The organism is Flammeovirga sp. SJP92 (assembly GCF_001583495.1).
Taxonomy (GTDB): Bacteria; Bacteroidota; Bacteroidia; order Cytophagales; family Flammeovirgaceae; genus Flammeovirga.
Map to the genome: position 1 here is coordinate 288,357 of NZ_LQAQ01000018.1, position 57,671 is coordinate 346,027.

Here is a 57,671-nt window from a genome sequence, read left to right on the forward strand (position 1 = left end):
TTCGAGAAAATGAGTACTACTGAGGAAAATTACAAAGCCAAAATTGAAAACCTTACAGGAGTTGTTACCGAAAAAGAGGATAAAATTGCTTCATTAGAAAGAGAAATCGAGCTAAAAAATGAAGAAATCCAAAAATTAAGGGGACAACTTTAATATAAATTCTAAACAAAACATAGGTTATTGCAAGAACTTGCAATAACCTATTATTTTTGCCGTGGAAAATTGTATTTTTGCAATTCCATAATTTTTAGTGAAAGTAAACAAATAAAAAGGTGGCGTTTTTAACGCTTCCGGCAAAAATAGCGATATATGAAAATCTCCTTAAATTGGCTAAAAGGCCTAATTGATATAGAAGACAAAACGCCACAGGAAATTGATGAGCTTTTAACCAGTTCTGGTTTAGAGGTAGAAGGAATCGGTGAAGTTGAAGAAGTGAAAGGTGGACTGAAAGGTTTAGTTATTGGCGAGGTTTTAGAATGTGAACAACATTCAAACGCAGATAAATTAAGAGTTACAAAAGTTGATATCGGTGGGGAAGAACCTGTACAGATTGTATGTGGTGCTCCTAATGTCGCTAAGGGACAAAAAGTTGTAGTTGCTACTGTAGGCGCTGAGCTTTATCCTTCTCCAACAGAAAGTTTTAAAATTAAAAAAGGTAAGATCCGTGGTGAGGTTTCACTAGGTATGATCTGTGCTGAAGATGAAATCGGATTGGGTACTTCTCATGACGGTATCATGGTTTTAGATACTGATTTAGCCAACGGCACTCCTGCTGCTAAATATTTCGGTTTAGAAAATGATCAGGTTTTTGAGATCGGTCTTACTCCAAACCGTGTAGATGGTTCGTCGCATTATGGTGCTGCTCGTGATTTGAAAGTATTATTGGATCGTGAAATCAAGCAGGCTACTAAAGCAGAATTAATCGAAAACTTTAAAGTAGATAATACTTCTACTCCTGTAAAAGTTAATGTTCAAGCAGAAGAGGCTTGTCCAAGATATACTGGTTTGACAATTTCTGGAATTACAATCAAAGAATCTCCGAAATGGATCAAACAACGTTTAAATTCTATTGGTTTAGCTCCTATCAACAACGTAGTGGATATTACCAACTTCGTTTTACATGAATTAGGACAACCACTTCACGCTTTTGATCTAGCAAAAGTAACGGGCAACGAGGTGAACGTAAAGTTCGCTACTGAAGGTGCTAAGTTTACTACTTTAGACGAAGCAGAAAGAGAATTAAAAGGTAACGACTTGATGATTGCTAATACTTCTGAAGATATGTGTATCGCAGGTGTATTCGGTGGGTTAGATTCAGGTGTTACTGAAGGAACAACGAGCATCTTCTTAGAAAGTGCTTACTTCCACCCTGACTTTGTTCGTAAAACATCACAGCAACACAGTATCAAAACAGATTCTTCATTCCGTTTTGAGAGAGGTTGTGATCCGAACATGTGTATCACTGCATTGAAATATGCGGCAATGTTGATCAAAGAGTACGCCGGTGGTGAAATCTCTTCTGAGATTGTAGACATCTACCCTACTCCTATTGAGAATTTCATTATTGATGTGAAATTCAAAAATGTAGATCGTTTAATTGGTCAGCATATTCCACAAGACAGAATCATCTCAATTCTTGAAGGTTTAGAAATCTCTATTTTAGAGCGTACTGAAGAGACAATCAAAGTTTCAGTTCCTCCTTATAGAGTTGACGTTCAAAGAGAAGCAGATATCATTGAAGAGATCTTAAGAATTTACGGTTTCAACAGTGTAGCATTAGACGAGTCATTATCAACTGATTTCTTAGCGAGTTTCCCTAAGAAAGACAAGCAAATTCTTCAGACAAAAGTGACTGAAATGCTTGCAGGAAGCGGTTGTTTCGAAATCATGACTAACTCTTTGACTACAAGCAAGTATTCAACAAGTTTAGCGGATATCGATGAGTCAAAAGATGTAAAAATCTTGAACATCTTATCTGCAGATTTAGATGTAATGCGTCAGTCAATGTTATTCTCTGGCCTTGAAGTAATCGATAGAAATATCAGACGTCAGCAGAAGAATATCAAAGCATTTGAATTTGGTAAAACATACCATAAAGGAGAAGAAGGTTACACAGAAAAAGAACACCTAACATTATTTGTTTCTGGTACTTCTTCTGATGAATCTTGGATCAGAAAAGCTGTAAATGCTGATTTCCATACGATCTCTTCTATTGTAGAAAGAATCTTTGAAAGATTAAATATTCAAGGTATTTCTAAAGAATATGTGAAGAATGATACTTTCTCTTATGGCTTAACTTACACTGCTAGAAAGCAAGTAATTGCTACAGTGGGTATGGTCAACCCTAAGACAGCTAAATTAGCAGGTGTAAAAACGGAAGTATTCTTTGCGGATATCGACTGGTCAGCATTAGTGAAAATGTACAGTGCAGATTATAAATTCAAAGAATTGCCTAAATTCCCTGAAGTACGTAGAGATTTATCTTTAGTATTGAACAACAAAGCTACCTTTGCTTCAATTCAGGAAATTGCAAAGAAAACAGAAAGAAAATTATTGAAGGGTGTCAATGTATTTGATGTTTATGAAGGTAAGCACCTTGCTCAAGGTTTAAAATCTTACTCAGTGAGCTTCATCCTTCAAGATGAAAATAAAACTTTAAACGATAAGACTATTGATAAATGTATGACAGCATTAATCAAAGCTTTTGAAAATCAGCTTGGTGCTGTAATCCGTAAGTAGTCCTATCAAACCACTCTCTTTTTATGATGAAAAGGGAGTGGTTTCATTTTTTAATTCCGATCAATTATGTCAACTGTCATCCCCAATTTAAGCGACGAACTTAAACTATTAGTTGAAAAAATCAACACCCTGCAAGCACTTTATAGAGACGCACAAACTACGATTCATCAATTAAATGAAAATCGTATAAAAACTGAAAAACAGTTAGATGCTACAATAGATATACAAGAACATAGTGATCGTTTACAGGAATTGATCAACAAAGGAGATGAACAGATTGATCAATTAATGCATGAGAAAAATGTCTTGCAGCAAGAAAGAGATGAAGCACAACAGCTTTCTGAGGGGCAACAGAGTGTCATTCAATTTCTGAATCAGGACATTGATCAATTAAGGAAAGAGATCGAAGAAAAAAATGAAACAATTGATGTTTTTAATGAACAAAAAAGAGCATCGATTATGGAGGTTCAAAAATTGAAAATGGAAATCAGAGACCTTAAACCAAAGGCTGAGGCTCTTGAAAAACTTCAATTAGAAAATCAACAACTTTTAAAGGAACAAGAGGAAAATAAGACAGAAATTGAGCTATTGAATGAGGAAATCGAGAGACTTTCCTAAGGCAGGCTACATTTTTGACTGAAAAGGATATAAAATTCCAATAATTAAAGTACATTTATTCTTTAAAAGGGAATTTTACTTAGATCGAAGAAAATTTCGGTTTAATATTCATATTCACATAGATTACAATAACTACCCTAATGGGGTGATAACCAAAAAAACTTGTAGTACTAAACATGGGATTAAGATCCACCAAAGAGAGCATACAACTGAACATTTGTGGCAAATTATACAACGTTAAAGCCAGTAAATCTGAAGAGCATCTGCTAAAAAAAGCAGCAGAGCGTTTAAATCAGATTGTGGATGAAAAACGTCAAAATCTCTCTGGTGTAGATATGAAAGATCTACTTGTTATTACTGCATTTGATTTTGTTGTTGAAGCTTTGAAAGAACAAGAGGAGTTACAAAATATCGCTAGTCGTGTGAATGATATCAATAAACAATTAGACGAAATTTTACCTTAATATTTCTTCTTTTTTGATCTTGTAGTTCCTGAATATATATATTAATCAACTGTAGTCACCGAACTACGCACAGACATCTGTACGTACAACATGGAACAAATAATTTTAGCTGCCGTTGTCAGTCTACTTATTGGAGTAGCAATTGGCAGATTTTTATTGGTGAAGGTCTTAAAAGGCATGGAAACAGCCGCTAAAGACAAAGCTCAAGACATTGTAAAAGATGCAAAGAAGGAAGCGGAGAGCATCAAAAGATCAAAACTTGTTGAGTCGAAAGAGAAATTCTTAAAAATGAAACAAGATTTTGATTCTGAAACGGCAAAAAGAAAGAATCAACTAAACGTCAACGAGAACAAGTTAAAACAGTTCGAAAACCGTTTAAAACAACAGGAAGCAAAGCACAAGCAGAAAGAAGCAGTTATTGCAAAGCAGATTGAATCTTTCAAAAAGAAAGATCAGGAAATGGAGCAACGCTTTGAAGAATTAGCACATCAAAAACAACTTACTTTTAAGGCAAAAGAAGAAGCAGAACAACTTCGTTTGAAGCAAGTAGAGCAACTTGAAAAAGTAGCGAACTTAAAAGCGGAAGAAGCTAGAGAGCAACTTGTGGAAGCATTAAAAGATGAGGCACGCACTAAGGCTTCTATGCATATCAAGAATATCATGGAAGAAGCGAAGATGACTGCAACTAAAGAGGCTCGTAAAACTGTTATCACTGCAATTCAAAGAACTGCTGCTGAACAGGCAATCGAGAACTGTGTCTCTATTTTCAACCTAGAAAGTGACGAACTGAAAGGTAAAATCATTGGTAGAGAAGGTAGAAACATACGTGCTTTAGAAGCAAGTACTGGGGTTGAGATCATTGTTGATGACACTCCTGAAGCTATTATCATCTCAGGTTTCGATCCTGTAAGAAGAGAGATTGCAAGAGTTTCGTTACACCGATTGGTAGCTGATGGCCGTATTCACCCTGCTCGCATCGAAGAAGTTGTTTCTAAAACAAAGAAAAACATTGAAGACGAGATCGTAGAAATCGGTGAGCGTACTGTTATCGATTTGGGTATTCATGGTTTACACCCTGAATTGATCAAATTGGTTGGTAGAATGCGTTTCCGTTCTTCTTATGGTCAAAACTTATTACAGCACTCTAGAGAGGTTTCTAACTTAGCAAGCACAATGGCTTCTGAGCTTGGCTTAAACTCTAAAGTAGCAAAACGTGCCGGTCTTCTTCACGATATTGGTAAAGTTTGGCCAGAAGAGCCAGAACTACCTCACGCAATCTTAGGTATGAACCTAGCGAAGAAATATGGTGAAAGTCCTGAGGTTTGCAACGCAATTGGTGCTCACCACGACGAGATCGAAATGACTACGCTTATTTCTCCTATCGTTCAAGCATGTGATGCTGTAAGTGGTTCTAGACCTGGTGCTAGACGTGAAATGATGGAATCGTACATCCAACGTCTGAAAGAATTAGAAGGTTTAGCAATGAGCTTCAAAGGGGTTCACAAATGCTATGCAATCCAAGCAGGTAGAGAATTACGTGTAATGGTAGATGCAGATAAAGTTCCTGATCAAGATGCTGGACAATTATCATTTGATATTGCCAACAAGATCGAAACAGAAATGCAATACCCTGGACAGATCAAAGTAACTGTAATTCGTGAAACTCGTTCAGTACACTTTGCGAAGTAATTACAGATAAAATTATATTTTTGAAGGTCGGTTTTTTATTAAGCCGACCTTTTTTTATTTTTCAAACCTAAAAAACAAGAAGTGTCAAAGTATGAAAAGTTAGAATATAATGGATCTCACCATGAACCTATCTTTTCAAAAAAGTACTATTAACTCTTCTCTAAAAGATTTATATATGAGTGATAACAAAACTAGATGTGAATGGTCTAAACAGCATCAAATAGACCAAGACTATCATGATACAGAATGGGGAGTTCCTGTATATGATGATCGTAAACTTTTTGAAATGCTATGTCTTGAGGGGCAACAGTCCGGCATGAGTTGGCATATTATATTACTCAAAAGGAAAAACTACCAAGAACTTTTTGAGAATTTTGAAGCTGAAGCCATCGTTGAATTTAGTGATGACTATTTGGAAGCCTTAATGCAAGAGAAAGGGATTATCAGAAATAAGCTGAAAATTAAAGCGATTGTCACGAATGCAAAAGCTTATTTAAAAGTGAAGGAAGAGTTCGGGACTTTTAAAGATTATATCTGGCAGTTTACAGACCATAAAGTCATTCAAAACAACTGGAAAACGATGGAAGAGGTTCCTACGAAAACGGAAATCAGCGATAGAATGAGTAAAGATCTAAAGAAAAGAGGTTTTAAGTTTGTGGGAAGCATTACATGCTATGCTTACATGCAAGGTGTCGGGATGGTCAATGACCATACAGTGGATTGTTTTAGACACAAAGAAGTGCAACAACTCGCAAGACCTAGAGCTTAAATCAATATTCTACCGTAAAAGGTAAAACCATTTTCTGTTGTACAGGTTTACCATTCTGCTGAGCAATCATCCATTTTGGTGAACTTTGTAAAACAGTGATAACCTGTCTATCAATCTCAGACTCTATACCTTTGAGAATTTTTATTCCTTCTAACTTACCATACTTATTCACTATAAACTCTACAAATACTTTCCCTTTTTGGTTGGCGTCATTGGCTTCAAAGGTAGCGTGAAACCAGCTGTAAAACTCTCCCATACCTCCAGGATAAGATGCAGAAGTCTCTGGCATAGAATAAATAATATCTGAATCTTCAGCAGAAGCTGTTTTCATTTCATGATCCAGCAACATAGATAACTCATTGGCGTGCATCCTCAACTCTTCTGTCATGGGATAATTGTACATTTCCATCACTTCATTCTTTGCTATGTCATTTAAATTTAAATGATGGTGTGCCAAAGATCTGATGTATTGGATCTCGGAAGTAGTTCTTGGTAAAAGAGCTATAATTTCGTCAGTTTTAATTAATGCCTTGTCAAATTCTTCTTGTTCTAATAACTCATATGCATAGCGAATATAGTCTTTAGATATTTCTTCAGGTGTTAATTGAGCCGAAGCATTGAACGGCATATTAATGACGATCAGTAGTAATAGTAGTAGAAATTTCATATTAACGAGTGTCTTTGTACGGCTTGTAGATATATAACGTATTGTTTGTAGTTTTATTATTTGTAGGTACACATACGTATATATAAGCTCAGTGAAAATATATTATATTTCTGGCGAAGACTTTAAATTAAAGCCACTACTCCTAGTTTTAAACGAAATAACATTCAAAATGTTAGCAATGAGCTGATAGAGTAGTTATTGTAAATTAAGGAAGAAGATATGCATTTTGCAAATTTAATCTTCTCTCCATTTAATTCTATAAGACAATCCCCCTTCCATAAACCATGTCTTTTCTCCAAAACCTCCATAAAGGTCCAGCATAAAATCATCGGTCACTAAAAAAGAGAATCCTCCATCCACATTAGGTTCAAAGTCATTCAAATTACCATAGAGTTCTATAAAAGCACCCCATTTATTACTGATTGATGCTGAGAAATTAAAAGTAGCTGGAATGATATATTTAGAGATACCTCTCCTTGGAAAAGTTACTCCTACATTCATATTGTAAGCAAGCCAACTATTAATTTGATTTTGCGTGGCAACGTTCATCAACATACCTGCTGACGATCTTTCATAATCGTTATCTACTAACCTTGTCAGTACTCTCCCTTGAAATGCCAGACTTGGAATCCAACCGTCATTCTCTAGTACACTATACTTAAAACCCAATTCAGTGTCACTAATACCATTCCCTACCACAGTAGTTTCTCCTTGGCTAGTTACTTTATCATTGGTGTAGTTTACTAATGCTTCTATGTCAAATCTTTCACTTATAGCGAACCTCAAGAAAGTATTACTCTTGATCGTTTTCATTTCAGTGTCACCGCTATTTTCAGCATAATTGACTCCTGTTTGTATCTGAATTACATGTTTGCCCAAAGTGGTGGAACTGTAAGTCTGTCCAGGCCTATCGGAAGATATTGTCTCACTGAATTGACCAAAAGTGAAGTTTGATATAAAAAATAGAGTAATAGTAAAAAGTAATAATTTGTATTTCATAATAGATCAAAGTAAATATTCGAGCCAAATTAAATAAAAACAAAATACTCTTTTAACAAGATCACAGTAAAGTCTAATAAAATAAAGAGATATTTATACCTTATCAGCCCTTGTATTACAAACTCAATATTCATCTAGTTTCTATTGTCATTAGTAATATCAAAAAAACTTGATGATAAATTAATTTACAACCGGACTATTAATACAAGAGGCTACCCAAAATGAGCAGCCTCTAGACTATACTGAATTAAAAGAAAACAAACTTTTGATCTAGTATTTATACTTCGCTTACCAAAGTACAATTTCAAAATTCATAAAAGATTTCTCCTTCAGTGTTTTTGCAGGAAGTGAAAACCGTTTTATTTGATTTTCACAATACGTATATTATCATATTTGATATCTAAAACTGGAATCTCCTCACCTTCTGGTGCATCAGCATTTTGAAGTGCAAAACGGATAGCCTGACCATCAATCTCAGATACAGAACTGATTGGTGTGCCACTACCTCCATTAGAACGGAATAAGTCTAATGGTATAACCACTGTTTCCCATCCATCTGTTTGATAAGGCTCTCGGTCTCCTGTAAATTCCCAATAACGAGTCATGTCTTTGTTCACCTCCCAAGGTTTCCATAAGAAATGGGGACCACTGTCACTGATAAATTGCATTTGAATTCGCCCACTGTTTAGCGGTACTCCAACATTGACTTCAAACTTCAGAGCATAATCACTACTTGATCCTTGAAGCCCTTGTGCTCCATATCCATTGAGTGCGATCACCCAATTGTTATTCCACCAAGAACTTGGAGTGATAGGACTATCCTGATAAGTGTGTACATAAACACCATCAATACCGTTTTCAGTCTTGAAAGCATCAGGGCCAACACCCCATGAGAAAATATTGAGATCATCAAAGTTACAAACCATACCTTCTGTATCATTGAATCGATGTCTTGGTGCAGCAGAAGATGTACCAGAAGCTGTAACCACTTCTACAGTGCCCGCTTCAGTGATTCCTCCAGGAACTGTTATGGTCAAAGAAGTTGCATCATCATTCACATCAAACCCTTCAGTAACTTCTACACCGCCTGGGAAAATCACTTTCTCAATGAAATAGAAATATTTTCCTGATAGTGTAAAAGAGTCTCCTCCTTTTGCAAACTCATTACTTATTCCTTCAATTGAAGGTGCCGGAGGCAATACAATTAAATCTCTCTCCACTACTCCCATATCAGTAGTCATGATCAATTTATTAGAAACCGTAGCGTCTGTTGCCACTGTTGGCACATCATCAGGAACTGTGATAATAACGCTTGCATCCGTCACATAAACGGGATTTAAGAACAGCTCCATACCATTCAATGTCACTTTGAAAGTAGAACCTAACCCTTTTCCCATTATAGCTATCACTTCACCGAGTCCCACTTCTGATAGATCCTGCTCTGCATTGTCTGGATTTGTATATCGGACCATTGAGATGGCTGGAGCATCCTCTGTTTCTTCTGTACAAGAGGTGAATAATCCTTGCATTACCAATGCAACAATTATATATATTGGAAGAAATAATCTTCTCATGATTTTCTTAAATTTAATTATCGAAATTATACTCAACTGCATCCTCTTTTAATAAAGGATTATTCACTACATCAGCTTCAGGGTAAGGTAAGATCAAGTCTGATTCAACCACTGTATATGTTCTTGAATCCAAAACAGGAGTACCATCTTCCCAAGTATAAGAACCACGGTCTTGTGTTGACAAATAGCTTACCACTGCCGATGCATCAAAGAAGCTCCAACGTACTAAATCGTACCAGAAATGTCCCTCCATCGCAAATTCTACCCTTCTCTCATTAAAAATATCCATCCAAGTCATTACAGATTTTGCTTCAAGTCCTGCTCTCTGTCTAACCGCATTGTAATACTGTAAAGCATCCGCATCTGATGTAGAAGTATTATTTCCCATTGCAGCTTCAGCGTATGTTAAGTAAACTTCTGAAAGTCTAAGCATGTAGGTATTCAAACTTGTACGCATGAATGCTACTTCTCCATCGTTGTCATCTGGAGTACCAATCACATATTTCTTTACAGAAGATGCTGCAGGTGCTGTTTCCAGATCATAAAGATATCCTCCTTCACTTTGTAATAACTCTGGATAAAAATCACCTTTGTACATAAAAGTGGCTTGTCTCCTTTGGTCACCAGCCTCATAAAGTGCTTGCATACTTGGAGAGGCGCCACCGCCTGCACCCCAACCATCACCTACACCGGTAAGTTTCCCTTCAGGAGCAAGATAAGCTTGGTGTGTGTTTTGCGTACCCCAACCTCCATTGACTACCCACTGGAAAGCAAATAAACTTTCTGGACTATTGTTGTTTTCTAACTTGTAGAGGTCGTTATAATTTTCCATTAATACCAGACCACTCTGTCTGATAACTTCACCTGCATGTAATTTGGCCATATCCAAGTCCGCCTGATTACGGCTTCCATTTTGACCCAAGCCAGACCTGTACAAATACGCTTTAGCTAGCATTCCTTTAGCAGACCATTTTGTTACCCTACCTGGATCATCTGTTTCTGGTAAATTTTCTGAAGCAAATGTCAAATCATTGATAACAAATTGAAATACACTACTTGCCGTGTTTTTAGGAATAATTGGATCTTCAATTAAGGATACATTGTCTTCAATAATAGGCACTTCTCTCCACAATAAGCCAAGTTGCATATAAGCAACACCTCTCATAAAACGAGCCTCAGCAATTGCTTGGTTTTTAGCTTCAACAGGAATACTTTCAGCTGCATTATTATTGATATTACGAATCACACTATTGGATTGTCCAATTACTACAAAAAGTGATCTCCAAGCCTCTACCAACGTTGGTGTTGTACCTGTTACTGCAAATCTCCAGAATGCATCATAACCCGCATCATTTGTTGCAAAATTACCTCCTCCACCATCACCGATTGCAAAGTTTGCCTTATCGTTATAATCAAACCAAACAATGTTGTATAGTGCTGCTGTCGCCATTTTTAATTCTTTCTCTGATTGATAGAAAGAATCCTGTGTAATAGCATCTTCAGGTGGACGGTTTAGAAACTCTTCACTACAGGCTCCTAATACTACAGCTGTAATGAATAACAATATATTTCTTTTCAAATTCATTTTTCTAGATCGTTTAGAAGTTGACATTCAATCCCATTGTGTAGATTCTTGGAGAAGGATAGTTACCGTTGTCTACGTTAGGAAGAAGAGGGTTTTGGTTATAGTTACCAATCTCAGGGTCATACCCAGAATAGTTTGTGAAAGTATACAAGTTTTGGAAATTGACATACACTCTTAATTTTGTCAAGTGCATTCTGCTTGTCAATCTTCTTGGAAGATTGTAACCAATTGATAAATTCTGGATACGTAAATAAGTACCATCTTCAATGTATCGATCACTGATACGGTTATTGGCATTGGGATCACCTAACGCTGCTCTTGGTAAAGATGCATCAGGATTTACAAGTGTCACTCCTTCAATTGAATTATCATTACTTGATAAGATTGCTCTATTCTTAATTGCTGCCGATTGGTTTGTACCACCTTTCATCTCTTCTGTCATCATTCTAGTATAGTTGAAGATTTCTCCTCCTACACTACCTGTCAGCATTAAATTCAGGTCGAAGTTTTTCCAGCTTAAAGTGTTGTTGATACCAAAAGTAAAATCAGGATTTGGATCGCCAATGTAAGTAATATCTTCTTCATTGATTACACCATCATTATTTTGATCTTTAAACTTAAGATCTCCTACCCATGTGCCACTATATCTGTCAATTTTATCTGATTGTTGAGCGTGGTTCTGAACATCTGCTGCATCTTGGAAAATACCTTCTACTTCGTAACCATAGAATAAACCAACAGGCTGTCCTTCACCAGATCTTGTAATGTGATCTCTGTCATACTGCACTTTTCCATCTAAATATTGTCCACTTGCTTTTACAATCTCATTTCTATTGACTGTTAAGGTAATACCTGTGTTCCATTTCAAGGCTCCAGTTGTATTGACAGTATTTAATGTCACTTCCACCCCTTTGTTAGAAATCTCTCCAATGTTTGTATATGGCGATGTAATTGAACCAAAACCTTGTGACCCCATATACATTGGAAGTGGCAACTGCATTAGCAGGTCTGATGTATTTTTCTGATAAAGTTCAGTGATCAATTCCAATCTATTTTCAAACATCGCTAAGTCTACACCAATGTTGTAAGATCTTGATGTTTCCCATTGTAAATTAGGGTTTGCATAATTAGTTGGCAGTAAACCAATCCCCCATTTTGTAGCATAATTTGTCAAACCAACTCCATACTTATATCCACCTCCAGTATCTTGATTACCCACTTCACCGTATCCAACTCTCAACTTCAAGTCACTGATTTTGCTTACACTTTGCATGAAGTTTTCATTTTTCACTTTCCATGCAAACGCAAATGACGGGAAGAAACCCCATTTTTTACCACTATCGAAGTTAGATGACCCATCATAACGGAATGTTGCTGTCAGCATATAACGATCTAAGATATCGATATGACCACGACCAAAGTAAGATGCTAGAGCGTGGCTTCCACTATAACCAGAGTTTTGAGCTGTTTCTGCATCACCTGCATTAATTTCAGTAATATCATTAGATACAAAATCACTTCTGAAAGCCATCACGCCTTCCCAAGAACTTTCTTGTGCTTCCTGTCCCAACATTGCTGTCAGTTTGAACTTATCATTAAAGTTTTTAGAATAAGTCAAGAAGTTAGTTAGAATCCAATATTTACTTTGATCTACTTGTTTTCTACCCTTGTTTACATTATTTACAACGCTTCCAATCTCATAAGTAGGATCAAAGCCATAGTTGTTCGTAATACCAAAGTCATAACCTAATTTTGTACTGAACTTAAGATTCTTATGAAGGTTTACTTCTGCATTTACGTTACCAAAAAGCTTCATTCGCTCTAAACTCATATCTCTTAGTTGCGCTTGAGCCACAGGATTAAGGAAATTGATGCCATCTTCTGGTCTTGGGCCACCCCAAGAACCGTCAATATTTTTCACTGGAATATCAGGGCGCTGTCTCAATGACAATGAAATAACACCATCAATATCATCGTTCAATGTAATTTGCTCTGTAGTGTTACCATAGTTTACAGAAGCTCCAATTTTAAACCAATCCGTCGCTTTGTGATTCAAATTCACTCTACCAGTCAGCTTTTGAAAACCAGAACCAATGATAATACCTTCTTGATCCAAGTAACTCAATGAAGTAGCAAAAGTAGTTTTATCATTTCCACCTGTTAAACTCAAATTATGACTATGCATAGGAGCTACTCTAAAAATTTCATCTTGCCAGTTTGTTCCTTCTCCTAAAATAGAAGGATCCATTAAGTAAGGATCAGTATCTCTATTGTATTCCGCATCGATTTCTTTGTTGTACTCTGCAAAATCTCTCAGGTTCAATACATCCAATTTTTTAGGCACTTCTTGTAATGCAAAAAAGGCGTCGTAAGAAATGTTTGTCTTTCCGGATTTACCCGATTTTGTTGTTACTAGGATTACGCCATTAGCTGCTCTTGATCCATAAATTGCAGTTGCTGAAGCATCTTTTAATACTTCAATTGATTCAATATCATTATTATTAATGGCTGACAAAGCGTTTACCGCTGTCTGACCATCTCCACCGCCAGCCCAGCCAAATCCTGAGCTTGTCCCTTGTGCATTACCAGAAATAGGCACACCGTCAATAATATACAACGGTTCATTGCTACCAAAAGAACTTGAACCACGTATTTTAATCGATACGCCACCACCAGGCTGTCCTGAGTTTTGTGTAACCACTACACCCGCTGCTCTACCTGCCAATGCCTGATCCATGGATGTTGAGACTGTATTCTGTAAAGCTTCTCCTTCAACTGAAACTAAAGATCCTGTAAGGTCAGACTTTTTCATTTGGCCATAACCAACAACCACTACTTCTTCAAGCTGTTCCAAATCAGCCTCTAGGCTTACATTAATGACACCGGAAGTGCCCACCGATTTGATGAGGTCTTTATAACCTACATATGTGAAGATTAATTCTGTGATGGGATTATCTGATACTAGTTTGTAATTACCGTCAAAATCAGTCACTGTTCCCAGCGTAGTTCCTTTGACCACTACGTTTACACCTGGAATAGGTGATTGGTCTGCACCATCTAGTACTTGCCCTGTGATGACTCTTTCCTGTGCATATAGTTGAAGAGAGCACAGCAGAGATATTAGAAACATTAATAATTTAATATTTCTATTAGAGTTATAATACTGCATGTTTGTTTTCTTTGATAAGCGATAGTTTTTCATTTCAAAAGACATGTAATAAATAGAATCGATTAATTTGCTTTATTTATCGTACCACGTCCTACCTTGATAAGAAATACTTATAAAGGGTTTTCATTTCAATAGAGAACTAGCTATATAGAGATACTATAGTATTTTTAATCTTATTTTATCATTTGTAGTAATAGATTTATAAAAAAGAAAAACTTGTAGTCATAAAAAATTACTTACTTATGAAAGTAACATATGGTGTTTTCTAGTAGCTCTTTATAGTGTCGAATTTCAATCATTTCATACTTAAACAAATTTTCATGATGTAAAGTGTAGATATAACAGCTGTTAAAATTTCTATAGCAATGTTAAGAATATTATAATTAGGTCATCAAATAATACATAATTCAATTTTACGATATTTATACTACATTATTACTACCATTGAACAATAAAAAACTGAATAACAACATCTTAACTCTTCATTACCTATTACTACATTATTTATGAAATGAGAACATTAAACACATTCAACTAGAATAACACGTACTTGAAACACTTATCTATAAAGAATTCAAATTTAAAGGCAAATGAAATGGGATTACATTTATCATTTAAAAAAATCAATCTTACACATAAAAAAAGCAGTACTTCAATATTTTGAAGCACTGCTTTTTTATTTAAGTTAAAAACCTGTCGTTGCTTTTTATTTTCCCCAACCGAAGAAACAATGACCGTCTTTATTATATCTTTCACTAAATGAGAAGAAGAATGAAGCCTCTTCTGCCGCATTGTCATCAGAGTCTGAACCATGTACAACGTTTCTATCTGTTGATTTAGCAAATCGTTTACGGATTGTACCTTCCTCTGCTTTTGTAGGGTCAGTTGCACCAATTAGTTTACGGTAATCAAGAACAGCATTCTCTTTTTCAAGTACTGCCGCAATAACAGGCCCTGATGTCATGTATTTTACTACATCTTGATAAAAAGGCTGATCTGATAAGTGACGGTAAAACATTTCTGCTTGTTTTGTTCTTAGCCTAACCATTTTCATGGCCTGGATTCTGAAGCCTGCTTCATGGATCATTGTAAGGATCTCTCCAACGTAGTCTTGGTTTTCTTCACCGGGTTTGATCATTGTGAAGGTAAAGGTTCCTTTTTGTGGAGCATAGTTATCTTGAAACATATGTTTTTTTGTTTAGTGTTTAATTTATTTTTGGCCATTAATTAAATTTCAGCCTAACGTAATAGGGATCAATTCAATTGTACTAAACAAACTTATATTAAAGTTCCTTTTTACACAAGAAAAAAAAGCTAGAAACAAGGAGTTGTCCTCATTTCTAGCTTTTGTATTTTGAATTACAGATATTCTTAAGGTAATTTTAATACTCTTGCATCTGAATCAACTTGGCATATGCACCATCTGATTCACTGATTAAATCATTATGATTTCCAATTTCTGCAATTTTCCCTCCTTCCAATACGGCAATCTTGTGAGCATTGCGTATAGTAGAAAGTCTGTGTGCTATAATCAAACTTGTTCTGCCTTCCATCAGTGTTTCCAACGCTTCTTGTACCAACTTCTCCGATTCAATATCTAAAGCAGATGTTGCTTCATCTAGAATCAAAATTGAGGGATCTTTCAGAATTGCTCTTGCAATGGCAATTCTTTGACGCTGACCTCCAGAAAGCTTCACTCCTCTTTCTCCAACTAAAGTTTGCATACCTTCAGGGAAAGATTTGATGAATTCAAGGGCATTTGCTTTTCGAGCTGCTTCAATAATTTCCGCTTCCGAAGCTTCTGGGTTACCATAAGCAATATTTTCTGCAATTGAACCACCGAATAATAATACTTCCTGAGGTACTACACCTACATGCTTTCTGAAGCCAATCAAATTATAATCTTTTGAAGACTTTCCATCAATCAACAAATCTCCGCTGTCAATCTCATAAAAACGCTGTAGTAAATGCGCTATTGTAGATTTACCTCCACCTGATTTACCCACTAAAGCTACCTTCTCACCTTTTTCTATTTCTAAATCAACGCCTTTAAGGACTTCAATTTCCTTACGCGTAGGGTAAGAGAATTTTACATTCTTGAAACTAATCTTACCTTCTAATTTTGGAATATTCTCTTTGTCAATCTCGTGCTCTGAATCAGCCGCTAAAATTTCCTCAACTCTATCCGTTGCTCCAACAGCTTTTTGGAGTGTACCATAAATATCTCCCAAGCCTGCCAAAGAACCACCAATAAACATTGTATAAAGTACAAAAGTAGTCAAACTGCCAATTGAAATTTCATCCACTGAAACCATATATGTACCGTACCAAAGTACTCCTAAAATACCACCCATCAATACGAAAATGATGAATGAAATAAAAGTACCTTTATAAGTAGCTGATTTTAAAGCAATATCTACCACTTTTGATAAATTATTACCGTATCTTTTGATTTCGAATTCCTCGTTGGCAAATGTTTTTACAGTACCAATAGATTGGATCGTTTCTTCTACTACAATATTAGCGTTTGCTAACTCATCTTGTGTACTTTTTGACAGCTTACGGATAAACTTTCCGAAAATAATAGCAAAAATAATCAAGACTGGAAAGCTGAGAATCATAATAGACGACAACTTAGGATTTTCATAAAATAAAATGGAAACACCAAATACCAATGTAGCAATTTGTCTAAACAACTCTGCTAATGTTGTAGAAAATGTGTCTTGTAAAACCGATACATCTGATGTAATTCTACTGAATAGTTCACCCGAACGATTTTTATCATAAAATGACATTGGAAGAGACATGAACTTTTGATAAAGTGCCTTCCTAATATCTGCAATTGCATTTTCATTTACTTTTGCAAAAAAGTATACTCTTAGAAATGAAAATATACTTTGAAACAATAAAACAGCCATTAAAGCCAGTCCTACAGATGTTAGATCCGGCAACCATGGAATTGTCACCTTTCCTTGTGCAGTATCCATCAGCACACCAATCAATTTAGGCAGTGCCAATAAAATTGTACTTGAAAAGAAAAGACTGATTAAACCCAATGTAAAAACACCTTTGTAAGGCATCATAAATCGGAAAATGCCTCTCAGTTTTTTTATACTTCCTTTGTCTAAACGCTGTTTTTTCTTCTCTCCAGAATCTTTACGCGCCATGTTTCTAAATATTCCCAAAACATTCTTTACTTAATACCGTCTGCAAAAGTAATTTAAATCACCAATAAAATACAAAATGACCTATTATTAATACCAAAAAAGCTTCATTTTTTAAGTATGAAGCTTTTTTAGGGATCTAAATCATTATTATTTCGGTGACGAATGTATCTATAATTTACTATTCAGAATCAGTTTCTACCGTAAATTCACCTTTTTGATAAGTACATATTACTTTGTTTCCTTCCACATTTGTTTCCAATTTCACGGGAAAGTCAGACCAAAGTGTCCCAATGTGCTGCATGGTTTTATGCACGTAACCTAATTCCAATTCTCTGCCGTCAAATTCATGCACCAATTGTAACGTGTTGTTCAAAGGTGCAATGCCTTTCACTTTAATAATTGGAATACTTCCAGTACCTGTCTGAGCAATCAAAGTATCACGTACCTCTTTCCAGCCTTTCATATCATCTGAAATATTACTGACTGATATTCTACCGTTATTTCTTTGGTATTCAAAAAGACCCAATTCCTCCATGAGTTCCCGCGTCAGAAAACGTCTTAAGAAAGATACATCTCTGTCTACTTCTCTCACATCAAAAATCTGAGGATTAATTTCATATTCAAACATGTCCTTTTTCCCTGCCAAATGTGCCATAATGTTGAAACCAATATGATAAGGATTTAAGCCTCCTACATGTGGACGAATCACTTGATTATGAGAACGAATAAAATCCACATGCATGGCAGGAGGCAACTTTAGTTTATGTAAAATGGTATAATGCCAGAAACTTGCCCAGCCTTCGTTCATAATTTTGGTTTCCATTTGAGGAAGAAAATAAAGTGTTTCTTCCCTTACAATATTGAGAATATCTTTTTCCCAATCTTCCAGGAATCGACTGTTCTCAATCAAAAACAGAATCAAATCTTCTGATAAAGAAGGAATAAATTCTTCATCCTCTTCCTTAATTTTCAGCTCATCCCAATACGTTTTATCTTTATTCAAAGCACCATAATAATGGCTTCTCTGTTCTTGCTCTGACAAACGAACAATTCTTTGATTTCGATCTACATGAAAACTTATGGCGTGTGCTGCATCCAAAATCCTCTCCACTCCTTTGTAACCAATGCTTGGTGTTTCTATATAAGAGCGGATTCTATCGGCATGAAGTTTAAAGTTTTCAAGAACAAATTCTGGTCGAGTATGAGAGAAATTAATATTATTCTTAAAAAAGTCATTGTGGCCATAAACATGGGCCATTACTAATATTTGCATTGACAGTGGATTGTCAATCATCAAGTAAGCTAGACAAGGATCTGAGTTAATTACCATTTCGTAGGCCAATCCTTGGGCTCCCATTTTATAAAGGGTGTTTTGTTTTTCGAATGATTTCCCAAAACTCCAATGTGGATATCTTGAAGGCATTCCCACATAAGATTGATAACCAATCATGTCATGGTAGTCACACACCTCAAATTCCTGTGGATAATAATCCAAGCCACATTCTTGTGCAATTTCTTCTATTTTATCATTCCAACGAGCTAAATCATCTAAGGACCAATCCATATTATTTATATTTTTAGAATTAATGATTGATCATTGGTCTGTTCATTAATCCATCATTGTATTACTTCTGTCTTTGTTCAAGAATTTCTTTAAAGCGGGCCAAACAGACTCTTTTGACCTCATTCTCAAGCAAACAAAGTTTTCTTCTTCTATTTTTTTGAATTCATCAAGCATCGTAGACCATGAATAACCCATATCAGGCTTGATCTCACCATAACCAAACAAGTTGCATACTTGAGTGAGTTTCTCCGCTGACTCAATGGCCAATTTGTTGTCCGATGCGAAATTATCTCCATCGGAACAATGAAATGCATAAATGTTCCAAAGAGCGGGATTATACCGATCTTCTATTATGTCTAATGCCTTTATATAAGCCGATGAAATTTTAGTACCACCGGATTCTCCTTTATGGAAAAACTCATCTTCGGTTACTTCCTTGGCTTCTGTATGATGGGCAATAAATACAATTTCAGTATTTTCATAACGGGACTGCAGGAAGGTATAAAGCATAAAATAAAAGCTCCGTGCTAGATACTTTTTGGTCTGATCCATGGAACCTGAAGTATCCATCAAACATAAGATCACTGCATTAGAATGCTCTTCAATATCTACCTGAAGTCTTCTATAAACAAGATCATCATTATGGAATGGAAACGTTTCTTCAGATTGTTTTAACTCTGTACTGTCAATACCTTTTGCCTTCATCCTCTTGATACGATTCATCATCGTTTTCCTTTTAGACAAACGTGCTCGGATCCCTTTTTTCTGATAACCTACTAATTTCCGCAACACTTCAGTTTCAGATTGGAAGTACTTTTTCTGATCCATGTCAGGCAGTTCCAGATCTTCAAACATCAACTCCACTGCTTCTTCTAAGGAAATTTCTGTTTCGTATATATCTTCTCCGGCATCTTCCCCGGCCTCTCCTTTTCCTTTCCCTTTTTGGGGCTGTCCAGATTGATCTTGAATTACCTGTCCTTTCTGTTCTTTGCCAGTACCCTGTGCAACGCCTTTTCCTTTATTGGAACCATACACAAATCGATACTCTTTCAAACCTCTAATGGGTACTTTGATCTTTTTGTCCTTAGATTGTCCAATAATGGATTCATTTGCTATAACATCTGAGATTCCTTTCTTGATTTTGTCTTTGACTAATTCTTTATGGCGTTGTCGGTCAGCCACAGACCTATCTCTCTTCTGTTTACTAAATTCTTTAAAAATAGCCATGCTTTACTAAGTTAAATTCTAAATTCTCAATAATATTAAGAGCATGCTTTTCACATGCTCTTTTTATTAGAATCCTTAGTCTTTCCAAAGGTTATTGGATGCAAATGACAATACTGCCTCTACACTTTCCTCATTATACCCCATGGCAATCATCTGTTCTACCATGGCATTGTATTTTTTCATTTGACCGTCATCTCTTGTCTTCGCTTTGAGAATAATTCGAGTGATATCTTTGACAGATGCCATTAATTTCTTCTCAATAGCCTCTTTCAATGGCTCATAACTAGTGTAATGTAAAGCACCATTTCGTCTTAAAATATGCGTTACATAACTCATTACATCCTGTCTGAAACCATCCGCAGCAGTTCCTGCTATTCCTATTTGCTGTTCGATTGAACCTAAGAATTTTAAATCCGGCTCCATTTCCTCATTATTTTGACCTTGGACTTTACGCTTCAATACATACGCTTCTACATGATCAAGGTAATTCTGGAACAATGACTCCGCCTGTTCATCATAAGCATGCACAAAGGCTTTTGTAATATCGCTTTCCAGCATTTTCAGGTATTCCTTATAAAGGATATCTTTCAGAATATCCATATAATGACTCTTCACATCTCCTGCCAAAGGTTCTTCCTTCAACTTTGTCTGTAAAGCATCCAAAACAGCAATTGGATGAATAGTATTTGTCTCTGTATCAGAAAGTGCGTTATCCAACGCTTTCATGATAAAACGAGTTGAAATACCACTCATTCCCTCGTCCTCATGTTCTTCTTTCAGTTCCAGTACATTGATTCTTTTCGACTGACCATTTTCTGTCACTTCATCGCCATTGTATAATTTCAACTTGGTTAGAAGGTCACATTTATTGGTTGGTTTCAGTCTTGTAAGAATAGCAAACATGGAAGCAATCTCTAATGAGTGAGGAGCGATGTGCGCGTTAAAATCCGACTTATTGATGATTTTCTGATAGATTTTTATCTCCTCTGAAATCTCAAGTACATAAGGCACCTCAATTTTTACAATTCTATCTAAAATAGCTTCATTGGTATGATCGGCCTTGAACCTGTTCCACTCTGCTTCATTGGAGTGTGCTAGAATCACACCATCAAAATAAATCATACCATGCTTACCAGGTGCAGGAATTCTTTTTTCTTGAGTGGCGGTCAACATTACATGCAGGTATTCGATTTCATTTTTAAACACCTCAATAAACTCTACTAAACCTCTGTTACCTACATTGAAAGCACCATTCAGTGTCAATACTCTTGGGTCGTCTTCACTGTAACGGTCTAGTTTTGAAATATCTTCAGAACCGATTAAAACTGATGTATCTTGGTTATTAGGATCTACAGGAGGTACCATGCCCACACCATGTCTTTTACGGATACTAAAATCGCGTTTAATGACATTGAACTTTGTAAAATCTCCTTTTAATTCATGATCCAGTTTGAATTGTGTTACCGGGTCCAATTCTCCTTCAATTTCCACACCTAATCGGCTTTCCATTTCTGGACGCAATTCAGGAGGTATGGCACATAGTGGATTGGTATTCATTGGTGAACCTTCAAGGAAATAAAAAGGACTCAATTTTTCCAGTCCTGATTTTAATTTTTCAATCAATGAAGATTTACCTGCACCTACAGGCCCTACTAAAAATAGTACTTGTCGGCTTTCCTCCCCCTTCAATGAAGCGGAATGAAAATATCTAACGATTTTCTGTAATACCTTCTCAATTCCGAAAAACTCATCTTCAAAAAACTTGTAGCTTTTCAACTTGGTATGGGCACCAAATATTCTCCGAAGTCTTACGTCCTTGTCGGTATCAAGGTGAGAAACACCATCTTTTGTGATGGCCTTATACATTCTTTTGTGTGCGAGATCGGCCAAATCATTTTTGTTTTGTACAATCTCTAGATAATCCAAAAATGTGATTTTCTCTTCCGCTTTACCTTTTTCTTTACGGAAAGAGTCAAAAAGCTTTTTGAATTCATTTTGATCATTTGCGGCATTCATAGTTGTTTCTTTTTGGTTTCATTATGTAACGATGTTTCTAATTTTTGTACAATTGAGAAACATTACTGTCAAAATGTAGTATGGGTTAAAATAATAGTATCGTTAAATCTGTTTTTAATTGGATACAATAAGAGTAAAATGAGTACTTGTATTTTAATATACGAAGTAACTAACGCATTAACAACTAATAATGTGTTAAATATCAAGGTTTTACAATGTACCTTTCATCTTTATTATTGACGAAAAACTTATTTCCATCCAAATCTTCAACGGGTGCAATTCCATCTTGCATCGCTCCTACTGTAGAATATTTGCCCAATGGAATCACTATTTTACCATTAACATCAATAATTCCCTCATTAAATTCAAAATCTGTTACTCTCAAATATGGATTATTCGGACCTCCAAATTCTATAGTAGCATATTTTAGAGGGATCTGACTATTAAAATTCTGGTCTAAAAAACCTATCGCAACCTTTCCTCCTCCTTGATCTTGAAGAAAATAATAAGCATAATTATCAGGGGCAAACTCACTTAACTCATAATCAAGATTGGTTTCCCATCCATTATTATTATTACTGTAATGAACAGATCCTTTTTCCTTTCTCTTGATTATATTATATCCATCTATCTTCCTTCCAGTTAGTTTTTTTTCATTCAATGAATAAATGTCCAATACCCTTTCAGATTCTCCATTTCCTCCCGTTCTTTCTAAAAACAAATAACCTTGATCTATACATTCCATAGAGATGTTTGCATCGTATTTCATATCGGTCACTTGCTTTTGAAGGTGTATATCATAAAAAGCAAACTGATCTTCTGAATGTCCAACTAATGCTAGCCCATAACTTTCTACAAAAGGGATAAAAAGCTGTTCATATTTCAGGGGAACGACAAACTTTTGTGTAGTCAGGTCAAAAATGCCTTGTTTCTCTTCACCGTTCATCAAAATGACCCATTCCCTTGTAGAATCATCTGTATTAGGTATATAATTGACAATGGATTCAAAATCCTCCACAGCAGGTCTAATTTTCTTTTGACTGTTATCTGCCACTGGCAATAGGGCAATGTTTCTCTCATCACCGGCATACGATATACCTTGTACGAAATCATTATTGAAAGCCATGATGGAATCGTATTCGTAAGATATTTTATCACCTTCTCTATACAATGCATATTTCCGTGAATTCGGAACATGCTTAATTAAAATCTCATCATCCTCTTTTTTTTCTTTTACCAGATATTCATCTAATCTGTGTTCTTCTACTTTGTGATTGGAGGTTTCTAAGTAAACAACATCTCCGGCAATAAATTTTGCATTATAAGGAAGCTTAAAACCATGAGAGTTATAATATTCTGAGTTTATCTTTTTGATTACTTTATCAGTATGTTCTGTTAATTGTGCTTTCCCCGCTTTATTCATAATGTTGTAACCATTATTTGTCATTATAACAGTTAAGTCCTCCCATTGTTCAAAATTTATTGATTTTAATGCGTCATTTCCTCTAGTCTTGTTCATCATTATACCAGAAGAAGACATAGAATAATCGCTCTTATCTACAACTCCTAATGTATTGTCAGTCATTGCCTCCAAAAGACCATACTCATTAAAAGAAAGTGCAGTGTATTTCATAGGCAAGTTCCACTTTTCCAACTTCGTATTATAAAGGCCACAAAGATTGTTTTTATACGCCAAATAGGAATGATTATGATCAAAAGGCTTAATACTATCATACTCAAAACTTAATAGTTTATCGCCATCAATGTTTAAAATACCATACTTACCTTTTGAATTCTTTGCAATTATTTCATTCTCTTCTAACGTAAACCGTATGCCTGCATATTTCGCTTTGACTTTCCATTGATTATCTTTTCCAATCATTCCATATTTTTCTCCTTTAGAAACTATAGCGACTCCAATTGAATTGAACGGGGTAACACTTTCATATGAATAATTAATAATCAGATTTCTATTTTGATCGCAGTATCCCCATTTGCCATTTTTTTCCACAGGAATTAGTTTTTGAGGAGCAACAATTGATAAAAGTAAATTTAATGCAAGGAGTAACGAAAACTTCATAAGACTGGATGTAGTAAAAATTAAATTGACTGGGTAAGGGAAAATCAAAAAAATCTTTTGAAATACCCTTTATATATTCTAATCTTTAAAATAACTACCCTGCATATATCTATTCTATAGAAATCAAAAATAATACTATTACTTCCTTTTTTGTTTATATTTATTATTTAAATATTTTATCCTAATCTTCACGAATTTAATAATTTTGTAGGCAATGTTATTCGTAGTGTGATTGGATGAAATTTAAAGAAACAAAAAGCTTCTTGAAAAGAAGGTTAGCCTATCTATTTTTGTTAAGAAAAGGAATTAAAGGTCCTTTTTTTGCAATGAAAGGCTTATACTCTCCTATTTCTCACCATTATGCTATCAATTCAGAAAAAATGCCTGATCATCATTTCACTGTAAACAGAATTGCTTTAATGTTTGCCAGTTTTTTAGGCAGAATCATCGATGCTTCTCGAAGTAAAGGAGACTGTGAAAGGTATCATTCATACAATGAAGATAATCGATCACTATACTCCTACTCTATATTTTATAATAAGGATAATCTAACCGTACAGCAATGTATCAGGCAAGATTATCCTTTTTTTGATCTATTCATTATTTAAAACTACATATGAAACATTTATTATCTTTCGTATTATTCGCACTTCCTCTACTAACTTTTCAAACCGCAGATGCTCAGAATTTCAATTCTACTTTCGGGCAGGTGGCTTACGGTTCTGGCAACAAAGATTTTCAGTTCGGTAACAATACTGAAAACGGAAATATGTGGCTGATCACATTGGATCACGTTTCTGAGTGGAGTTATGGTGGGAATTACGCCTTTATCAACTTTATGGCTGCTGACAACATGATTCCTGATACTGATTTTGATGGAAATGTAACACACAACGGCCCTATAAGATTGTATACTGAATGGTCGCCATGGTTGTCACTGAACAAAATCACAGGTAAAGATCTTGGTTTCTGGATCTTTAAAGATTTTTCTGTTGAAGGTCAATTGAACGTCTCTTATTCTAGTTTTTATGCGCTATTAGGTGGTGTGGGTATGACTTTCAAGACGTCAAACTATGATACTTTCCTTAAGTTAATGGTCTACTATAAGGCCTCTACTTTTGCAGAAAATACGGATCATTTAGCTCAAATTACAGGTGTTTATGACATTCCTTTATCTAGAAAAATTGGTCTTCGTTTACAAGGTTTCTTTGATTTCATTCCAAATGGTAAGGAACATTACTATTGGGGAACAGATTTCCTTGCACAGCCAAGAGTACTTTACAATTTGGGTCAGCATTTTATGCCTGATGAATTTACTAAACTCGAAATCGGTGTGGATGTTTATATGCACTATAATGAATTCATTTCAGTAACTGCACCTCAGGCGGCAGTTCGTCTTACTTGGTAATAAAATCAATTCAATAACAACTCCAACAATGGAAACAAGTTATCAAAAGGGAAGTTTCTTAGAAAACTTCTTCAACTTAAAAAAACACAATACAACGGTCCGTTCGGAAGCCATTGGCGGTATCACCACTTTCCTTACCATGGCCTATATCTTATTTGTAAACCCAAGTATTTTGGGTGATGCAGGTATGGACAAAGGCGCTTTGTTTACAGTAACATGTGTCGCTTCATTAATTGGTACATTACTAGCCGCATTTTGGGCTAGAGTACCCTTTGCTATGGCACCCGGCATGGGCCTCAACGCATTTTTCACTTATGCTCTTGTCATAGGTAGAGGATTATCATGGGAAACAGCTTTGGGTATTGTATTCGTGTCAGGTATCACTTTCATCATATTGACTGTGCTTGGTGTAAGAGAAAAAATTGTCAATGCCATTCCTCTTTCATTACGATTAGCTACTTCAGCAGGTATTGGTCTTTTCATCACTTTTATTGGATTTAAAGGAATGGGATTAGTGGTTTCTAACCCTGCCACATTAGTTTCTTTGGGGCACTTGAGTACACCAACTATTATAGCCTTACTTGGTCTTGTTTTTATTGTTGTATTAGAAACAATGAAAGTAAGAGGTGGTATCTTGATTGGCATTATTGTAATGACTGCAGTCGGCATGATGACGGGAGAAGTTGCACTGCCAAAATCAATCATTTCAATCCCTCCATCAATTGCTCCAATTGCATTTAAACTAGATATTATGAGTGCTTTGGACCTTGCATTTATAGCTCCAATTTTCTCCTTTATGTTTGTGGATTTATTTGATTCAGTAGGTACAATTGTAGCTTGTTCTTACGAGGCTAAAATGGTTGATAAAAAAGGTAACATCCCTAAGATTGGGAGAATTCTGGAAGCAGACTCTGTAGCAACAGTGATTGGCTCACTTTTAGGCACTTCTACAACGACAACTTATATTGAATCCGCATCAGGAATCGCTCAAGGAGCAAGAACAGGTTTAGCTTCTGTTTTCACCGCAGCGTTATTTGCAATTGCATTATTATTCTCACCTATTGTGACAATTGTTCCTGCGTTTGCTACTGCTCCAGCTTTAGTGATGGTAGGCATTTATATGTTTAAAAATATCAAAGCCATTAAGTTTGATGATTTGGTAGAAGGTGCTCCTGCATTTTTAACGATCATTCTTATGCCACTGACTTATAGCATTAGTAATGGCTTAACTTTCGGTTTCCTCTCTTATTTAGTAATTGCTATTTGTAGTGGACAAGTAGGTAGAATCTCGAAAGTAATGTGGGTAATTGGCCTCTTATCAGCAATTAACCTATATATTTCGGCTATCGCCTAACATTGATAAATACACTCACCAAAAAGCCAACAGTACTATTTGGAGATATTGTTGGCTTTTTTTGGTAAAATTGAACTATAATCATTATTATTACAGTTTATCATTGGTTAATGGTTATCACTCTTGTTTTCTATACTTGTTACGGTTTACCCCTACTATTATCATGCCCGTAGATTTTGAGAATATATTAGAAGATCACAAAAAGTTTTTGAGTATTGGCAACAATACTTTTCATTATATATATGATTGTACAAAGTTAAGATTCGAATATTTACCCTCCTCTTTTACAGAAGAGACAGGATACGCTATTAATGAAGCGTTGTTCAACTCTGATTTCTTTTTAACTCCAATTAAAGATTTCGGTCCTATCATTAAAACGTTAGGTGAACTACTTACCCACTTTGTAAAAAACTTCAAAGAATATATTCATCATTATACTATTTTTTATTATTATCCTCTTTTACATAAAGATGGAAATATTTACCCTTGTCTAGTACAGGTACGAGTGCTTGAACTGACTGATGATGGCCGTATAAAGTATGTTTTAGCATACAATCAAATCATAAAGAAGAAATACGATAGAACGAGAGCATTCAATTTGAGTTTTATTGCTCATGATCAACAGTTTCCGTCCTTCTATCATGTGGACTCTTTAGAAAGCTTCGAGCAGGTTATTAATATTCGAAAGCTGTCAAAAAGAGAAATTGAAATACTAAAATTAGTTTCCGAAGGTGAATCGAATAATATCATTTCCAATAAATTAAACATCAGTATACATACTATCTCAACCCATAAAAAAAATATCATCTCTAAAACAAACACACCAAATATTATGGTGGCTATTCAGAAGGCTATACTTCAAAAAATCTTTTAACACAAAACAAAAGATAAATGTTAGTCAATTTTATTGAACAAATTCAAGAAACTTACAAAGAGAATTGTGATTACTTTATTAAAAATTTAAAGAACAAAAACTTTATAAATGATTCTTTTCAAAACGTAAACGATTATATACTGCCGGGTAAATCATTAAAATTTCTGATTAATGTTAAAGATCAAAGCTTTATTTTACTAGAAAATGCAGGCTTCAAATTTGATGTTCCAAGAGTGCCAACTTCAATGAATATTCTATTCTATGATCTAGAAAATTACCTACTAGAAGAAGATAAAAGTATTTATATCAATGCCATTGATGTGATGTTCAAAAAGCATTTGACTTTATTCAACGAACAAGATCCTTTTTTATTCAGATCCAGTTTTATATTCAGAACAAAAAAAGACGGTGAAAGAATCACTTCCTATCTCCAACAAAATATACCTGTTGAGATTATAGATGGCAGAATAAAGAAGTTTTTATGTATTGTGACCGATATTTCACATACTTTTGTTGAACAAGATCATAAAATTTCTTTTTATAATTTGAAGAATAAGGAAGAATACCATTATGATCTTATGGTAGATCAAAAACAAGAAAATCACACACAATTATACCTTTCCAACAGAGAACTTGAAATTCTACAGTATGTTATTAAAGGATTGAATACCAAAGACATGGCCAAAGCGTTGGAGATTTCTGTAGAAACAGTGAACAGGCACCGGAAAAATATGATAAAGAAAAATAACAAGAAAAACATCATACATCTTGCCACAGAAGCGTTCAAACAGAATCTGATTTAACCCTTTTTATATTAGTTTGATATGGTTGATTTAACTTTATATCACAATTGAAAATTTATGCATCTTTGATTTCTCTGTTATATTTGCATCAAACAATGACTCCAAATAGACTTAATATCTAACAAGATGTATAAATTATTATTTAGTTTATTAATTACTTTATCTCTTTTTAGTACCGTTTCGGGACAAGACAAAGAAGCAAAGAAGAAGAAAAATAAAAAGACACTTTCAGCAGATCCTGACGCCAAACTTCAATCTCCACATGATATTGCTTTTGATGAAAAATCTGGATTATTCTTTATCAGTTCATCAGGAAATCATGGAATTATTAAAAGAGGCCGAAGAGGGGGTGCTGTATTCGTTACAAAAGATTTAGTACATCCAAGAGGAGTTACTATTTTAAATAGTATTCTGTATGTAGCGGATTCAAATAGAGTGAAAGGTTTTAATATCAAAGACAATAAAGAGGTTTTTAACGTTGAAGTAAAAGGCTCAAAGGCTTTGCATGCCATCACTTGCAATGGTGGCCTTCTATATGTTTCAGATAAAGAAGTTTCAAAAGTATACAGTGTGAATGTTAAATCAGAAGAGGTAGAGACAATCACTTCTGACGTTCCTTCTCCAACAGGGGTGTATTTTGATAAAAAATCAAAAGACTTATTAATATTAAGCTCTTTAGAAACTGCCGGTGGTGTCTATTCTTATTCTCCAAAAAATAAAACGACCGAGTTGAAGCTTCAAGTCGTGGACTTTCCTTACTTGGAAGACATCACTTTTAATGGTTCTTTGAGCTATTATATCACTGCTTGGGGTGCTGATCATAAGGAAAATGTGATTATCAAAATCAATAGTTCACTATCTAGAGAACCCCGTATTATCCAATCTTCAAGTGATGGACCAAGCGGCATGATTTACATTAAAAGAACTAATGAATTAGCAATTGCCAGCGAATACGCCAACAATCTAAATATCATAAAATTAGGCTATTAAGAATTGAAAAAAATATCTTATTAAGACTTAATCAAAAGAGTAAACTTTAATAAAAGTTTACTCTTTTTTTGTTATATTATTCAAAATTCACAAGTTCTTCTTAGTTTTTTCATATATTATGGAAACATGTAAAAGTCACTCAGAATATCTTGTATTGCCTTAATGAGAAACGTATTTATTTTGTCTGCTATTCTACTGATATTTTCAGGATGCAATAGTTCAGAAGAGATTAACACTACACTAAGCTACGAAGCAACCAAAGGGTTCCATGAAGTGGAATGGATTGGAGACGACGAACTGAAAATGGTCGTCTTTAATGAAATTTCAGACATTGGAAAAGGTACAATTACCTTACCTGAAGGGCACGTATGGCCTAAATCAATCACAGTGAAGCTTCCTTTCCCCCGTTTAGAAGGATTCAAAGCTTACACTAATCTTGACAAAGAACATCTTTTCGAGCATTTTCATGCTGCGGGTGTTGGGAATAACCAATACATTGCCACCTATAAAGGTGCTGAAAAGAAACGAATTGTAAAAGACGAACCTTTTGTTGAAATAGAATTACCTCATGAGATGTGGGCGGATAACCCCAAAATCATCTACATTGAATGGGTGAACCTTTTCAGAATTTAAATTAAATCGACTTTTACAATATCATTGTCTCACGTTATTCACAGATCAAAGTAATTCATATTTAATCTGCGACCTTGATAACAGTATATTCTTTAAGAAGAAAAGGTTTAAATCTTTTCTTCTTAAAGAATGTATATATCCTCTCAATAACTAACAGAATCCCAATTATTCAGATTACCTTTGCACTCGAAAGCATTAAAAACAATCATAATGACATTCAAGGAATTAGGAATCTCAAGTGCTATTATTAAAGCACTCAAAGAAAATGGAATTGAAGAACCGACGTCTATTCAGGAAAAATCAATCCCATTTTTATTAAATCAGGGCACGGATTTTATTGGACAGGCACAAACTGGAACAGGCAAAACAGCCGCTTTTGGACTGCCTTTACTTCAATTAGTCAATCCTAAAAGCCCTCAACCCCAAGCATTGATTTTATCTCCTACAAGAGAGTTAGGACAACAGATACAGAAACAACTTTTCCGTTTCACAAAATACTACCACAAAATTTTTTGTGAAGCAGTATATGGTGGTGCCTCATTGGATCAGCAGATCAACAACCTCAAGCGTCCTACACAGATTATCGTCGCTACTCCGGGCCGTTTATTGGACTTGGTAGATAGAAACGCTATTGACCTGTCGTATGTGAAGACTGTAGTGATGGATGAAGCGGACGAAATGTTGAGCATGGGCTTCAAAGAAGATCTTTCTAAGATTTTGCGTTTGACAACACACAAAAAAGCAACTTGGCTGTTCTCTGCTACATTCCCAGCAGGTATCAAGGACATCATTAAAAAATACATGGCAAAAGATGCTCACCGTATTGAGGTGAACCCATTCAACGTCATCAATAAAAAAATCAAGTTCGAGTACATTTTAGCAGAGCAAAAGCAAAAAATGGAAACACTCAACTGGTTTATCCGTCAGCAAGGTGATGCTAGAGGTGTTATTTTCACTAAGACAAAAGCGGAAGCACAACAAGTAGCAAAGCAACTGCACGGCAAGCAATTCAAAGCGGAGTCTATTCATGGTGACCTTAATCAAAAGGAAAGAGACAAAGTGATGCGTGCCTTCAAAGGTAATAAATTACAAATCTTGGTAGCTACTGATTTGGCGGCAAGAGGTATTGACATCGCAGATTTAGCGTATGTGGTGCATTATCAGCTTCCAGATAAGACAGAGTACTTTACACACAGAAGTGGCCGTACGGCAAGAGCTGGCAAGTCTGGCGTATCTTTATGTATTGTAAGTAAGAAAGAGTTAAGCAAGCTGGATGAGATTGAAGACGAGTTTGGTATTACTATGGGTACGGCAAGAGCTGGCAAGTCTGGCGTATCTTTATGTATTGTAAGTAAGAAAGAGTTAAGCAAGCTGGATGAGATTGAAGACGAGTTTGGTATTACTATGGAACAAATTTTCGATTAAGCTACAGCTTCATCATAATACAAAAAAGGCTAGGTTGAATTCATGATCAACCTAGCCTTTTCTTTTGGTATTGAAACAAGTATTATCTTGTCAGTGGTATACCAAATTATTTTACTTTTTGAATTACAGATTCAGTAATATCATCAGCACCATCGTTGTATAATAACATTTCGATTGGCAATACATATTGATATCCTTGTGCCTTTGCAACTTCTGCTAATGCTTTTTCTGCTTTTTGACGTAAAGGTGTAATTGCTTCGTTTTGACGTTTTGCAAAGTTTTGTTGAGCAGTTTGCTGAAACTCTTGCAAGTTTCTTTGTAACAACTCTAACTCTTGTGCTTTTTGTTGGATGATTTCTGGTAACCAGTTTGGTTGGTTTTGTTGGAAATCAGCATACTTCGACTGAAACTCTTGCTCTTGTTGTTGCATAGAAGTATACAATTGGTTTTGATAGCTTTCCAATTCCTTCATTTTTGTTTCAAATTCAGGGATTGATCTTACTACACTATCAAGGTTCGCGTAAGCAAAGATTTTAGTTTGAGCTGCACTTTCATTTGAGAAGCTCATAAGCATCACTGCAAATAAAGATGCGAATATAACTTTTAATTTCATTGTTCTTCGTTTGTAAGTTCTAAAAACTAATTTGACTATTGACCGTTCATTTTGGCAATTACCTTACCAGTAATGTCCTCTCCATTGGCGTCAATAAGGAAAGCACCAATTCTTGCCATAACTCCTTTAGCTATAACAATTGAATAACCGCCTTCTTTGGCAACTGCTTCCACTTGCGACTCTAACTTTTTCATTAGAGGCTCCATTGCTTCCGCTTGCTTTTTGTTGATACCTTGTGAAGCTCTTTGTTGTAATTCTTGAACTTCTTGTTGTAGAGCTTGTAACTCTTTTTCTTTTTCTTGAATCTCAGCAGGAGCCATTGATTGCTGACCTTGCATTAACTGTTGGTATTTCTCCTGCAAAGTACGTTGCTTCATTTCTATTTGAGTTTTAAACTGCTTTGCATAAGACTCAATAATCTTCTGCTGCGTTTTAAACTCTGCCATAGAAGTAATCACACTATCCTCATTGATATAGGCTACTTTTTGTTGAGCCATTGCCACTGAAGATAGCATCATCAACGACCAAAGCGCGAATAAGATTTTCTTCATTGCGTAATTAATTTCTCTGTTTATTTATAAAAACACTAAACTGACTAGTACGGTTTTCCTTGCAAAAATATAAATTATCTTGGAGAATCCTCAGGATCTCCCTCTCCAAGTTCGTCTAAAACGAAATCGGTATAGTTATAACGTGGATCTGAGTAGATTAAAGTTATATCTGAAGCTTTGTCAAATAAAAAATTTAACTTTTTTTGTCTAGCCACCGCCTCACAAGCTTTTGATATTTTGTCTTGCAGCGGTTTCATAAACTCCATTCTCTTGGAGTACAAAAGACCTTCATAACCAAAATGATTGGTTTGAAATTCTCTCATATCTTGTTTTAAACTAGCAATGGCTTCTAGCTTTTCAGCTTTCATTTCAGGAGTTAGTAAAATCTCTTCATGTGTGTAAGCACGCTCAAGGTCTTCTACCTCCTTTTTCATGTCATCTAGCTCTTTCAACCATTTGTCCGTTAGTTTTTTTAGTTTTTCCTCAGCTTCATTGTACTCTGGCAAGGACTCTATGATCACTTGTGAATCAATGTATCCAAACCTTTGCGCCGATGCCAACGGAACGTTGATTAAAAAGAACAGACTAATCAGGAGTAAGTTCTTCATATTTTTCAGCATAAATTTCGTCAAATATGCTTATTAAATTTTACTTTATCAATGTATAGATCGCTCTTGTCAAATTTGTAGTCGTTACATACTTCCTCAATGAGTGTGACGAAAAACCCGCATTAGAGGAATAATTTTCAATATCCTTAGTTTCAACGAGAGTTGCATCTAAGACACCCCAAGCTTCCTTTACGACAATTTTTTTATCATTTGATAACATTCCAACCTTAGAAATGGAGTCATTAAAAGGACATTCTATGATTAATCGTCCTCCATCTACCAACATATTGTAAGCTTTTTTGATCACATTTTCCTGATCTTCAGGTGTCAGTTCCAAGATGCCAGACCACATCCATAATATGGTATCAGCCTTTTCTTTGTGCCAGTCTAGATAGCACAAATCATCTTCGACAATCGTTACATTATTTCCTGCCTTTTGCTTTAAAAGCTCGGCCAGTTCATGAACCCTTTCCACTCCCACTACTTTACCTTGAAATTTCTTTGTTTGTAAAGCTTCTATTACTCTTCCATATCCAGAACCAAACTCGATAAGCAATGAACTGTCTTTGATTTCCTCATATATTTGATCAATATCTTCACCTTCAGCCAAACCGATCTTCTCGGCAAAGCCCATAAAGATATCAAGTGGCATATTTGAATAGAATGAAGCGTTATTATCTTTCGCTAACATAATTTAATTGAAATGACGAGTTACTATTTAAACGTAATAAATACGGCTATCTCATTATACAAAAATAATGCAAATAAACCCAACGATTCCCCCAATGAACAAAACGTTCTTTGAAGAATCTAATATTCAAGCTTATAGATTTAACGAACAGATTTTAAACGAAGTATTTAGAATTAATTTTAATAATATTCATTTCTTGAAAAAACACTATTAATCAATTCATTAATGTTTAAACAACAAAAAACCCTGCCTTTTTCAAGACAGGGTCTAACATATATTTTAAAAACTAGACTACACTAGCTGTGATAAAGCATCATTTAAAGTAAAGCTAGGGCGCATTGCTTTTGAAGCTTGATCAAATGAAGGATGGTAGTAACCACCAATGCTTTGAGGGCTACCTTGAGCACCAATCAATTCAGCATTGATTTTCTCTTCATTGTCTGTTAATTCTTTTGCTAAATCAGCAAACTGGGCTTTCAATTCAGCATCTTTGTCTTGAGCAGCTAACTCTTGTGCCCAGTATAAAGCTAAGTAGAAATGTGAACCTCTGTTGTCAATTCCACCTACTTTTCTTGCTGGCGACTTGTCATTGTCTAAGAAACGACCTGTAGCTACGTCTAACGCCTCTCCTAATACTTTTGCTTTAGGGTTGTCAAACGTTTCACCTAAGTGCTCTAAAGATACTGCTAAGGCTAAGAATTCACCTAATGAATCCCATCTTAAATAACCTTCTTTGATAAACTGCTGTACGTGCTTAGGCGCTGATCCACCTGCACCAGTTTCAAATAATCCACCACCGTTCATTAATGGAACGATCGATAACATCTTTGCTGAAGTACCTACTTCTAAGATCGGGAACAAGTCAGTCAAGTAATCTCTTAATACGTTACCTGTTACTGAGATTGTGTCTTCACCTTTTACGATACGCTCTAATGAGAATTGAGTCGCTGCTACTGGAGCTTTGATCAATAACTCTAAACCGTCTGTATCATGATCCGCTAAGTATTTGTTTACTTTTGCGATCAACTGAGCATCATGTGCTCTATTTTCGTCTAACCAGAATACAGCAGGAGTACCTGTTGCTCTTGCTCTCTTCACAGCTAATTTCACCCAATCTTGGATTGGAAGATCTTTCACCTGACACATTCTGAAGATATCACCTTCACCTACAGGTTGCTCGATCAACACAGTGCCTGCCGCGTCAACTACTTTTACAGTACCTGCTGCTGACATTTGGAATGTCTTGTCATGAGAACCGTACTCTTCTGCTTTTTGCGCCATCAAACCTACGTTCGATACAGAACCCATTGTTGTTGGGTCTAAAGCTCCGTTTTGCTTACAGAAGTCGATTGTAGCTTGGTAAACACCTGCATAAGAACGGTCTGGAATAACCGCTTTTGTGTCTTGTTGCTTTCCTGCTTTGTTCCACATTTGACCAGAAGTACGGATCATTGCTGGCATAGAAGCATCAATAATCACATCTGAAGGAACGTGAAGGTTAGTGATTCCTTTATCAGAATCAACCATTGCCAAGTCAGGAGCTGTTTCATAAACCGCTTCGATAGCTGCTTCTACTTCAGCTTGTTTTGCGTGACCTGCGATTTTCGCATAAACATCACCCAAACCGTTAGTAGCAGTTACGCCTAACTCATTGAATAAATCAGCATACTTCTCAAATACATCTTTGTAGAATACTTCTACAGCCGCACCAAAAATGATAGGATCAGAAACCTTCATCATTGTTGCTTTCATGTGTAACGAGAACAATACACCTTGTGCTTTTGCGTCAGCCACTTGCTCAGCGATAAATGCTTTTAAAGCTTTTACGTTCATCACTGAAGCATCTATAATTTCACCCTCTAAAAGAGCTACTTTTTCTTTCAACACAGAAGTTGAACCATCTGCACCTACAAACTGAATGCTAACATCAGTTGCTTTGTCTACAGTAACAGATTTCTCACTGCCATAGAAATCGTCCGCAGGCATACTTGCCACGTGTGATTTAGAATCTGCAGTCCAAGCACCCATAGAGTGAGGGTGTTTCTTTGCATAATTCTTCACTGCTTTTGGAGCTCTACGGTCAGAGTTTCCTTCTCTCAATACAGGGTTTACAGCACTACCCAAAACTTTTGCATATCTGCTCTTGATTTCCTCTTCTTCTGCATTAGCAGGTTCTGCAGGATAATCAGGAATGTTGTATCCTAATGCTTGAAGCTCATTGATTGCAGCTTGTAATTGGGGGATTGAAGCCGAGATATTTGGCAACTTAATGATGTTCGCCTCTGGCGTTTTTGCCAAAGCACCTAGTTCTGCTAAAGCATCTCCAATTTTTTGATCCTCTGTCAAATTCTCAGGGAAGTTAGCAATGATACGTCCTGTTAAAGAGATATCTTTTGTTTCGATTTCAACGCCTGCTGCGCTTGCAAATGTTTTTACGATTGGTAAAAACGAATAGGTAGCTAATGCTGGTGCCTCGTCTGTTTTGGTGTAAATAATTTTTGCTTTTGCCATGTCTTTTTTCTTATGTGATAGGGAAACACACTGAATGCTGCCGAAATTTGTTGTTTTGTTTAATTAAATCTACTCTTTCCTAGAGCATTCTTAATTTTCAAGTTGCAAATTTAATAAATGTTTAGAAAATCAGAACAAAAATCATTTTCTTAGTAATTTTTTTATCTTAAAAAACAAAAAAACAGGGTCAAACACCGCTTTTTTTGAAGATTTTTAAATTAGACTTCCTATAAAATTTAAAAACAAACACACCTACCTGGTTAACATTTATTCACTTTATTCGATATTATCTATCATAGATAAACATTGACACACATCATAAAAACTCTTAAAACTACCCTGCAATTTTGTATCATAATTGGTTCTGAGAAGAATAACAGGGAACCTAGTGTAACTCTAGGACTGTACCCGCAACTGTAAATCTCAATCAAAAATTTGTTACAGATAACCATTATTCATTTGATCTGAATGAGAAGGAGTAACAAATGAGAAAGTCAGGAGACCTACCAATTTTAATTTTATTAATCGGAACAACTTCGGGAATAAAGTTGGAGGTATTTTTTTGCACTTTTATTGAGCTAAACTGCACAGCGATTTGTTGTGTCTCTCCACCCCGTAAGTTGTTATCAACAACATTTTTTTCTAGTAGAATGAAAAAACAACTTACAAACTTAATCAATCTTCTTTTCCTAATTTTAGCTGTTGGTTTTATCGGTTGTGAAAAAGCCACAGAAGAATTACCCCTTTTTGAAGTACACTTTGATGCTAATGCAGGATCTCCTGTTCCATCACAGCTAATCCTTCAAGGTGATACCGTACTAAAACCTGCTGATCCTACCTTGGAAGGTTCAGAATTTGTCACCTGGACAAAAGATGATATCATTTATGATTTTGGCCAAGCTGTTGCTGAAGAATTCACACTTAAAGCCACTTGGGACAAAGTAATTGTACAGCACAATGTCACTTTCAACCAAAATAATGGTGAAGAGGCTGTCATTGTAGCTGTTGTAGAAAATGAAGCTGTGGCTACTCCTGATGAAAATCCGACTATGGAAGGTTACGACTTCATGGGTTGGTATCATAATGAAGAAGAGTACAACTTCTCCTCTCCTATCACCGCTCCAATTACCATTGACGCCAAATTTATTCGCTCAGTAGGTGAAACAGAAGTGGTTTACCAAACCATTTCATTTGATGACTTCCAAAATATGGAATCACAAAAACACATGATTGTAAAGGCTCAAATAAACTATTTGATGTTTGGTTGGGCTTGGGGAACTGAAGCTTACATCACTGATACAGAAGGCAACAGTTCAAAGGACTTCTATAGCCATTCTAATTTCGGCATGTTTTCTTTCCCTCTTAAGTTCACTAAAGATGATGCTCATATTGAAGGTCAAACTTTCGTTTTTGATGTTGTGAAAGACGTTTATATGTCTTCTCCTCAATTAGGGTTTGGTTATGGTAGAAATGAAGAATTTGATGAAACGGGCACAGGTGCATACAATGGTTCTAAATGGCTAGCTCCAATGCGTTATGGTGTTGAATATTTTGATGAAGTCGTTAGAGGAAACGTAAGGGAGGTAACATTTACAAGTGAAGATGGACTTAAAGTTTTAGTCGGTGAAACTGAAATGTACATCAAAGCATTAGGTGACAAAGAAGGGACTTATGATAATGTTTCTGAAGATTACAAAGCTATAATTGAAGCAATGTTAGGACAAAATAAATTTGTCAGAACAATAACTGTAGACGGAAAAGTAATTTCTGTACTAAGAAACGAAAACTTACAATTTACTGACAATATATAGTTTTAAAAACAGCTATTGCTCCTCTGTGAGCAATAGCTTTATCACTTATCTAAAAATGAAAAAGCAACTTACTATTCTAAACAAACTTTTATTATTATCTCTTTTCATTGGATTTACAGCTTGTGAAATCAAAGAAGATCAAAGCGTTTTATATGAAGTAAGCTTCGATTCGTTCGGAGGTTCTTCTATTCAATCGCAGTTTATTATACCTGGAGATACAGTAGTAAAACCAATTGACCCCACATTAGAAGGATCGGAATTTATAGCATGGTTAAAAAATAATGAACCTTACAACTTTGGTGAAGTAGTAAATTCTGAATTTACACTAATTGCCTCTTGGAAAGATATCTACAAACCGATTATTAATCCAAACGCCACTCCTTACATCACTGAAGTACTGGATTTTTCTCCTGCTCCTGGACAATTCCTAAACAAAGTAGATGATCAAGAGTCTGTAAAAAATATCATTGGTGACTACTACCAATTCATCTCCTTAGGAACATTCGGTGGAAGTGTCACCTTCAAATTCGATCACTCAATTATGAATGGAGAGGGAAATGATATTGCAATCTATGGCAATCCTTTTGAAGACAGTAGTGAACCAGGCATTGTGATGGTTTGCCAAGATTTAAATCACAATGGTATAGCTGATGATGACGAACCTTGGTATGAACTAGCAGGAAGTGAGTATTACAAAGCTGAAACAACTCATAATTACACAATTACTTACTATAGACCAAAGCCAGAAGAAAATCAACACATTATTAAATATAAAGCCACTTATGATGAAACCATAGAAGAAGGTGAAATGGACTTCACATTAGTGGAGATGTTCCACCCTCAACCTATGTTCCCAACTTTTTATGAAGAAGATGAAATTACCTTCACAGGAACAAAGTTAAAATCAAATACTTGGCATGAGGACATGGGCGATTGGTCTTATTTCCACAACCCTGCCTATGATTGGGGATATGCAGATAACAGAGGTTACGAACAAGAAGGAATCTTAAGAGGAGCTGACCTTTTTGATATTAGTAATGCTGTAGACGAAAATGGAGAAAAAGTAGAATTAATAGCTGTTGACTTTGTGAAAGTATACACAGCTACAACTACAATTGCAGGTTGGCTTGGTGAGCGTTCTACAGAAATAGTTAAAGCAGCAGATCTCAGCTTACTTTCTACAGATGAATAATTATAAGTTTAGACTTCTACTGATCATTTGCTTTTGGTTTTCAAAAGCTCATGCACAAATGGATTCCACTACTTATTTAAGCGAGGTGGAAATCATTGGACAGCGTATACCTGAAAGAGTCAGTTTTAAGAATACTAAAATTGATAAGGAGCAAATTGATCAGTATTTGTCTGCTTCTTTAGGTGAATTATTGACCTTAAATACTCCCATATTTATCAAAAGCTACGGGGCGGGAGGTACGGCTACTCCCTCTTTCCGTGGCACGGGTGCCAGTCACACCCAAGTGTATTGGAATGGAATCAACCTGAACTCACCTATGTTGGGTCAGGTTGATCTATCCTTATTTCCTGTTGCCTTCACAGACGAAGTCACTGTTAATTATGGTGCCTCTAGTTTACTTTATGGCACCGGCGGACTTGGTGGAGGCATTCAAATGAATAGCAAATTAAACTGGAACAAAAAACAAGAAATTATCTTATCTCAAACTTACAATACATTACAAAATTCAATTACCAACGGAAGTGTTTCTTTTTCTAATGAAAAATGGAGCAGTACTACTAAACTATTTTATAAAGACGCTAGAAATCTTTTTGAATTTGAAAACCCTTTACAACCCAATACCCCAACCTGGAACAATGATCATTCTGGACAAATACAGTACGGAGCATTGCAAGAGGTTGGGTACAAAATAAATGACAATCATATTTTACAAGGTAATTTATGGTATCAAAACAGTGAAAGAAAACTAACTCCATCTATGGATAATAGGTATGGAGATTCTCAACAAGGTGATGAATCTTTGAGAGGATTACTTTCATGGAAAGTAAATTACGACGCTTTAAAATTAGATTGGAACCATGCATTTATTCATGATTTTTTATGGTATGAAAAACTATTAAATAATGATGAAACACCTAAAACCACTAACTCTGACTCTCACACTTATCAATATCAATCTCACCTCAGGACCTCTTATCAGGTGAATGATAAACTTTTATTGAGAGGTGGTTATGATTATGCTTGGGATCAAATTCACAGTAATCAATACCAAGCTTCAACTGATTCAAGTACAGTAGATGTCCAACAGCATACTTTTGATGTATTTGGTGGGTTTGATTATTTCCCAATGGAACAACTTTCCATGAGTTTTCTTTTAAGACAACAATGGATTGATGGAGATATTAAGCCTACTTTACCTTCCATCGGGCTTGAATACCAATGGAACAGAAATGGAAAATTCACTTACAGTTTAAGAGGGAATATATCTAAAAATTTCCATGCCCCCTCTTTGAACGATCGCTATTGGTATCCTGTTGGAAATCCTGATCTGTTGCCAGAAGAAGGATGGACTTATGAAGGAACTTTTGGAATTCAATCCCAATGGAAAAACAATTGGCGATTAACCTATGACATCACAGCATTCAGTTCAATTATTCATAACTGGATCGTATGGAAACCTGCTGTGAGTAATCTGTGGCGTCCGGAAAATTTAAAGAAAGTAAACAGTCGCGGTATAGAACAGATCTTACAATTAACTTATCATAAAAACGATTGGCAATGGATTGGTTATGTATCCGTTTCCTATGTCAAATCAGAAAACTTAGAAGCGTACGATGAATTAGATGAATCAGTCGGCACCCAATTAATATATACTCCTATCTTCAGTGCTCAAGGCTATATACAAGCGAGCTACAAGTCTTGGTACGGGATAGTAGAACAACAGATATACGGAAAGCGATTAACACAAACTGACGGAAGCGAGTATTTACCTCCTTATTATCTCACAAATTTCAGTATAGGTAAGCAGTTTTCATTTCGTCAGCATCGATTTGATGTAAAGGCTCGGATCGAGAATGTTTTCGCTTTCCACTATCAATCCATTGCCAGAAAACCAATGCCTGGCAGAGTTTACCAACTCACTTTTACTTATAAACTATAATCTAAAATGCGTTATTCGATTCTAATACTCACATTTATCACCTTCTGGAGCTGTAATACAGTAGAAGATAGCATGCCTATTTCAAATACTCCTGATGTTCCTGATGAGGTCCTTTTTGAGGAAGGATTATTTGTGATCAATGAAGGCAATTTTGATTGGGGACATGGTACGCTCTCTTTCAAAAAGTATGAATCGGATAGCGTTTATGAAGAAATTTATAAGCAGAGAAATGATTTTGAATTGGGAAATGTAGCTCAATCCATGACCATTATTGATGATAAGGGTTATATCTGTGTCAACAATTCAGCAAGAGTAGATATTATAGAGACCAAAACAGCAAAATGGATTGGTAGAGTGGAAATACCTAGAAGCAGTCCGCGTTATCTTTTACCTGTGAATGAACAAAAAGCCTATATCACAGATCTTTATGCCGATCGATTTTACATATTAGACCTTGATTCTAATAAAATTGTAAAAGAAGTGGGTACAACAGGCTGGACGGAAAAAATGTGTAAAGTGGATAATTTTGTTTACATGACACAAACCAGAACAGTATTTGATCATCGAAAAGGAGGACAATTTTTATTAAAAATCAATGCTACGACAGACATAGTTGTTGACAGTTTAGAGCTCCCTTATGGCCCAATTGATTTACAAGTTGATAAAAATGAAAAAATATGGGTACTCTGCAATGGTGGTTTAGTTCAGCTTACACCCGCCATTGTTCAGGTAGACCCCAACACTTTTAAAGTGATTAAAACATTCGACCTTTCAGCCAATGATTATCTAAGTATGCCTTCAAGGCTTCGCATCAATAAAGATAAAGATATTTTATACTATATTCAGAAAGATGTGTTTGCACTGCCCATCGAAGCGTCCTCACCTTCCTCTATTATCCCGAAAGAAAAACGTCTATTTTATGGGTTAGGTGTTTCCCCACACAACAATGATATCTATGTTGCAGACGCCATTGATTACGTTCAAAAAGGGTGGATTTTCAAATACAATCAAGAAGGTGTAAAGCTGGATTCTTTTAAAGTGGGGGTAATTCCGAATGAAATTGTCTTTCAATAATTATCCGATAAAAGTAGCTCTTTCAAACTCAGATATTGTATCTTGTCGATTCCAATCATTGGAATAGTATCTTTAAGTTGAGTTGAATGTTTTCACTACAAAAAATAAAACAAGACCATATTTGGCAAGGGCTACTTATACTTGCTTACCTTTTTTTGACCTATAATTTTTTTGAACAACGGTTTGGATTTGCTTATGGCTCAATGAAAGCAATTTTACTGGTCAGTTTTCAGGTTTTTATCTGGCAATTCAACCTCAACTATTTAGTCCCCAAACTACTTTTAGAGAAAAAACATATCATTTATGCCCTATCGCTTTTCTCCTTTGTATTGATCATCGCTTTTCTTTATCAATACATCGAAAAGGAAATTTTCCAAGCATGGAAACAGTCCAATTCAGAAAGGATGATGTTTCCTTTTGATGACCCTGAAATGAGGGAAAAAGCCTTAAAGAACCGTAATGCGAAGAGAGTCCGTAAAGGATTTAGAATCTTTGAAAGCACCTATAACATTATTTTATTTGGAGTGATAGCATTAGCTAGTACAGCATACAGGATGACACTTTTTGGCTTAAAAAAGGAAAATGAAGCTACTTTATTAAGAGAAGAACAAGTGAAATCTGAAATGAGTTTTCTAAAATCTCAGGTCAACCCCCACTTTCTATTCAATGTATTAAACAATATCTATACGCTATCTTTTATCAAATCAGATAAAACTCCAGAGGTGGTACTTCAACTTTCGGATATGTTACGCTATATGCTTTATGATACATCTACTGAAACAGTACCTATTCATAAAGAAGTAGACTATCTCAAAAACTTTATCGAGCTACATTTACTTAAAAGTGATGGAATTAAAGAAAACATTGAGACGAGTTGGAATGTTGAAAAGCCATCTTTACAAATTGCTCCCTTGCTCTTTGCTCCATTTATTGAAAACGCCTTCAAGCACAGTCATATTGAAGATGAAGATCATGGCTGGATTAAGGTAAAATTAAATGTAAGTTCTTCTAATGAAATTTACTTTGAAGTGGCCAATAGCAAACCCAAAACAAAGCTTTCCAAAGATCAATTAGGGGGCATTGGTTTGGAAAATGTAAAAAAACGTCTCAATTTGCAGTATAACCTCAAACATCAACTAGAGATTATAGACACTCAAGACAGTTTTACTGTCAAACTTAAAATACACACATAAACACTAGTACAAAGCCCACTTACGGCGCTGGACTAGTACTTAACCATAACTTAAACACACATCACAAAAATGACTTCACAAATGAACAACACTACACCTTACAAACCGAAAAACAAAGTAAGGCTAGTCACCTCAGGCTCTTTATTTGATGGACATGATGCGTCTATCAACATCATGCGTAGAATCATGCAATCTTCGGGTGCAGAAATCATTCACCTTGGGCACAACCGTACAGCTCAGGAAATTGTAGACTGTGCCATTCAAGAAGATGTTCAAGGTATAGCAATCACTTCTTATCAAGGAGGTCACTTGGAGTATTTCAAATACATTTATGACCTTTTGAAAGAAAGAGGTGCTGGTTATATTGGTCTTTATGGTGGTGGAGGCGGAACAATCCTCCCTTCTGAAATTGATGAATTGCATGATTACGGCATCAAGAAAATCTACTCTCCTGACGACGGCCGTACGATGGGTCTTCAAGGAATGATCAATGATATTTTGATCCAATGTGATCATCCTACTGGAGAAAATCTAGGAAAAGAAAAGCTTCAATTAGGACAGAAAAACCATAGAAACCTCGGTCGTATTATTTCGGCAATAGAAAATTTCAAAGAAGATCAAGCTGACTTTATTCAAGAGCTGAAAGTAGAGAATAAAGATAAAAATATTCCTGTGCTCGGAATTACAGGTACTGGTGGAGCTGGTAAATCAAGTCTCGTGGATGAGTTAATTAGAAGATTTTTATCTCAATCTGAAGACAAAACTATTGCGATCATTTCCATTGATCCTTCCAAAAGAAAAACAGGAGGGGCGTTACTTGGAGATAGAATCCGTATGAATGCCATTGCTGATGGGCGAATTTATATGCGCTCTTTAGCTACACGAAAAGCACATCAAGCTATTTCTGAGCATATTGAAGATGTATTAGAGGTCGTAAAAGCCGCTGATTTTGACTTGATCCTTTTGGAGACTTCTGGGATTGGACAATCGGGAACTGAGATTGTGGACTACAGTGATGTCTCCCTTTATGTAATGACACCGGAATATGGCGCCGCTACTCAATTAGAAAAGATTGACATGCTAGACTACGCCGATGTGATTGCTCTTAATAAATTTGATAAAAAGGGCGCATTAGATGCATTAAGAGATGTAGCAAAACAGTACAAAAGAAATCATGGACTTTGGGAACTAAAGGAAGATGATATTCCAGTATACGGCACCATGGCTTCTCAATTTAATGACGAAGGTGTGAATGAGTTATACAACAAAATCATTTCACTTTTAGAGGAAAAAAGTACTGTCAAATTCCCTAAGATTGAAGTAAATGAAACTTCAGACCGCTTTCATATTATCCCTCCATCAAGAGTTAGATATTTGTCAGAGATTTCTGAAGTCGTTCGAAACTACAATTTACATGTCAAGGAACAAGCTGACATTGCTGATCAGCTATTTGGTTTACAAAAATCAATAGAGATTCTTGAAGCTGACAAAAACACAAAGGCTACTTTACAGGGAGCTTTTGATAAAATAAAAAGAGATTTAGACCACGATGTTTTTGATGTACTGGAAGGCTGGAAAGCAAAAGTAGAAGCTTATGCTGGAGATACCTTCACTTACCAAGTAAGAGGCAAAGACATCAAAGTAGAAGCTAAATCTGAAACATTATCTGGCAATAAAATTTCCAAAGTTACACTCCCTAAATTTACTGGATGGGGTGATATTACTCGTTGGGTAATGCAGGAAAATGTACCCGGAGAATTCCCTTATACGGCAGGTGTGTTCCCTTTCAAACGACAAGGAGAAGACCCAACAAGAATGTTTGCAGGTGAAGGCAACCCTGAAAGAACAAACAGAAGGTTCCATTACCTTTCACAAGGACAACCTGCTGCACGATTATCTACCGCTTTTGACTCTGTAACACTTTATGGAGAAGATCCTGATTTCAGACCTGATATTTATGGAAAAATTGGAAATTCAGGTGTGAATGTAAGTTGCTTAGATGACGCCAAAAGATTATACTCTGGATTTGATTTATGTGCTCCAAGCACTTCCGTTTCAATGACGATCAATGGTCCCGCGGCAGCGATGACGGCGTTCTTTATGAATGCAGCAATTGATCAGCAGTGCGAGGTCTACATTAAAGAAAATGGCCTGGGACAAGAAGTAAAAGATAAAATTGCTTCTATTTATAAAGGACAGACAACCCCAACTTACAGAGGTGATTTACCGCCAAATCATAATGGCTTAGGATTGATGTTACTTGGCGTAACAGGAGATCAGGTTTTACCTTTAGAAATTTATAATGAAATCAAAAAAGCAACAATTGCCAAAGTAAGAGGAACGGTTCAAGCCGATATTCTTAAAGAAGATCAAGCACAAAACACTTGTATTTTCTCTACAGAATTCTCACTACGTTTAATGGGTGATATGCAACAGTATTTCACTGACAATGGCATTCGTAACTTCTATTCTGTTTCAATCTCTGGTTATCATATTGCAGAAGCAGGTGCTAACCCAATTTCTCAATTGGCATTTACATTAGCCAACGGTTTTACTTTTATAGAGTACTACCTGAACAGAGGAATGAAAATTGATGACTTTGCTCCCAACTTCTCTTTCTTCTTCTCTAATGGCGTGGATCCAGAATATGCGGTCATTGGCAGGGTAGCTAGAAGAATTTGGGCGAAAGCTTTAAAAATTAAGTATAAAGGAAGTGACCGTTCTCAGAAATTGAAATACCATATTCAAACTTCAGGAAGATCGTTGCACGCTCAGGAGATTGCTTTTAATGATATTAGAACTACTCTGCAAGCATTATATGCTATTTATGACAACTGTAATTCATTGCATACTAATGCTTATGACGAGGCCATCACTACTCCTACTGAAGAATCTGTAAGAAGAGCAGTGGCCATACAATTGATCATTAATAAAGAGCTTGGATTAGCAAAAAATGAAAATCCATTACAAGGCTCGTTTATCATTGAAGAATTGACAGATTTGGTAGAGGAAGCTGTAATGATGGAATTTGACAGAATAACTGAACGTGGAGGAGTATTGGGTGCAATGGAAACAATGTATCAACGTTCTAAAATTCAAGAAGAATCCCTGCATTATGAAACGCTAAAGCATAACGGTGAATACCCTATTGTAGGTGTCAATACCTTCTTAAGTAAGGAAGGTTCTCCTACTATTATTCCTGAAGAAGTGATTCGATCTTCTACAGAAGAAAAAGATAGTCAAATCACCTCTCTGGAAAATTTACATCAACATGCCCAAGCAAATGCAATTGCAAAACTAAAAGATTTGCAAAGTGTTGCTTTAGCTAATAAAAATACTTTTGATGCTTTAATGGAGGCCTCAAAATATTGTTCTCTTGGTCAAATCACACATGCATTGTTTGATGTTGGGGGACAGTACAGAAGGAATATGTAAAATTACAAAGATGAATTCTTGTTGAGGTCAAAAATAAATACAAGGGGAGGCAATCACTACGTTTGCTCCCCTTTTTTAATCAAACTAACCCAATATGGATTAGATGAATTTACACTGGTTAATCAATAATACTAATTAGATCTATTCTCTTTATTTTCTATGTTTAAATCAATAATGCGGTCAATCATTTTTTCATCTCTTGAGAACACAATTAATTGATAAATCAATACCACTACTTCTATCATTGAACCTAGGCTTTGACGAATAAAAAAGTCCATGTCCAAGAAAGCAATCATGCCATTGCTGAGCATAACTGTAACTAAAAGCAGTAACAAAGTATCTTTTATATTTTCTATTCTTAATGCAGCATAGACATAAATACTACTCATTAAAGTCGTCATTACTTTCTCTGAGAAGGAGGCTAATTCAATATCCATCAGAATAAAATTTAAGACACCAAGCCCTAATAAAATGAATTTTATATTCGTTATTTTCTGTCCAAACTGTTGTAATTTTTTGTGCAGCATCACTGAAGAGGTTTAAATAATTGATAAAGAATTTCACTTATTAAGAGCATGTTTGAAATATATTTTTAGAAGAAAAATCTTCCTTTATAAGTTGTGAGGCAATTAAATTTCTGAGAAAATAGAGATTCTATAGTTGATGAAATTAGTAAACTCACGTTCTGAAAGGATAAATGCTCACTAAAAGAGGTGTGTCAAATATGCTCTAATATCATTACGATAAAAATGTCACTCTGAAAAAAAGATAGAGCAATACTCTACCTTTTTTGTTCCTTATTTTATTCACTTTTTAGTATTAAAGACCTATACTAATACCAATCTGAGCTCCAGTGCCAATATTTCCTTGTATCCCAAAGTTATCAGTGATATGATATTTAGCACCCACACCTATGCCCCAATGCAATGCATCTCCATGACCAAACTCAAAACCCACATCACCTACGGCATAGACATCCCATTTTGGATTTGTAATATTTAAAACTCTATCAGCATACCATCTAAATCTTGCACCAGCACCAAATGAGCTACCATCTCCCTTCCAGCTTTGATAATCAATGAAAGCACCTACAGTAAAATCTTTCCCTAATTGGGCAATTTCATAATCTGCCATCAAACCTAATGTTCCATTTGTAAAACCTGAAGTGAAACCTATATTCAATGTCCCAGGACCTTTAAAGTCTCCTCCTCCAGAAGTTTGAGCATAAGAAAGATTGGCTAATGAAAGGATTGATAATGTCGATAGAATTAAAATTATTTTTTTCATATCAGTAGATTGAATGTTTATGTTTTTATTATTGTTACACTCTCTTATATCCACTTCAGAAAAATGTCACCGATATTTTTAAAAATAAAAAAAGGCCAACCTAAAAAATTAGGTTGACCCTCTGCTTCTCGAATCATAGAACTTAGTTCATTGATTCAATTTCTTTTAGATCTTTCAGCTTTTGAATATCTGAGAATTCATATCTTACAGCGTTCTTATATGATCCGCCGTAAGCCGCTTTCAAGAAATTTTCTGCGTTTTTATAATCTCCAATTTCTTTATACACCAAAGCAATTGAAAAGTTGTATTTTGCTTTTACAGGAGGTGTAATACTTGGATTATGAATTACCTTTTTCAAATTCTCAGTAGAAGCTCCAATTTCACCTAAATTCTTCTCACACATTGTCTTAATGAAAATCACATTAATATTTCTCTCATTTTGTGGCAATGCATTTTGAAACTCTTCCAAGTGAATATAAGCAGTAGCATAATCTTCTGACTGATAATTCAAATTAGCTAATTCAAGTAATTTTTGAGATTTCTTTTTGATGTCCTTCTCAGCCATCAATGCTCTATCTTGTGCTGCAATTACTTTTGTTTTATCAGTATGAATTGCAGCCAATTGCTTTTGCAAATCGAAAGCTTCAATGTAAGATGAATTGATACCTAATGTAATATCAATCATTTTCTGAGACTTAGGATAATCCATTACTTGGAAATAAGTCTGCGCTAAACTGAAATAATATTCTTCTCTGAAAATAGTAAACATTGCATCAGCCTCGTTAGTGGTCATTTTATCCATCCACTGACTTGCTTCACCATATTTACCTTGGTTGAACAATGCCCAGATGTATTGATAATAATATCTTTCATTTCCAGACAAAGGCTCAATATCGCCAATTATTTTCGCCATTAACTCTTCCGCTTTTTCTGGATGATCCATTTCATTCCAGTACATAGCTTCATAATAGTCAAGGTCAAAAGACTCTGCTAATTCAAGTTTTCTTAAATCATCAATATGTTTTTTAGAAAAACGGTGTCTATTTGCTTGATCTAAAATATCTAAGATTTTAAGCTTGTATAAATATTTCTGCTCAATATTTTCATCCTTTTGAAAAGCCAAATCATAATATTTTACAGCTTCAGAAGGCTTTTTCTTCTGAGAATATAAATCTCCAAGCATTTCATAAGCTCTGAAAAAACTTGGGTCAGATTTTACACAAGCTTCTAATGTTTTAATAGCATCATTGAATTTTGTAACAGCCAGTAGTGTGTTTGCCTTTTTAAAGTAAACACTACCATCAGAAGGGTTAGCTTGTATTGCTTTGTCTAATTCCTCAAGAGCCTCACTGTAGCGACTGTTCGCTAAAAGGAAGTCAGCTGTCTCCAGATGAGCTTTTGCCACATCTTCCTGAGCTTTTAATTCCGTGACAAATAGAAATGAACAGAATAAGGACAGTATAATATTTAAGTGTGATAGTTTCATAGATGCTATAAAAATGAATTACTTTCTCTTGTATGTTATTTTAAAAAAAACTTTGAAACCAAAGTGCTTCTCTTAATAAAACTAATAATTATGCCACTTTAGTATTTCAATTAAGTATTTCGTTATAGAAAAATTAATAGGACTTCAAGAAATCAGTCAATTGACCATCAACACCATGAGAATTCAAGATTTTCAAGTAGGATTCTGCACTTTCTTTACTTACAAAATTTCCTGCAAAAACTTGATAAGTGATATCGCCACTGTATTGATCAATCATAATGTAAACATCTTCGATTTCATATTCTTGAACAATATGGCAATGTTCCTGTGCCGATTCAAGGTCACCAACATCAGTGATCAGAACTGACCATCTGTTTTTCTCTATTCTTACGCCGTTTGGATTGTATAGATATCTATACATAGGATCAAAGGAAATATACTCGGCAAAATACGTAGTAGGTTCCGCATCCGCACCTTCTTTGTTCTTTATATTAAAGAACCAATACGCTTGCAAAACATTGAATTTTGTAGCTTCCTCATCTCCATCAACATATAAATAGTAAGAGTTTCCTTGATCTGTCAATTGCTTAGGAATACCTCTTCTCATAGTATAAGCAGTAACTAAGTAATTACTTACCATTTCTCCTGGCTGTTGATCCTTTGGAGGTTTTGGAGCAATTCTTAGGAAATCGAGTTTACCATCATTATTAAAATCACCAAAACTGTCTGTTCCCTGATATAGACTGGAGAATGACGTCTGACGAATTTGTGATGGATCTGTGACATCGAACACATTATAACAACGGTATCTACAGTTATCACCTAAACAGTCTTCTCTAAAAGAGACCAACATTAAATAACTTTTACCTAAATAATCAAACTCTTTTGCTTCTAATACATTGGAATAGTTCTGACGAATTGATTTCTCCATTGAACAGAAAAAGTTGAACTCTCTATCCCCTAATATGATCCCTGTTGGGTTAGGGTTGAAGATGTTATCATACTGCGGTCCGTTTACAAAATAAATTTTAAAAGGGATTGACGCATCTCCGTAAATTGTAAAAGTAGTATCCCCTACCTCTGATGAGCTTGTAGGAAACAATTCACTTCTTACACTTACAGGTTCCTGAGATAAACTTCCAGGAGTATATGAATGTCCTTCTGTTACTTCTTGTGCAATAGTATTGCTGATACAAAATGAAGAAATAATGGTCAAACAGAAAAAAAATGTATTTATCTTTCTAGTGCAACAAAACATATCCGACTTCTTAACAATATTCTAACTTGATAGTAATTACGATAAATTAACAATTGTAATCTGAAATTATTCTCCAAATTCAAGTGAAAAACAAAAAAAATACAAGTTTTTCATTAAATACCTCTTTAACCATCAAATGATGTTTATTCAAGGCTCTTTTTTATTTAAAATAACTTCGACAATTCTTTACTAACAAATCTTGTTCCGTTAATGCATTATAATGTGCAGAACAAATGTACAAATCAAATTTAGAACCCTGTTGACTAAACTTTATTTGGTAAGAAAATGTAATATAAAAAAGGGGTTTTTAGATAGAAAATGACATCGAATGGCACAGGTCACTCAACGGAAATTATCTAATTACATTTGTCTTATTACTTAATTGAGTACTATTTTTGCAATGATCAACGTTGTACATACTAAAAGACAAGTATTAAGACAAAATCACTTGATCTTAATTCTTTTTATTTTTTGAGAATACTTCTTCTTAAAGCTTTAAATAGAACCACTATTAATGCATTTTACAACGTCGTAATCACAAAAAAAAAGTAAAGAATTAATCTGAAACTTTTTAACTTAATACTGAAAAATAAGTTCATTTATAAGAAAAATTCATGATGAGAATCTTACTTATCTCTGTAATATCAATATTTATTTTTAGCACGCAATTAATCGCTCAAGACTCATTAGACCGAACAAGAATAATATTTAAATCTGGAAAATTTTCTAATTCAACTCACATTGAAGTAGAAATTCATGGTGTAGGTATTACTGAAATGATGGCTAGCGGTTCAAAATCTTTTGAAGGAGCTAGATGGATAAAATTTTCAAAATTATTTTCTTACCATCTTTCCGACGGGGACGGATTAAAAGAAGTCTATTTTAAATTCAAGGATGTTGACGGAAATGAATCAAAAGTTTTGATGAAAAAAATCACTCTTGATACAACCCCACCAACAGATATTTCGGTTAAAATAGACGTTCCTACAAAATACTTCACAGATCCTAACAGCTTGAAGGTAGGTGTAATTTTAGGACATAAGGGTGCCAAATATTTCCAGATCAGCAACACATCTGCTTTTCATGGTAACAAATGGAGATTGATTCAAGATGAATTCATTGAATGGGATCTTGCTCCGGGTGATGATGGCGTTCGCAAAGTTTATGCGAGATATAGAGATCAAGCTGGCAATATCACTAGCGTGGTCACTGATGAGATCATTGTAGATAGAACAGCACCGTTTGGCGGAAAAATTTCGATCAACAATGGAGAAAAAGTTTCCAACAGACAAGACTTTAACGTAGACCTTACCTTTTTCTGTAGACAGGCTGACTCTATGTTAGTTGCTCAAAGCAGTAATTTTGAAGGTGCGGCGTGGGAACCCTACAACACAAAAAAAAGTTTCAAATTGAGTGAAGGTGATGGAATAAAGCAAATTTTTGTGAAGTACAAGGACCTTGCGGGAAATCAAACACAAACGTATTCTTCAAGCATTACTATGGATACAAGTGCTCCACAAAATATCACACTTTCAATTGATCAAGGTGCTGAGTCTACTACCAATATCAATAAACTGGTTACATTAGAACTCAACGGAGACGATGCCGCCATGATGATGGTTAGCAATAATTCATCTTTTCAGGGAGCACACTGGCAACAGGTACAACCTAAAATCACAAACTGGAAACTCAGTGGTGAAGCTGATGGAAAGAAACATGTTTACGTGAAATTTAAGGATGATGCGGGTAATATTTCAAGGCCAATCAGAGCGAGTATAGAATTAAAAAGAGGTTTCTAAGTTGTTATAGAATTTAATCAACTTACTTTCAATACAGTAAAAAAGGATTCATTTATAAGTAAATGAATCTTTTTTTTTGTGATAAAATTTTGAAAAAAGTATAATCTTTTATTAATTCGCATTTATCCTATATAATTAGTAGATTAAATAAAAGTTAAAGAATATGTCATCGCAAAGCATCATTCCACAAGCTTCAGCAATATCATTTGATCAGCGAGTTGATGAAATCGCAAAGCAGGTGGCTATCTATCATTCGGAAGGAAAAAGAATTTTTGCTAGCTCCTCATTTCAGCCTCAAAGTGTTGTTTTGTTGGACATCATCAGCAGAGTAGATAAAAATATACCAGTTTATTTTTTAGATACTAATTATCATTTTCCTGAAACAATCGAATTTAGAGATCAATTAGCCAAGAAGCTTGGATTAAATATTATAGACCTGAAGTCGAAAATCCCTGTTGAAAAACAAGTGGATGAAAACGGGGAACCTCTTCATGTACACCATCATGACAGATGTTGCCATATCAACAAGGTTGAACCTTTAGAAGATATCCTTAAAGAAAACGATGTTTGGATTAATGGTATCAGAAAAGGACAGTCAGCAGTACGTGCTCAAATGCAGAAGGAAGAAAAAGCAAAGCATGGTGTTATCAAATACCACCCAATCTTAGACTGGGATTCAAGAATGGTATTCCAATACATCAATGAAAGAAAACTTCCTCTACATTCTCTTATTGCAAAAGGATATTTTAGCGTAGGTTGCTTACCTTGTACAGCAAAAGCAGATCCTACAAAACCACTATGGTCAGATGACCGTTCGGGTAGATGGGCCGGTAAAGCCAAGACTGAATGTGGCTTGCACACCAGCTTATAAGATACTAACTGGTAATACAATGGAACTAAGAAGTCTCAAGTAATGCACTTGGGACTTTTTTTATTTCGTTGGTTGAAAAAAGAATGCCATTCGTTGAAATCATTGTCATTCTTGAATCCCAATCATGACCTTTGGAGTATACAAAATCAAACAAAAACAATTTTTAATCATTAGTGTCATGAAAAAAACAAAAGTTCTAATTTTATCATTATTTGCTCTGGCAACGTTAACATTTTCATTTGTAAGTGTAGCACAACAAGACAAGAAAAAGAAAAGAGAAGAGGCGCGCAAAGAGATCAAAGCTTATATGAAAGCGGAAGTCCTGCCTGTAGTTCTTGAAAGCAGAAAAGAGTTTGATCAAAAGCTTTCTAATGCTGAAAAGAAAACATTAGTGTCATTAAGAGAAAGATTAGATGCTCTTTCGAAGAAGAAGGAAGGAATGAAGCGCCCTGAAGGAGAACCTACTGAGGAACAGAAAAAAGAGCGTCAGGCCATGGAAAAAGAAATGCGTCATATTACAACAGCGGCTTGGGAAATTGTAGATAATCATGAGGCTGATTTAGAAGAAATCAAAGCATCTACAAAAACACAGCAGGAACAGTGGAAAACGGATATGAAAGCCATTTTTGAAAAATATAAGCCTGAAGATAAAGAAGGAAATGGCGGCAGAAATGGTAAAAAAGGTAAAGGCCACGGTAGAAGAGGTAAAATGGGACAAGGCATGATGGGGCACTATCAGCCAGTGATGTTTGTCTTAATGGACCCTTCGAAGTCAGTAGATGAAATTGCTGATGAAATGGAGAAAAGACAAATGAAAAGAATGAACCATAAAGGTGGTAAAGGACATGGTAGAGGTCACCATGGCGGTGGTAGAAACTAAGTCTTAAATCTCCCAAAAAAAGCCATTACAATTTTGGTTGTAATGGCTTTTTTATGCATTAGATATCAATATTAGTATTCAATATCTGCAACGAGTATATCGGCTAAAATGGGCTTTACATTTTCACCTACTACTTTTACATGTGCTGGGTGAACTTGATAAGACTCTAAATCTGCTTTGGAATCAAAGATAGAATAAAGAACTACATCAAAACCTTTTGAGCGGTCTGAAAAATTCTCCTTCACTTGAATTTCTTTTAACTCATCAATTTTTCCACCTAAAGCTTGTAAAGCATCAATTAATTCCTGCTTTTGAGTAGCAGTTGTCTCTTCTTTTAATTTGAAAAGTACTGTATGATTAATCATCTGTCTGTATTTTATTGTTCACTACAAAAATAGAAACCTTTCTATAAATTAAAAACCTGATTCAGATGATTACATTCCATCCAAATCAGGTTTATGGTATTATTATTTTCTTTATGATTTTATTATTGAGCACTCACTTCATGTTCAATTTTGCCCGGAAGAGTCAATTCATCTCCATCCTCATTTTCAAAGGATAAATTGTAAGATGCCTTAGCCACTACAACTCCCGATGAAAGAGGAGTACCTTCTACTCGGTAAACAATCACAAGTGGTGTATGAGCATTTTCTTCAGAAATAGAATACTCCCATTCATCATCCGTTACAAAATTCATACTTGAGAAATTATCCGCGGCAATAGATACTCCTGCGGTACTATAAAGCTCGTTCAGTGCTCCAAGGTGTTCTGATAACTTATTGTACTCATTCAGTTTTGTTTCTCTTTTTTGCTGCAGTGCCACCACTTCATCCAAAGAACCTAGGCGTTCTTTAGTTTCAGCAACAACATTGTCAAATTTTCCTTTCTTACGGTAAAAATTATCCTGAGAGTGCTTTACAATAATTTTATCATAAAGGTAATCCTGCAAGGCAATGTAAAACACATCGATTCTTTCACCGTCATCTCCTGCTTTTCTATGCTGATTATAGATATATTCAAATGCAAATAAAGTCCTCAATAACGATCTGCCTTCCTCAAACAATCTCGTATTGGCTACTTCCAACTCCTCAATAGCTTGATTTACACCTCCTACAGATGCATTCTGGCTTTTAGCATCGTTCAAAACATTTAATACTTTATCAATATTTTCCTGCATCAAGTTTATATCTCTGATGTATCCATCTCTTGTCGAAAGTAAACGAGCAACAGCAGACTGCACAGCTCCACTTTTACCTGAAGCATCATCAACATTGATCTGTCCCGCAATCACTTCAGTATGCTCATAGATATCAGACATATCAGACAATTCTTCCTGCAGGTTTCGAAGGCTATTTTCTAAATCACCTGTATCATCGCCAAGAGAACTCCATATTTTTTTGATATCGGCATCCACCTGTCTTACACCCTGATCTGCACGTTCAACAGCATCTTCAACTTGTTTAATATTCATATTAGGCAAGCGTAAAGTTATGGCTACTGCACTGCCTTCAACAGCATCACCATTTAACTCCCAGATTGCTTTTTCTTTGATAAACTCATCAATGGAAACCAACTGAGGATCTACTTCTTCGTCATCACTAAAAATAAAAAAGAAGACCGTTGTCAGAAGTAGAACTCCACCGAAAACCGATCCAATAATAATTAATAATTTTGTTGATGATGATGCGCTTGTATTATCTTCCATACGCTAAAGTTAATTTAATATTTGGTATTGCTTTTTTTCTGAATAAATAACAGCTTTTTGCATTCGCACTTACAAAATGCATACAATTATATACTATTCTCATTAATAATTTGTCTACTTCCCCAAAACCTAAATCCAATTTTGAAAGAGTTTCGATTGTATTATGATATATAATATTCGTTTTACGTCCTATTTTTATAACGATTATTTGAATCTGAAATTTTAAAAATCTAAAAAAAAATAATTGTGGTGAAAGATTGGTGTGATTTGAATGACAATTTCATAAATTGTTACTCTATAAAAAATACAAGAAACATATGAGCCAACAACGCATCTTATGGGCTGATGATGAAATAGAATTACTAAAGCCTCACATATTATTTTTAACAAAAAAAGGTTATGAAGTAACTCCCGTTTTAAGTGGTTTAGACGCCATTGAAAAATGTGAAGAAGAGGAGTTTGATATTATATTCCTAGATGAAAATATGCCGGGTATGACTGGACTTGAAGCTTTGGAGCAAATCAAAAGGATCAAGCCAAATATACCTGTAGTGATGATCACAAAGAGTGAGGAAGAATATATTATGGAAGATGCTATTGGGGCCAAAATTGCTGACTACCTCATAAAGCCAATTAATCCTAAACAGATTCTTCTGTCTATCAAGAAAATCTTAGATACTAAAAAATTAGTTTCTGAAAAGACCAATTCTGCTTATCAACAAGATTTCCAGAGCATCATGATGTCGTTTATGAATGATATGGAATGGGAAGACTGGGTTGAAACCTATAAGAAATTGGTTTACTGGGACATAGAAATCACACAAACCGAAAACAGAAGTATGGGTGAGGTTTTTGAAATGCAAAAAAACGAAGCCAACCACAACTTCTGCCGTTTTATAAAAGACAATTATATTGATTGGATGGAGGACCCTGAAAACCGTCCTATTCTTTCA

The 57,671-nt window shown here is 35.3% G+C and carries 46 protein-coding genes and 1 riboswitch (2 of these 47 cut by a window edge); of the genes, 24 read left to right on the forward strand and 22 right to left on the reverse strand.

All coding sequences use genetic code 11. From position 1 onward, the window contains the following. The 6 genes from AVL50_RS04975 to AVL50_RS05000 form a co-directional block, all read left to right on the forward strand. A protein-coding gene (locus AVL50_RS04975; protein ID WP_062615372.1) for a GAF domain-containing protein crosses the window boundary here: on the forward strand, positions 1–153 show its 3' end. The gene continues 906 nt to the left of window position 1, outside the view; 153 of the gene's 1,059 nt are visible here — the last part of the coding sequence; its start codon lies off the left edge, out of view; the stop codon is at positions 151–153. 156 nt (positions 154–309) lie between these two features. After that, positions 310–2,739, forward strand: a complete 2,430-nt coding sequence (gene pheT, locus AVL50_RS04980) for a phenylalanine--tRNA ligase subunit beta (protein ID WP_062615373.1) — start codon at positions 310–312, stop codon at positions 2,737–2,739. A 66-nt stretch (positions 2,740–2,805) separates the two neighbouring features. Beyond that, on the forward strand, positions 2,806–3,357 hold the full coding sequence (locus tag AVL50_RS04985) for a hypothetical protein (protein WP_062615374.1): 552 nt from the start codon (positions 2,806–2,808) through the stop codon (positions 3,355–3,357). Between the two features lie 176 nt (positions 3,358–3,533). Then, positions 3,534–3,821 carry a cell division protein ZapA gene (locus tag AVL50_RS04990; RefSeq protein WP_044207387.1) on the forward strand — a complete coding sequence of 96 codons (288 nt, stop codon included), beginning with the start codon at positions 3,534–3,536 and terminating at the stop codon, positions 3,819–3,821. 90 nt (positions 3,822–3,911) lie between these two features. Beyond that, a complete protein-coding gene (gene rny / locus AVL50_RS04995) occupies positions 3,912–5,510 on the forward strand; it encodes a ribonuclease Y (RefSeq protein ID WP_062615375.1) in 1,599 nt (532 codons plus the stop codon). Positions 5,511–5,685: 175 nt separating this feature from the next. Continuing rightward, a complete protein-coding gene (locus AVL50_RS05000) occupies positions 5,686–6,279 on the forward strand; it encodes a DNA-3-methyladenine glycosylase I (RefSeq protein WP_062615376.1) in 594 nt (197 codons plus the stop codon). A 1-nt stretch (position 6,280) separates the two neighbouring features. On the opposite strand, the gene AVL50_RS05005 is transcribed toward AVL50_RS05000, so the two are convergent. The 11 genes from AVL50_RS05005 to AVL50_RS05055 all read right to left on the reverse strand — a co-directional run bounded on the left by AVL50_RS05005 (position 6,281) and on the right by AVL50_RS05055 (position 24,327). Further along, positions 6,281–6,946, reverse strand: coding sequence for an energy transducer TonB (locus tag AVL50_RS05005; protein ID WP_082795668.1), 666 nt, complete (start codon positions 6,944–6,946; stop codon positions 6,281–6,283). A gap of 234 nt (positions 6,947–7,180) precedes the next feature. After that, complete coding sequence (locus AVL50_RS05010) at positions 7,181–7,945, reverse strand: transporter (RefSeq protein WP_062615378.1); 765 nt, start codon at positions 7,943–7,945, stop codon at positions 7,181–7,183. Between the two features lie 359 nt (positions 7,946–8,304). Then, positions 8,305–9,519, reverse strand: a complete 1,215-nt coding sequence (locus AVL50_RS05015) for a glycan-binding surface protein (protein ID WP_062615379.1) — start codon at positions 9,517–9,519, stop codon at positions 8,305–8,307. A gap of 13 nt (positions 9,520–9,532) precedes the next feature. Continuing rightward, positions 9,533–11,104 carry a RagB/SusD family nutrient uptake outer membrane protein gene (locus AVL50_RS05020; RefSeq protein WP_062615434.1) on the reverse strand — a complete coding sequence of 524 codons (1,572 nt, stop codon included), beginning with the start codon at positions 11,102–11,104 and terminating at the stop codon, positions 9,533–9,535. Positions 11,105–11,117: 13 nt separating this feature from the next. Beyond that, the gene (locus AVL50_RS05025; RefSeq protein WP_172826761.1) at positions 11,118–14,306 is read right to left on the reverse strand and encodes a TonB-dependent receptor; all 3,189 of its coding nucleotides are present in this window, start codon (positions 14,304–14,306) and stop codon (positions 11,118–11,120) included. A gap of 673 nt (positions 14,307–14,979) precedes the next feature. Then, on the reverse strand, positions 14,980–15,459 hold the full coding sequence (gene ndk, locus AVL50_RS05030) for a nucleoside-diphosphate kinase (RefSeq protein WP_062615381.1): 480 nt from the start codon (positions 15,457–15,459) through the stop codon (positions 14,980–14,982). Between the two features lie 196 nt (positions 15,460–15,655). Beyond that, entirely contained in the window at positions 15,656–17,440 is a 1,785-nt protein-coding gene (locus tag AVL50_RS05035; protein WP_062615382.1) for an ABC transporter ATP-binding protein, read from the reverse strand. A gap of 178 nt (positions 17,441–17,618) precedes the next feature. Next, the gene (locus AVL50_RS05040; RefSeq protein WP_062615383.1) at positions 17,619–19,004 is read right to left on the reverse strand and encodes a SpoVR family protein; all 1,386 of its coding nucleotides are present in this window, start codon (positions 19,002–19,004) and stop codon (positions 17,619–17,621) included. 45 nt (positions 19,005–19,049) lie between these two features. Beyond that, entirely contained in the window at positions 19,050–20,231 is a 1,182-nt protein-coding gene (locus tag AVL50_RS05045; protein WP_062615384.1) for a DUF444 family protein, read from the reverse strand. A gap of 75 nt (positions 20,232–20,306) precedes the next feature. Next, positions 20,307–22,247, reverse strand: a complete 1,941-nt coding sequence (locus AVL50_RS05050) for a serine protein kinase (protein WP_062615385.1) — start codon at positions 22,245–22,247, stop codon at positions 20,307–20,309. A gap of 202 nt (positions 22,248–22,449) precedes the next feature. Beyond that, positions 22,450–24,327 carry a WG repeat-containing protein gene (locus AVL50_RS05055; protein ID WP_062615386.1) on the reverse strand — a complete coding sequence of 626 codons (1,878 nt, stop codon included), beginning with the start codon at positions 24,325–24,327 and terminating at the stop codon, positions 22,450–22,452. A 236-nt stretch (positions 24,328–24,563) separates the two neighbouring features. Here AVL50_RS05055 and AVL50_RS05060 point away from each other — a divergent pair, with 236 nt between their 5' ends. From AVL50_RS05060 to AVL50_RS05095, 8 genes are all read left to right on the forward strand, one after another. Continuing rightward, the gene (locus AVL50_RS05060) at positions 24,564–24,935 is read left to right on the forward strand and encodes a hypothetical protein (protein ID WP_062615387.1); all 372 of its coding nucleotides are present in this window, start codon (positions 24,564–24,566) and stop codon (positions 24,933–24,935) included. An 8-nt stretch (positions 24,936–24,943) separates the two neighbouring features. Beyond that, the gene (locus tag AVL50_RS05065; RefSeq protein WP_062615388.1) at positions 24,944–25,735 is read left to right on the forward strand and encodes a hypothetical protein; all 792 of its coding nucleotides are present in this window, start codon (positions 24,944–24,946) and stop codon (positions 25,733–25,735) included. A gap of 28 nt (positions 25,736–25,763) precedes the next feature. Further along, positions 25,764–27,089: an NCS2 family permease gene (locus AVL50_RS05070; RefSeq protein ID WP_062615389.1), complete on the forward strand. Its 1,326-nt coding sequence runs from the start codon at positions 25,764–25,766 to the stop codon at positions 27,087–27,089. Positions 27,090–27,252: 163 nt separating this feature from the next. Then, positions 27,253–27,963 (forward strand): LuxR C-terminal-related transcriptional regulator, encoded by a 711-nt coding sequence (locus tag AVL50_RS05075; protein ID WP_062615390.1) that lies wholly within the window; start codon positions 27,253–27,255, stop codon positions 27,961–27,963. 17 nt (positions 27,964–27,980) lie between these two features. Then, complete coding sequence (locus AVL50_RS05080; RefSeq protein WP_062615391.1) at positions 27,981–28,766, forward strand: LuxR C-terminal-related transcriptional regulator; 786 nt, start codon at positions 27,981–27,983, stop codon at positions 28,764–28,766. A gap of 126 nt (positions 28,767–28,892) precedes the next feature. Next, positions 28,893–29,756 (forward strand): hypothetical protein, encoded by an 864-nt coding sequence (locus AVL50_RS05085; protein WP_062615392.1) that lies wholly within the window; start codon positions 28,893–28,895, stop codon positions 29,754–29,756. A 162-nt stretch (positions 29,757–29,918) separates the two neighbouring features. Further along, positions 29,919–30,389: a hypothetical protein gene (locus tag AVL50_RS05090; protein WP_062615393.1), complete on the forward strand. Its 471-nt coding sequence runs from the start codon at positions 29,919–29,921 to the stop codon at positions 30,387–30,389. Between the two features lie 210 nt (positions 30,390–30,599). Next, a complete protein-coding gene (locus AVL50_RS05095) occupies positions 30,600–31,814 on the forward strand; it encodes a DEAD/DEAH box helicase (protein ID WP_063850541.1) in 1,215 nt (404 codons plus the stop codon). A 106-nt stretch (positions 31,815–31,920) separates the two neighbouring features. Here the strand turns inward: AVL50_RS05095 and AVL50_RS05100 are convergent, their stop codons facing one another. From AVL50_RS05100 to AVL50_RS05120, 5 genes are all read right to left on the reverse strand, one after another. Beyond that, positions 31,921–32,427, reverse strand: coding sequence for an OmpH family outer membrane protein (locus tag AVL50_RS05100; protein ID WP_062615394.1), 507 nt, complete (start codon positions 32,425–32,427; stop codon positions 31,921–31,923). A gap of 35 nt (positions 32,428–32,462) precedes the next feature. Then, positions 32,463–32,978 carry an OmpH family outer membrane protein gene (locus AVL50_RS05105; RefSeq protein ID WP_062615395.1) on the reverse strand — a complete coding sequence of 172 codons (516 nt, stop codon included), beginning with the start codon at positions 32,976–32,978 and terminating at the stop codon, positions 32,463–32,465. Between the two features lie 74 nt (positions 32,979–33,052). Beyond that, complete coding sequence (locus AVL50_RS05110; protein ID WP_063850552.1) at positions 33,053–33,586, reverse strand: OmpH family outer membrane protein; 534 nt, start codon at positions 33,584–33,586, stop codon at positions 33,053–33,055. Between the two features lie 40 nt (positions 33,587–33,626). After that, positions 33,627–34,277: a bifunctional 2-polyprenyl-6-hydroxyphenol methylase/3-demethylubiquinol 3-O-methyltransferase UbiG gene (locus tag AVL50_RS05115; protein WP_062615397.1), complete on the reverse strand. Its 651-nt coding sequence runs from the start codon at positions 34,275–34,277 to the stop codon at positions 33,627–33,629. A 291-nt stretch (positions 34,278–34,568) separates the two neighbouring features. Next, the gene (locus AVL50_RS05120; protein WP_062615398.1) at positions 34,569–36,788 is read right to left on the reverse strand and encodes an NADP-dependent isocitrate dehydrogenase; all 2,220 of its coding nucleotides are present in this window, start codon (positions 36,786–36,788) and stop codon (positions 34,569–34,571) included. Between the two features lie 342 nt (positions 36,789–37,130). Beyond that, positions 37,131–37,314, forward strand: a riboswitch (cobalamin riboswitch). Between the two features lie 124 nt (positions 37,315–37,438). Between AVL50_RS05120 and AVL50_RS05125 the strand changes: the two genes are divergently transcribed. The 6 genes from AVL50_RS05125 (at position 37,439) to AVL50_RS05150 (ending at position 47,432) form a co-directional block, all read left to right on the forward strand. Beyond that, entirely contained in the window at positions 37,439–38,599 is a 1,161-nt protein-coding gene (locus tag AVL50_RS05125; RefSeq protein ID WP_062615399.1) for an InlB B-repeat-containing protein, read from the forward strand. Positions 38,600–38,654: 55 nt separating this feature from the next. Further along, positions 38,655–39,791, forward strand: coding sequence for an InlB B-repeat-containing protein (locus AVL50_RS05130; RefSeq protein WP_062615400.1), 1,137 nt, complete (start codon positions 38,655–38,657; stop codon positions 39,789–39,791). Beyond that, a complete protein-coding gene (locus tag AVL50_RS05135) occupies positions 39,784–41,730 on the forward strand; it encodes a TonB-dependent receptor (RefSeq protein ID WP_062615401.1) in 1,947 nt (648 codons plus the stop codon). Before AVL50_RS05130 ends, AVL50_RS05135 begins: the two co-directional genes overlap by 8 nt. A gap of 6 nt (positions 41,731–41,736) precedes the next feature. Further along, positions 41,737–42,804: a DUF5074 domain-containing protein gene (locus AVL50_RS05140; protein WP_157491145.1), complete on the forward strand. Its 1,068-nt coding sequence runs from the start codon at positions 41,737–41,739 to the stop codon at positions 42,802–42,804. A 203-nt stretch (positions 42,805–43,007) separates the two neighbouring features. Next, positions 43,008–43,997: a sensor histidine kinase gene (locus tag AVL50_RS05145; protein ID WP_172826762.1), complete on the forward strand. Its 990-nt coding sequence runs from the start codon at positions 43,008–43,010 to the stop codon at positions 43,995–43,997. A gap of 81 nt (positions 43,998–44,078) precedes the next feature. Then, a complete protein-coding gene (locus tag AVL50_RS05150; RefSeq protein WP_062615435.1) occupies positions 44,079–47,432 on the forward strand; it encodes a methylmalonyl-CoA mutase family protein in 3,354 nt (1,117 codons plus the stop codon). Between the two features lie 131 nt (positions 47,433–47,563). Here AVL50_RS05150 and AVL50_RS05155 read toward each other — a convergent pair whose 3' ends face one another. From AVL50_RS05155 to AVL50_RS05170, 4 genes are all read right to left on the reverse strand, one after another. After that, on the reverse strand, positions 47,564–47,869 hold the full coding sequence (locus AVL50_RS05155; RefSeq protein WP_157491146.1) for a hypothetical protein: 306 nt from the start codon (positions 47,867–47,869) through the stop codon (positions 47,564–47,566). A gap of 382 nt (positions 47,870–48,251) precedes the next feature. Then, entirely contained in the window at positions 48,252–48,719 is a 468-nt protein-coding gene (locus tag AVL50_RS05160) for a hypothetical protein (RefSeq protein WP_157491147.1), read from the reverse strand. A gap of 142 nt (positions 48,720–48,861) precedes the next feature. Then, on the reverse strand, positions 48,862–50,205 hold the full coding sequence (locus tag AVL50_RS05165; RefSeq protein WP_062615406.1) for a tetratricopeptide repeat protein: 1,344 nt from the start codon (positions 50,203–50,205) through the stop codon (positions 48,862–48,864). A 133-nt stretch (positions 50,206–50,338) separates the two neighbouring features. Then, positions 50,339–51,421: a hypothetical protein gene (locus AVL50_RS05170; protein WP_062615407.1), complete on the reverse strand. Its 1,083-nt coding sequence runs from the start codon at positions 51,419–51,421 to the stop codon at positions 50,339–50,341. A gap of 656 nt (positions 51,422–52,077) precedes the next feature. On the opposite strand from AVL50_RS05170, the gene AVL50_RS05175 reads away from it, so the two are divergent. The 3 genes from AVL50_RS05175 (at position 52,078) to AVL50_RS05185 (ending at position 55,013) form a co-directional block, all read left to right on the forward strand. Next, positions 52,078–53,262 carry a hypothetical protein gene (locus tag AVL50_RS05175; protein ID WP_157491148.1) on the forward strand — a complete coding sequence of 395 codons (1,185 nt, stop codon included), beginning with the start codon at positions 52,078–52,080 and terminating at the stop codon, positions 53,260–53,262. A gap of 163 nt (positions 53,263–53,425) precedes the next feature. Further along, complete coding sequence (locus tag AVL50_RS05180; protein WP_062615409.1) at positions 53,426–54,133, forward strand: phosphoadenylyl-sulfate reductase; 708 nt, start codon at positions 53,426–53,428, stop codon at positions 54,131–54,133. 178 nt (positions 54,134–54,311) lie between these two features. Then, complete coding sequence (locus tag AVL50_RS05185; protein ID WP_157491149.1) at positions 54,312–55,013, forward strand: hypothetical protein; 702 nt, start codon at positions 54,312–54,314, stop codon at positions 55,011–55,013. Positions 55,014–55,084: 71 nt separating this feature from the next. Here the strand turns inward: AVL50_RS05185 and AVL50_RS05190 are convergent, their stop codons facing one another. Both AVL50_RS05190 and AVL50_RS05195 read right to left on the reverse strand, forming a co-directional pair. Then, on the reverse strand, positions 55,085–55,378 hold the full coding sequence (locus AVL50_RS05190) for a Dabb family protein (protein WP_062615411.1): 294 nt from the start codon (positions 55,376–55,378) through the stop codon (positions 55,085–55,087). Positions 55,379–55,500: 122 nt separating this feature from the next. Next, positions 55,501–56,718, reverse strand: a complete 1,218-nt coding sequence (locus AVL50_RS05195) for a hypothetical protein (RefSeq protein ID WP_062615412.1) — start codon at positions 56,716–56,718, stop codon at positions 55,501–55,503. Positions 56,719–57,035: 317 nt separating this feature from the next. On the opposite strand from AVL50_RS05195, the gene AVL50_RS05200 reads away from it, so the two are divergent. Beyond that, positions 57,036–57,671, forward strand: the start of a protein-coding gene (locus AVL50_RS05200) for a bifunctional response regulator/alkaline phosphatase family protein (protein ID WP_062615436.1). Its footprint extends 915 nt past the window's final position; only the first 636 of its 1,551 coding nucleotides appear in the window; the start codon lies at positions 57,036–57,038; the stop codon falls past the right edge of the window.

What these genes read in the sequence shown, in the direction of transcription:
- pheT (WP_062615373.1), top strand. Translation starts at nt 310, where the DNA reads ATGAAAATCTCCTTAAATTGGCTAAAAGGCCTAATTGATATAGAAGAC.
- AVL50_RS04985 (WP_062615374.1), top strand. Translation starts at nt 2,806, where the DNA reads ATGTCAACTGTCATCCCCAATTTAAGCGACGAACTTAAACTATTAGTT.
- AVL50_RS04990 (WP_044207387.1), top strand. Translation starts at nt 3,534, where the DNA reads ATGGGATTAAGATCCACCAAAGAGAGCATACAACTGAACATTTGTGGC.
- rny (WP_062615375.1), top strand. Translation starts at nt 3,912, where the DNA reads ATGGAACAAATAATTTTAGCTGCCGTTGTCAGTCTACTTATTGGAGTA.
- AVL50_RS05000 (WP_062615376.1), top strand. Translation starts at nt 5,686, where the DNA reads ATGAGTGATAACAAAACTAGATGTGAATGGTCTAAACAGCATCAAATA.
- AVL50_RS05005 (WP_082795668.1), bottom strand. Translation starts at nt 6,946, where the DNA reads ATGAAATTTCTACTACTATTACTACTGATCGTCATTAATATGCCGTTC.
- AVL50_RS05010 (WP_062615378.1), bottom strand. Translation starts at nt 7,945, where the DNA reads ATGAAATACAAATTATTACTTTTTACTATTACTCTATTTTTTATATCA.
- AVL50_RS05015 (WP_062615379.1), bottom strand. Translation starts at nt 9,519, where the DNA reads ATGAGAAGATTATTTCTTCCAATATATATAATTGTTGCATTGGTAATG.
- AVL50_RS05020 (WP_062615434.1), bottom strand. Translation starts at nt 11,104, where the DNA reads ATGAATTTGAAAAGAAATATATTGTTATTCATTACAGCTGTAGTATTA.
- AVL50_RS05025 (WP_172826761.1), bottom strand. Translation starts at nt 14,306, where the DNA reads ATGAAAAACTATCGCTTATCAAAGAAAACAAACATGCAGTATTATAAC.
- ndk (WP_062615381.1), bottom strand. Translation starts at nt 15,459, where the DNA reads ATGTTTCAAGATAACTATGCTCCACAAAAAGGAACCTTTACCTTCACA.
- AVL50_RS05035 (WP_062615382.1), bottom strand. Translation starts at nt 17,440, where the DNA reads ATGGCGCGTAAAGATTCTGGAGAGAAGAAAAAACAGCGTTTAGACAAA.
- AVL50_RS05040 (WP_062615383.1), bottom strand. Translation starts at nt 19,004, where the DNA reads ATGGATTGGTCCTTAGATGATTTAGCTCGTTGGAATGATAAAATAGAA.
- AVL50_RS05045 (WP_062615384.1), bottom strand. Translation starts at nt 20,231, where the DNA reads ATGGCTATTTTTAAAGAATTTAGTAAACAGAAGAGAGATAGGTCTGTG.
- AVL50_RS05050 (WP_062615385.1), bottom strand. Translation starts at nt 22,247, where the DNA reads ATGAATGCCGCAAATGATCAAAATGAATTCAAAAAGCTTTTTGACTCT.
- AVL50_RS05055 (WP_062615386.1), bottom strand. Translation starts at nt 24,327, where the DNA reads ATGAAGTTTTCGTTACTCCTTGCATTAAATTTACTTTTATCAATTGTT.
- AVL50_RS05060 (WP_062615387.1), top strand. Translation starts at nt 24,564, where the DNA reads ATGAAATTTAAAGAAACAAAAAGCTTCTTGAAAAGAAGGTTAGCCTAT.
- AVL50_RS05065 (WP_062615388.1), top strand. Translation starts at nt 24,944, where the DNA reads ATGAAACATTTATTATCTTTCGTATTATTCGCACTTCCTCTACTAACT.
- AVL50_RS05070 (WP_062615389.1), top strand. Translation starts at nt 25,764, where the DNA reads ATGGAAACAAGTTATCAAAAGGGAAGTTTCTTAGAAAACTTCTTCAAC.
- AVL50_RS05075 (WP_062615390.1), top strand. Translation starts at nt 27,253, where the DNA reads ATGCCCGTAGATTTTGAGAATATATTAGAAGATCACAAAAAGTTTTTG.
- AVL50_RS05080 (WP_062615391.1), top strand. Translation starts at nt 27,981, where the DNA reads ATGTTAGTCAATTTTATTGAACAAATTCAAGAAACTTACAAAGAGAAT.
- AVL50_RS05085 (WP_062615392.1), top strand. Translation starts at nt 28,893, where the DNA reads ATGTATAAATTATTATTTAGTTTATTAATTACTTTATCTCTTTTTAGT.
- AVL50_RS05090 (WP_062615393.1), top strand. Translation starts at nt 29,919, where the DNA reads ATGAGAAACGTATTTATTTTGTCTGCTATTCTACTGATATTTTCAGGA.
- AVL50_RS05095 (WP_063850541.1), top strand. Translation starts at nt 30,600, where the DNA reads ATGACATTCAAGGAATTAGGAATCTCAAGTGCTATTATTAAAGCACTC.
- AVL50_RS05100 (WP_062615394.1), bottom strand. Translation starts at nt 32,427, where the DNA reads ATGAAATTAAAAGTTATATTCGCATCTTTATTTGCAGTGATGCTTATG.
- AVL50_RS05105 (WP_062615395.1), bottom strand. Translation starts at nt 32,978, where the DNA reads ATGAAGAAAATCTTATTCGCGCTTTGGTCGTTGATGATGCTATCTTCA.
- AVL50_RS05110 (WP_063850552.1), bottom strand. Translation starts at nt 33,586, where the DNA reads ATGAAGAACTTACTCCTGATTAGTCTGTTCTTTTTAATCAACGTTCCG.
- AVL50_RS05115 (WP_062615397.1), bottom strand. Translation starts at nt 34,277, where the DNA reads ATGTTAGCGAAAGATAATAACGCTTCATTCTATTCAAATATGCCACTT.
- AVL50_RS05120 (WP_062615398.1), bottom strand. Translation starts at nt 36,788, where the DNA reads ATGGCAAAAGCAAAAATTATTTACACCAAAACAGACGAGGCACCAGCA.
- AVL50_RS05125 (WP_062615399.1), top strand. Translation starts at nt 37,439, where the DNA reads ATGAAAAAACAACTTACAAACTTAATCAATCTTCTTTTCCTAATTTTA.
- AVL50_RS05130 (WP_062615400.1), top strand. Translation starts at nt 38,655, where the DNA reads ATGAAAAAGCAACTTACTATTCTAAACAAACTTTTATTATTATCTCTT.
- AVL50_RS05135 (WP_062615401.1), top strand. Translation starts at nt 39,784, where the DNA reads ATGAATAATTATAAGTTTAGACTTCTACTGATCATTTGCTTTTGGTTT.
- AVL50_RS05140 (WP_157491145.1), top strand. Translation starts at nt 41,737, where the DNA reads ATGCGTTATTCGATTCTAATACTCACATTTATCACCTTCTGGAGCTGT.
- AVL50_RS05145 (WP_172826762.1), top strand. Translation starts at nt 43,008, where the DNA reads ATGAAAGCAATTTTACTGGTCAGTTTTCAGGTTTTTATCTGGCAATTC.
- AVL50_RS05150 (WP_062615435.1), top strand. Translation starts at nt 44,079, where the DNA reads ATGAACAACACTACACCTTACAAACCGAAAAACAAAGTAAGGCTAGTC.
- AVL50_RS05155 (WP_157491146.1), bottom strand. Translation starts at nt 47,869, where the DNA reads ATGGATATTGAATTAGCCTCCTTCTCAGAGAAAGTAATGACGACTTTA.
- AVL50_RS05160 (WP_157491147.1), bottom strand. Translation starts at nt 48,719, where the DNA reads ATGAAAAAAATAATTTTAATTCTATCGACATTATCAATCCTTTCATTA.
- AVL50_RS05165 (WP_062615406.1), bottom strand. Translation starts at nt 50,205, where the DNA reads ATGAAACTATCACACTTAAATATTATACTGTCCTTATTCTGTTCATTT.
- AVL50_RS05175 (WP_157491148.1), top strand. Translation starts at nt 52,078, where the DNA reads ATGATGAGAATCTTACTTATCTCTGTAATATCAATATTTATTTTTAGC.
- AVL50_RS05180 (WP_062615409.1), top strand. Translation starts at nt 53,426, where the DNA reads ATGTCATCGCAAAGCATCATTCCACAAGCTTCAGCAATATCATTTGAT.
- AVL50_RS05185 (WP_157491149.1), top strand. Translation starts at nt 54,312, where the DNA reads ATGAAAAAAACAAAAGTTCTAATTTTATCATTATTTGCTCTGGCAACG.
- AVL50_RS05190 (WP_062615411.1), bottom strand. Translation starts at nt 55,378, where the DNA reads ATGATTAATCATACAGTACTTTTCAAATTAAAAGAAGAGACAACTGCT.
- AVL50_RS05195 (WP_062615412.1), bottom strand. Translation starts at nt 56,718, where the DNA reads ATGGAAGATAATACAAGCGCATCATCATCAACAAAATTATTAATTATT.